At 37.7% G+C, this 57,671-nt stretch carries 44 protein-coding genes (1 of these 44 running past the window's edge); 7 read left to right on the top strand and 37 right to left on the bottom strand.

Translation table 11 applies throughout. From position 1 onward, the window contains the following. The 13 genes from KMW37_RS07175 to KMW37_RS07115 all read right to left on the bottom strand — a co-directional run. Positions 1-63: the beginning of a BT_3987 domain-containing protein gene (locus KMW37_RS07175; protein ID WP_215223940.1), read on the bottom strand. Its footprint begins 909 nt before the window's first position; the window shows 63 of its 972 coding nt (coding positions 1-63); the start codon lies at positions 61-63; its stop codon lies beyond the left edge, outside the window. Between the two features lie 14 nt (positions 64-77). Further along, on the bottom strand, positions 78-1,907 hold the full coding sequence (locus KMW37_RS07170; RefSeq protein ID WP_215223939.1) for a RagB/SusD family nutrient uptake outer membrane protein: 1,830 nt from the start codon (positions 1,905-1,907) through the stop codon (positions 78-80). Between the two features lie 38 nt (positions 1,908-1,945). Then, complete coding sequence (locus KMW37_RS07165; RefSeq protein ID WP_215223938.1) at positions 1,946-5,254, bottom strand: SusC/RagA family TonB-linked outer membrane protein; 3,309 nt, start codon at positions 5,252-5,254, stop codon at positions 1,946-1,948. A 108-nt stretch (positions 5,255-5,362) separates the two neighbouring features. Continuing rightward, complete coding sequence (locus tag KMW37_RS07160; protein ID WP_215223937.1) at positions 5,363-6,328, bottom strand: FecR family protein; 966 nt, start codon at positions 6,326-6,328, stop codon at positions 5,363-5,365. Positions 6,329-6,766: 438 nt separating this feature from the next. Then, positions 6,767-7,339, bottom strand: a complete 573-nt coding sequence (locus KMW37_RS07155; protein ID WP_215223936.1) for an RNA polymerase sigma factor — start codon at positions 7,337-7,339, stop codon at positions 6,767-6,769. 199 nt (positions 7,340-7,538) lie between these two features. Then, entirely contained in the window at positions 7,539-7,646 is a 108-nt protein-coding gene (locus KMW37_RS22645) for a hypothetical protein (RefSeq protein ID WP_394369607.1), read from the bottom strand. A gap of 29 nt (positions 7,647-7,675) precedes the next feature. After that, the gene (locus tag KMW37_RS07145; protein ID WP_215223935.1) at positions 7,676-7,912 is read right to left on the bottom strand and encodes a hypothetical protein; all 237 of its coding nucleotides are present in this window, start codon (positions 7,910-7,912) and stop codon (positions 7,676-7,678) included. A 623-nt stretch (positions 7,913-8,535) separates the two neighbouring features. Then, on the bottom strand, positions 8,536-11,466 hold the full coding sequence (locus KMW37_RS07140; protein ID WP_215223934.1) for a glycosyl hydrolase: 2,931 nt from the start codon (positions 11,464-11,466) through the stop codon (positions 8,536-8,538). 130 nt (positions 11,467-11,596) lie between these two features. Next, positions 11,597-13,261 (bottom strand): RagB/SusD family nutrient uptake outer membrane protein, encoded by a 1,665-nt coding sequence (locus KMW37_RS07135; protein WP_215223933.1) that lies wholly within the window; start codon positions 13,259-13,261, stop codon positions 11,597-11,599. A 24-nt stretch (positions 13,262-13,285) separates the two neighbouring features. Continuing rightward, on the bottom strand, positions 13,286-16,387 hold the full coding sequence (locus KMW37_RS07130) for a SusC/RagA family TonB-linked outer membrane protein (RefSeq protein ID WP_215223932.1): 3,102 nt from the start codon (positions 16,385-16,387) through the stop codon (positions 13,286-13,288). A 600-nt stretch (positions 16,388-16,987) separates the two neighbouring features. Beyond that, entirely contained in the window at positions 16,988-18,025 is a 1,038-nt protein-coding gene (locus KMW37_RS07125; protein ID WP_215223931.1) for an L-rhamnose/proton symporter RhaT, read from the bottom strand. Next, positions 18,022-18,855 (bottom strand): sugar phosphate isomerase/epimerase family protein, encoded by an 834-nt coding sequence (locus KMW37_RS07120; RefSeq protein WP_215223930.1) that lies wholly within the window; start codon positions 18,853-18,855, stop codon positions 18,022-18,024. The genes KMW37_RS07125 and KMW37_RS07120 overlap by 4 nt, the downstream gene beginning before the upstream one ends. 4 nt (positions 18,856-18,859) lie before the next feature. Continuing rightward, positions 18,860-19,690: a phytanoyl-CoA dioxygenase family protein gene (locus tag KMW37_RS07115; protein WP_215223929.1), complete on the bottom strand. Its 831-nt coding sequence runs from the start codon at positions 19,688-19,690 to the stop codon at positions 18,860-18,862. A gap of 82 nt (positions 19,691-19,772) precedes the next feature. On the opposite strand from KMW37_RS07115, the gene KMW37_RS07110 reads away from it, so the two are divergent. From KMW37_RS07110 to KMW37_RS07100, 3 genes are all read left to right on the top strand, one after another. Continuing rightward, positions 19,773-20,666, top strand: coding sequence for an AraC family transcriptional regulator (locus tag KMW37_RS07110; RefSeq protein ID WP_215223928.1), 894 nt, complete (start codon positions 19,773-19,775; stop codon positions 20,664-20,666). 460 nt (positions 20,667-21,126) lie between these two features. Then, entirely contained in the window at positions 21,127-22,146 is a 1,020-nt protein-coding gene (locus KMW37_RS07105) for a LacI family DNA-binding transcriptional regulator (protein WP_215223927.1), read from the top strand. Between the two features lie 152 nt (positions 22,147-22,298). After that, complete coding sequence (locus tag KMW37_RS07100) at positions 22,299-23,309, top strand: Gfo/Idh/MocA family protein (protein ID WP_215223926.1); 1,011 nt, start codon at positions 22,299-22,301, stop codon at positions 23,307-23,309. Here KMW37_RS07100 and KMW37_RS07095 read toward each other — a convergent pair. The 17 genes from KMW37_RS07095 to KMW37_RS07015 form a co-directional block, all read right to left on the bottom strand. Continuing rightward, entirely contained in the window at positions 23,289-24,476 is a 1,188-nt protein-coding gene (locus KMW37_RS07095; protein WP_215223925.1) for a M20 metallopeptidase family protein, read from the bottom strand. The genes KMW37_RS07100 and KMW37_RS07095 overlap by 21 nt on opposite strands. Then, entirely contained in the window at positions 24,473-25,549 is a 1,077-nt protein-coding gene (locus tag KMW37_RS07090; protein WP_215223924.1) for a dihydrodipicolinate synthase family protein, read from the bottom strand. Before KMW37_RS07090 ends, KMW37_RS07095 begins: the two co-directional genes overlap by 4 nt. After that, complete coding sequence (locus tag KMW37_RS07085; RefSeq protein ID WP_246581383.1) at positions 25,549-26,547, bottom strand: NAD-dependent epimerase/dehydratase family protein; 999 nt, start codon at positions 26,545-26,547, stop codon at positions 25,549-25,551. Before KMW37_RS07085 ends, KMW37_RS07090 begins: the two co-directional genes overlap by 1 nt. A gap of 20 nt (positions 26,548-26,567) precedes the next feature. Then, positions 26,568-27,785 (bottom strand): Nramp family divalent metal transporter, encoded by a 1,218-nt coding sequence (locus KMW37_RS07080; protein ID WP_215223923.1) that lies wholly within the window; start codon positions 27,783-27,785, stop codon positions 26,568-26,570. After that, positions 27,786-29,312, bottom strand: coding sequence for a PQQ-dependent sugar dehydrogenase (locus KMW37_RS07075; protein WP_215223922.1), 1,527 nt, complete (start codon positions 29,310-29,312; stop codon positions 27,786-27,788). It lies immediately after the preceding gene. 2 nt (positions 29,313-29,314) lie between these two features. After that, a complete protein-coding gene (locus tag KMW37_RS07070) occupies positions 29,315-31,021 on the bottom strand; it encodes a GMC oxidoreductase (RefSeq protein WP_215223921.1) in 1,707 nt (568 codons plus the stop codon). A 53-nt stretch (positions 31,022-31,074) separates the two neighbouring features. Beyond that, on the bottom strand, positions 31,075-31,641 hold the full coding sequence (locus KMW37_RS07065; RefSeq protein WP_215223920.1) for a gluconate 2-dehydrogenase subunit 3 family protein: 567 nt from the start codon (positions 31,639-31,641) through the stop codon (positions 31,075-31,077). 45 nt (positions 31,642-31,686) lie between these two features. Then, a complete protein-coding gene (locus KMW37_RS07060) occupies positions 31,687-32,967 on the bottom strand; it encodes a mandelate racemase/muconate lactonizing enzyme family protein (protein WP_215223919.1) in 1,281 nt (426 codons plus the stop codon). Between the two features lie 475 nt (positions 32,968-33,442). Next, the gene (locus tag KMW37_RS07055) at positions 33,443-35,161 is read right to left on the bottom strand and encodes a RagB/SusD family nutrient uptake outer membrane protein (RefSeq protein ID WP_215223918.1); all 1,719 of its coding nucleotides are present in this window, start codon (positions 35,159-35,161) and stop codon (positions 33,443-33,445) included. Between the two features lie 19 nt (positions 35,162-35,180). Further along, the gene (locus tag KMW37_RS07050; protein ID WP_215223917.1) at positions 35,181-38,375 is read right to left on the bottom strand and encodes a SusC/RagA family TonB-linked outer membrane protein; all 3,195 of its coding nucleotides are present in this window, start codon (positions 38,373-38,375) and stop codon (positions 35,181-35,183) included. 729 nt (positions 38,376-39,104) lie between these two features. Beyond that, positions 39,105-39,983 (bottom strand): endonuclease/exonuclease/phosphatase family protein, encoded by an 879-nt coding sequence (locus KMW37_RS07045; protein ID WP_215223916.1) that lies wholly within the window; start codon positions 39,981-39,983, stop codon positions 39,105-39,107. A gap of 84 nt (positions 39,984-40,067) precedes the next feature. Then, entirely contained in the window at positions 40,068-40,898 is an 831-nt protein-coding gene (locus KMW37_RS07040) for an endonuclease/exonuclease/phosphatase family protein (protein WP_215223915.1), read from the bottom strand. A gap of 128 nt (positions 40,899-41,026) precedes the next feature. Next, entirely contained in the window at positions 41,027-41,947 is a 921-nt protein-coding gene (locus tag KMW37_RS07035; RefSeq protein ID WP_215223914.1) for a glycerophosphodiester phosphodiesterase family protein, read from the bottom strand. 154 nt (positions 41,948-42,101) lie between these two features. Then, positions 42,102-43,700 (bottom strand): RagB/SusD family nutrient uptake outer membrane protein, encoded by a 1,599-nt coding sequence (locus KMW37_RS07030; protein WP_215223913.1) that lies wholly within the window; start codon positions 43,698-43,700, stop codon positions 42,102-42,104. Positions 43,701-43,714: 14 nt separating this feature from the next. After that, positions 43,715-46,933 (bottom strand): SusC/RagA family TonB-linked outer membrane protein, encoded by a 3,219-nt coding sequence (locus KMW37_RS07025; protein ID WP_215223912.1) that lies wholly within the window; start codon positions 46,931-46,933, stop codon positions 43,715-43,717. A 160-nt stretch (positions 46,934-47,093) separates the two neighbouring features. Then, positions 47,094-48,056 carry a FecR family protein gene (locus tag KMW37_RS07020; RefSeq protein WP_215223911.1) on the bottom strand — a complete coding sequence of 321 codons (963 nt, stop codon included), beginning with the start codon at positions 48,054-48,056 and terminating at the stop codon, positions 47,094-47,096. Between the two features lie 116 nt (positions 48,057-48,172). Continuing rightward, entirely contained in the window at positions 48,173-48,757 is a 585-nt protein-coding gene (locus tag KMW37_RS07015; RefSeq protein ID WP_215223910.1) for an RNA polymerase sigma-70 factor, read from the bottom strand. Positions 48,758-49,073: 316 nt separating this feature from the next. Between KMW37_RS07015 and KMW37_RS07010 the strand changes: the two genes are divergently transcribed. Beyond that, positions 49,074-50,405 carry a sulfatase family protein gene (locus KMW37_RS07010; protein ID WP_215223909.1) on the top strand — a complete coding sequence of 444 codons (1,332 nt, stop codon included), beginning with the start codon at positions 49,074-49,076 and terminating at the stop codon, positions 50,403-50,405. Between the two features lie 407 nt (positions 50,406-50,812). Here the strand turns inward: KMW37_RS07010 and KMW37_RS07005 are convergent, their stop codons facing one another. Continuing rightward, positions 50,813-51,601 carry an AraC family transcriptional regulator gene (locus tag KMW37_RS07005; protein ID WP_215223908.1) on the bottom strand — a complete coding sequence of 263 codons (789 nt, stop codon included), beginning with the start codon at positions 51,599-51,601 and terminating at the stop codon, positions 50,813-50,815. 69 nt (positions 51,602-51,670) lie between these two features. Between KMW37_RS07005 and KMW37_RS07000 the strand changes: the two genes are divergently transcribed. After that, complete coding sequence (locus tag KMW37_RS07000; protein ID WP_215223907.1) at positions 51,671-52,426, top strand: class I SAM-dependent methyltransferase; 756 nt, start codon at positions 51,671-51,673, stop codon at positions 52,424-52,426. A 73-nt stretch (positions 52,427-52,499) separates the two neighbouring features. On the opposite strand, the gene KMW37_RS06995 is transcribed toward KMW37_RS07000, so the two are convergent. From KMW37_RS06995 to KMW37_RS06985, 3 genes are all read right to left on the bottom strand, one after another. After that, entirely contained in the window at positions 52,500-52,712 is a 213-nt protein-coding gene (locus KMW37_RS06995; RefSeq protein WP_215223906.1) for a hypothetical protein, read from the bottom strand. 249 nt (positions 52,713-52,961) lie between these two features. Further along, positions 52,962-53,180, bottom strand: coding sequence for a hypothetical protein (locus KMW37_RS06990; RefSeq protein ID WP_215223905.1), 219 nt, complete (start codon positions 53,178-53,180; stop codon positions 52,962-52,964). Between the two features lie 15 nt (positions 53,181-53,195). Beyond that, positions 53,196-53,687 (bottom strand): DinB family protein, encoded by a 492-nt coding sequence (locus tag KMW37_RS06985; RefSeq protein ID WP_215223904.1) that lies wholly within the window; start codon positions 53,685-53,687, stop codon positions 53,196-53,198. Positions 53,688-53,837: 150 nt separating this feature from the next. Between KMW37_RS06985 and KMW37_RS06980 the strand changes: the two genes are divergently transcribed. Continuing rightward, positions 53,838-54,863: a helix-turn-helix transcriptional regulator gene (locus tag KMW37_RS06980; RefSeq protein WP_246581382.1), complete on the top strand. Its 1,026-nt coding sequence runs from the start codon at positions 53,838-53,840 to the stop codon at positions 54,861-54,863. Between the two features lie 60 nt (positions 54,864-54,923). Here KMW37_RS06980 and KMW37_RS06975 read toward each other — a convergent pair whose 3' ends face one another. Continuing rightward, positions 54,924-55,097, bottom strand: coding sequence for a hypothetical protein (locus KMW37_RS06975; protein ID WP_215223903.1), 174 nt, complete (start codon positions 55,095-55,097; stop codon positions 54,924-54,926). A 41-nt stretch (positions 55,098-55,138) separates the two neighbouring features. Next, complete coding sequence (locus tag KMW37_RS06970; RefSeq protein ID WP_215223902.1) at positions 55,139-55,831, bottom strand: DUF1003 domain-containing protein; 693 nt, start codon at positions 55,829-55,831, stop codon at positions 55,139-55,141. A gap of 286 nt (positions 55,832-56,117) precedes the next feature. Here KMW37_RS06970 and KMW37_RS06965 point away from each other — a divergent pair, with 286 nt between their 5' ends. Next, positions 56,118-56,561: a DinB family protein gene (locus KMW37_RS06965; RefSeq protein WP_215223901.1), complete on the top strand. Its 444-nt coding sequence runs from the start codon at positions 56,118-56,120 to the stop codon at positions 56,559-56,561. Between the two features lie 671 nt (positions 56,562-57,232). Here the strand turns inward: KMW37_RS06965 and KMW37_RS06960 are convergent. Next, on the bottom strand, positions 57,233-57,671 hold a 439-nt coding region (locus tag KMW37_RS06960), incomplete at its 5' end, for a type IX secretion system membrane protein PorP/SprF (RefSeq protein ID WP_215223900.1).

Raw genomic sequence — 57,671 nt, 5'->3', positions numbered from 1 at the left:
TTCACAGGCAAAAAGCATCGATAAAAGCCCAAAAATCCATTTGTTTTTTTGTCTTAAATTCATCTTCATTTTGATTTTTACCATCCTGGGTTTTGGACACAATTTGGGTTTCTTTCAATTTCCGCTTGGGGAATTGGGAACAGATAAAAAGCTTTCCTAAATATCCTGCTTTCAAAGATTGTCCTTTGAAAAAATGCGGGATCAGTAGCATAATTCCCCGCATTGACATTCATTCCCCAGAAAGATCCTGCATCGGTTTCTTCTGCGATTTTCCATCTTCTAGTATCAAAATATCTTAGATGTTCCATGGCCAATTCAATACGCCTTTCCCTTCTTATTCTTTCCCTCATACCAATTTGGCCATTATCGGCTGTATGACCAGGGATTCCTCCACGTTCTCGGATCAAATTCAAATACTTTAACACATCTGGATTTCCGGGATCATACTCGTTCAACGCTTCCACATAGTTTAATAGAACTTCTGCATATCGGTACATCACATGTGGACGAGAGATATACTTTGATTCCCTTGGATTACTGTCAGGATGAACATTCTTCCTGAAAAGGTATCCGGTTTCTGAATAATCATGAGAACCTCCCTTTCCTGACTCTCCTGCATACCATAGTTCTATTTCTCTTACTCCAAGACTGGAAGAAGTATTGATCCAATCACTGCCACTATAGGTAACTGAGGCATAGAACCGGGGCTCCCTGCCCACATACATATTAAAAGTGTTCGCTTTGGTATAGCCTTCGGCGTTTTCGCTGAATCCAGATTCTGAATAACCGGATTCCGCATTAATTATTGGACTTCCATCACTTAAGTAGCCCAAAACAGGAACTTGTCCATTGGCCATATGATATGTATCAACTAATTTTTGTGTGGGGCCCATACTGGCATAACCATTGGCCAAACGAGGTGTAAGGGACCTTTCATAATTGGACAGGGAATTGCTGTTTCTCGAAAGAATCCATTCAGAATTCCAAGGAGTTAAGAAGAGATTTCTATATGAAAGCAAGGGATCTAACTCACCATCAACGCTATACTCTTTATAAAGTACCAAAACCCCTAAATCAATTATTTCCCTTGATGCATCAGCTGCCTCTTTCCACTTTGATGCATCATACTCTAGGTCCATCAGCTGGGTACCATCAGGATTTTTAAAGTTATTATAATCACCATTTCCATTAAACAAAGGGCTTGCAGCATACAGGAGCATCCTACTTTTTACCGCCATGCACATTAATTTGGTCGCTCTACCATAATCCTGGTCAGGCTGATCGGTAAAGTGTAATGGTAAATCCTCTGCGGCCATGTTCAGCTCTTGAACGATATAATCAACGCATTGGTCAAAAGGCGAACGGACAGCTTGCATTTGTGGATCCTCGGTAGATAAATCCGGGTCAATAACATCTTCTCCCAAAATAATTACAGGCCCATACTGCTTGAGAAGCTCAAAATAGAAATAGGCCCTTAAAAACCTTGCTTCAGCTTTATATTGAATAATCAATTCAGGACCTGCCCGATCTTGAAGAATCTGTTCATTTCCATCAATATTGTTCAAGAAGGTAGTGGCTGATCTTATCCCCTTATAATAGTGATCCCAAAACACCCAATAATTGGATGCCGCACTCCAGTTCCCTAAATTCACCCTGAACGGATTGTTTTTTTGGGACACATCAATATCATCGGAAATCACATCCCAAGGGGTATTATTTGTACGGTGTGCTTCATCCCTAAGATAGTTGTACACATTGGCCAAATAGGATTCAGATAGATCCTTTCTATTAAAAACCTCTTCCAGGGTCATGATATCATCTGGAACTTGATCCAAAAAATCTTCATTACACCCCGGCATGAACACCATCAAAAAAGCCATGGCCAAGCAAAGCAATTGCTTATTCATTGTTTTAAATTCTTTATTACTAGTCATTATAGTTACTTTTAGAATTTTAAATCTATCCCCAAGGTATAACTGGAAACATTAGGATATCGAGCTCCACGTCCATCGCCCAATTCTACATCCCAAAAATCAAATGGACTCCAAGTCATCACATTGTATCCAGTCAAAAATAGGCTTGCGTTGTCCAACCTCAACCTATCGATAAGTGCTTTCGGGAGATTATAGGTCAATTGGATATTTTTTAACCTGAGGTACTTACCATTTTTCAACCACCAGCTACTAGTAGCATAGTTGCTATTGGGGCTTCCGTCTGACAATCGTGGGTAAAAAACATCCTGACGAGGATCTTCTACTGTCCACCTGTCTTCGATATTACTTAATAGATTCCCCCTACTCATAGAGACCATAAAAGGCATAAAACCTTCTCCGTTCATAAAAACATCTACATTTCCTACTCCTTGGAAAAGAGAAGAAAGCGTAAAGTTCCCATAGCCTACTGTTAGGCCAAAGCCATAAACTATTTCAGGAACAGTCCCATATCCAATAGGTATTCTATCAAAATCATTGATCAGTCCATCCCCATTTACATCCTGGAATTTTATATCTCCTGGTTGTACCAAGCCTGGGTGGACAGGTCCATTATTGATTTCCTCTTGTGTTTCAAAAAGACCAAGTGCATTATAGCCAAACCGTTGACCAACCTTCCTGTTTTTCTGATCCAGCCATGGATATGTAGGATCAGGCTTATCATTCTCAATGACCTTATTCCGACTAAAGGTTATATTCCCCAATGCTTTGAAATGGAATTTCTTGAAACGCTTGGAAAAGGTCATGGAAGCATCCACTCCTTTGTTTTCTATTATACCTAGGTTACCATAAGGAGCACTTTGAAGCCCAACATAAGCAGGGACCGCCTCTCGATTTAGAAAAATACCTTCCCGAAGCTCTTTAAAATAATCTACCTGCAGATTAAGATCGTTCCCAAGTGTATATAAATCCAGACCGATATTAGTTTTTGTCGCTGTTTCCCAGGTCACATCTACTCCATAATCACCAATATCATATCCTCCATAATTGTTATTTCTCTCTCTTCCATAGGAGTACCCCCCTGTTTGGTCAATGGTAGTCAAATAGGCAAAGCGTCTACCTACAATCTGACTGTTGCCCACCTTGCCATGACTAAATCGGAATTTCAACATCGGAATTGCCTCTTTAATTGGTTCAAAGAAAGCCTCCTCACTGGCCACCCATCCAAGTCCCATTGCAGGAAAAAAACCAAAGCGGTTTTCAGGATTAAAGTTTTCGGAACCATTATAGCCGAAGTTCAGCTCCAAAAAGTACTTATCTGAATAACCGTAAGTTCCCCGCCCAGAAATACCCAAATAACGATAAGGGAGTGAACTGTTGAAATTTCCAGCTTGTGAATTAAGTTTATCACTTTTATTGAACAAAAGCATACCCGTCACCTCATGCTTGTCATCAAAGTAACGGTCATATTTTAATGCTGCTTCCCAATATAAAGTACGCTCTCCTTGACTACTTCTAGAAAAACTTAAATATCTTTCTCCCCTATACGTTTCCTCATACAACATATTTCCATCCTCATCCCTTCCAGTTGCCAAAAAAGTATCTGGTCTTTTTGTCCTTCGCATACTGGTATAATTGTAGACATCAAAGGAAAACATAGCTGTCGCAGACAAGCCTTTTATCGCTGGTATTTCCTGAGTAACCCTTAAGTTTGAAAACAACTGATTTCGCCACTGATTGGCATAGCCAGTGGCTGTCAAATGCCCCCATGGATTGGCAAGACTTCCTTGTCTTTGGTCTGCAATTGTCCCATTTTCATATACCACAGGATGCACTACAGGGGTCATATAAAATGTATTTTCGAAAATCGTTGCTTGACCAGAGCCCGGATAATTGGCATTGGCAAGATATCCTTGAATCCCTAAATCAACTTGTGTTGTTTTGGAAGCTTTGATTCCAAGATTGGTTGTCAAATTATATCTTTTAAAACCAATTTGGTTATTATAGTTGGAAGCTTCCCCCTGCTTATAAAGTCCTATTTCATCAAAGTAGCTAGTTCCAACATAAAAAGTTGTATTCTCAGAACCACCACTAATATTAAGATTTGCCCTTCTTTGATGTCCAAAATCATTGAACAGTTCATCCATCCAATTTACATTGGGATACAAATAAGGATCCGTCCCGTTTGCTGTCATCTGGATGATATCCTCACTATATATAGGAACACCTCCTCTGTTACTGATGGCTTCATTGGACATTCTCATATAGGTAGGACCATCTGCAAACTCTGGTAGTTTGGTAAATTTGGTCAGGCCTTCATAGTATCGAAAAGAAAATTTTGGTTTTCCTGCCTTACCACTTTTGGTTTTGATAATGATGACTCCATTGGCTCCTCGTACACCATATACTGCAGTGGCAGAAGCATCCTTCAATACCGTAAAACTTTCGATGTCCTCTGGATCAACGTTTCCCATTGCTCGAGGCACTCCATCTACCAGTACAAGTGGTTTGCTCAAGCCTTGGCTAAATGTGGAAATTCCTCTAATCCAGATATCCGAATCATCGAAACCTGGCTCCCCAGTGCGCTGTACTCCTACAACCCCAGAAAGCCTACCGGCAAGGGAATTCGTTAGATTACCCACAGGGATTTGTAGATCCTGTGCTTCCACAGTAGATTGAGCTCCCACTAAACTGACCTTTCTTTGCGTACCAAAGCCTACCACTACCACCTCGTCTAGAGATGTTTCATCCGCTTCCAAAACTATATTAATCGTAGATTGGTTATTTACAGTTATCTTCTGGGTTTTAAACCCCAAATATCCAAATACCAATACAGCCCCTTCATCAACATTGATTATATAATTTCCATCCACATCGGTTATGGTACCTTTTGTGGTCCCTTCCACGGATACTGAGGCACCTGGAAGGCTTTCTCCATCAATAGTACTTACCTTACCTGTAACTGTGATTTCTTTCCTAACAGCTCTTTGCTGTTTTGTCTTTACACTTAAACCAATAGAATTATTGATTTGCTTATAGACATAATCTGATTGAGTGGATACAATTTCCAAAAGGTTTTTTAAATTGACTTTTCCGGGATTGATCTTAATGACTCCCTTAAGGTCCAAATCACCTCGATAAGAAAAATAAAATTCTGATTGGTCCTCGATTGCATTTATTAAATCCAAAACCGTATGATGGTGGCCTTGAATATTAATCATTGTTTGTTCGAGTTCTTGGGCCTTAAGGTTTCCCGCTAAACTTAGCGAAACACTGAAACCTATCATTAGAGCCAGACATAGCATTCTTGTTGTTATCCTCATGAGCAGGATAATTAGGTTTTTTTTCATAATTTTGAGTTGTTCTTGTGTTAAAGTCTTGTTCTTAATTACTTTAACCATGATTTGGTAGGGCTGTTCCAGCAGCTCTACCTATTTACATGGTTCTGAATTGATTTTTACTACTTTACCATTGATTTCATATTTTATTGGGATTGAAAAACTTATTATTTCTAAAAGTTCATTGATTTTTAAATCACTATAAGTACCAGTCAGCAAGCAGACATTATCTGGAGATCCTTCCAACTGAATTTTAACACCATACCAACTTTCTATTTTCTGCGCTACTTCGCCTATATCATCATTATAAAACACCAGTTTATTATCCACCCAGCCGAAATGCTCCGATACATTTTCAATTTCTGAATGGCTCAAAATATTTGCAGCAAGAATAGCTTGCTCACCCTGCTTTAGAAACATCTCTTCATCTTGCTCATGAAGGACCTTTACCAAACCTGACTTCACCCCGACAGCTTCCTGCTGCCCAGACATAGCATCAATAACAAAAGAGGTTCCCAATACCGTAGTGGTAAGATTTTCTGTTTTAATGGTAAAAGGCGAAGACTCATTTCTTTTCACCTCAAAAAATGCCCTTCCAATCAACTTTACATTTCTGTGCTCCTCGAAATTCTCAACTACCTGAAGAATAGTCTGCCCATCCAAAAGCACCTTACTTCCATCATTCAGCGAAACAGATTTTCTTTCCCCGTTTTCAGTTTTGTATTCTATATATGACAATTCAGTTTGATCATTGGGAAGAAAATAAAAAAGAACTGAAACCACCGCAGCCAGTAGTACAAGCGACGCAGCCATTTTAGCCAGCAGAAAAGAGTGTTCTTTGTCCACCCTTTTCTTTATTTCAAATTTCTCCAAAGTTTCTTGATAAAATTTCAATTTGAAATCCTCTTTGGACAGATTAGTATACACCAATGGAAGTTCTTCCTCGAAGGAAGCATACCACTGATCCAGAATTATTCGTTCCTCAGATGAAAGATTTCCCTGAAGCGCTTTATCTATCAGCTTTTTTAATTCTTGATTATTAGGTGTTTCTTCTTTCATATATAGGTAAGTGAGAAAAATCAAAAATCACTACCTCTATTCTTGGTAAATTATAAGTTAAAAAGCCAGACTATTGCTTAACAAATTATTAACAATAAGCAACCAACATTGCACATTATTCAACATCAAGAAGGAAAACCCATCTAATAAGAATTATTAACTGTAAATTTATAAAAAATCAATATATTAAAATTATTTTACGCCAATCATAAAATAATAGCTTAACAAAACCAAATTCAAACACAGAATACAAACATTTTTATTTGATCTAATCACACACCCTATGTTCAAAAAAAATTACAGTTTCAACCATTCCTATGAATCAAATGAGCTGGTCGCTGAGATTTGTTTAGTCCAAAACAACTTTAAAAAAAAAGTTGCTAAACTTTAATATGTGAAACGGCACAAGCCAGTTTTAACAATAAGGGCTTATTGATTTTACTCAAAAAACACTATAAGGAACAAAACTACCATAGGGCTATAATCCTTAAGTTCCGTCCTAAGCGTGGAAAGAGTCTTATGAAGATTATTAAATATGGTCTGCTCTGAAAGATTTAGTTTCTCCGCGATTTCCTGACTATTCAAGCCTTCATAGCGGCTCATTCTAAAAATGACCTGTTGTCTTTCTGGCAATTTTTCCAAAGCAATCTCAAGTACATCAAATAATTCGTTAAAAGCTAAATTATTATCTGTATCGGTATGTTGAAAGGTCCCACTGACATCAAATTCTACTTCTATCCTATTTTGTTGATAAAGTTTAATAACATGATATTTTACGGCTGTATGGAGATAGGATTTCAGACTGGTTTTGATTTCCAAACTATGCCTACGGTTCCATATATCAGCCAAAACATCCTGAACAATATCCTTACTTTGATCTTGAGACTTAATTCTCTTTAGTGCAGCTGCAAACAACGATTCCCAATAATGATCAAACAGCAGTTTAAATGCTATTTGATCATCCACTTTTATTCTATCTAATATTTCCTTATCGCTGCTGTAAGTATACATCTAAAAATTTTTAACCAAATTAAGTTAATCATTAAGCCTTAATTTGCATAATCGATGTTATTGTTTTATTAAAAGTACAAATATTTTCAAAAAATCAAACTTACTTTTGGTTTCTCACATCCAATCGGCCTCCTCTATTTATCCCTTGGAATTAGACTCTGCAGTAATTAGGATGCCGATTGATATTAACTTTATGATCTTACGGGAAAAACTTATCTAATTTAATGGGTTCCAAGGTATATCCTTCCTCTTGCAATAATCTTATCAAACCAGTTTTATATTGTAGGTGAGAAAGTCCAACGGCAATAAAGCAAGAGCCTTCATTTATCTTATAACTTAATTTTGGCAGCCAAATTGAATGTCTTTCAAGGGTTCCTTAATAACTTCTACTTTTACTTTCTGTTTTAATTTCAAGTCGTTTTGTAGGGAATTCATATACAACTCCTCGTCAAACCACGCTGACTTTACATCATTAGCATTAATTTTTTGATTAATAAAATAAACAATAAGATCAGCCATTAACCCATAGTCTTGCTTTTTTGCCCTTTTCGCCATTTCAATTGGCTCATCCAATCCATACAACTGTTTGACAGCAGCAAAAAGCGATAATGATACCTGAAAAGTAAATTTAGGGGTTTAACAAACAATTAACCTTTTCTTTATACTGCGTTTTTTTGATGACTTATGTTTTTTTCTATTCTTGTTAGATGAATTCTATAATTATAGTGTACATCTAACTATAAAAGCAACTAATTTACTATTTCAATTGTCGGACAAAACACTAAATATTAATTCTCCCCAATTCATTGACTTGCTCAAAAAAGATGAAGACAAAGCTTTTGAATTACTCTTTAAGCTGTACTATGACAAACTTTTTCACCTTGCCAAACCTCATCAACAATCAAGCGGATACTCAAATTGGGTATGGATATTGTAATTAATGTGATTAAATCCTTTTTAAGGTTAATCTCTATACCTTTACAACCTTCGAGTAATAATTGATATTTTTCTTCAAGTCATAAAAAAACTATTGAAGGAAAAGGTTAAGAATTGAAAGTCTTCCTTCCTCCAATAGCTCTATAATACCTCGACATGAATCATCTCAACATTGTATTCATTCTAAAAACCCAGCACACCATAACAACAAGTAAACAATGTCTGACCCTATACTAATTACTACAAGATTCATAGACCTCTCATTGGCCTATAAGGATCTCAACAGGCCCCAATAAACCAGATGGTTCCAATGGGATGGTTTCTCTAGGTCTCCCTTTGTAATCATTGATTAATCTAATATTTGTATTCGTATAGGGGTCGTCCACCTTTCCCAATTCTTCACCTGCTACCCTGTTGTACCATGAGTTCACCACTTTAATTTCTATTATATTTTTACCGGTCTGGAGTTCGTTAGTAACCTCTACCCTGAAGGGTTTTGTCCATACTACTCCCTTATTCAACCCATTGATTGATACTTCGGCAATTCCCACATCCTTTACATTATTCAATTCCAAGTAGTAATTACCTGACTCAATGGGACCAAATTCCAATTCAAATTCCTTGGTATAAACAACTGGTCCCGAGTAATATTTGATTTTAGGATCAGAATGAGAAGACCAGTCAAATAGTTCTGAAACCTTAATTTCTCCTACTCCCTTAAAATCTGTATTGAAATTCAAGTTCCATTCTCCTTTAAGTTCTTGAACTTTCTGGTAATCCTTAAAATTTTTCGCTTCATTACTCATGAAATCCGTACTTCCCGCATTAGCAAACACAACGAACAAAGCCTCATACGGTTCCAAACTAATTGGTAAGCTAGTTAAACCATTTCTTTGGGAGAAGACTTCAGCTTCCCATGACTTCCCTTCCAAAGGATCCCAAAACTCTGGACGCTTCCCATCAACACGGAATTCAGCTGTAAATTTCTGAAAGGCCGGACTTTGATTAATAACAAAGTATACATCTTCGTCATCCACCATATAATGTATATAATCAATATTTCCATCAATATTTTCAAGAACCCTAAAATCAGTGGCTACATCTTTACTAAGCAAATAATCCTTGGAACTCCACCCCCATGCTATAGTTCCTTTGCCTACCCCTCGCTCTCCTTTACTTGCTTCTGCTTTTCCCCATATTTTATCCACAAGTTCAACAAAACGTGCTTCTCCTTCGTTACCTTTCACAAGGCTCACCATTTTTTCAGGCTTTGAACCAAGAACTGTAGCTCCGCTTTCAAGGAGTAAATTCACCTTTTCTAACGCCCTCAAAGAAAGCACCTCATGATCAGGGAGAACTAATAGCTTATAAGAAAGACCGCTTGGAACAATCACTTGTTTTCCTTTAACCTTTAGCTGCATCAAGGCAGATTCGTCTGTCACATCATAATCAAATCCAAACATCGCACCTGCAGGATCTGTATATTTGTACGGAAAAATATTTGGCACATGATCTCCATAATAGTAAAGGACATCGGCTACAAAATCACCATTTTGTACCATTAGCTGCACCCTATGCATATAGTCAATAAATGAGCCTGATTGATCCCACCAAGTAACCTGTGGATTAATATGGGTACCTGCAAAATATTCTTGACCAGGAAAGCCCATCTTGGATGGAGAAGAAGTGAACGTATGGAAGTATATCCTGTTAAGTCCAGAGCATATCCCTTGGTCAAAAGCTGGTTTTTGATCTTGCCAAAGCTCGTCATTCCAATGAGGCCCTATCGTAGTAAAAGATTCTGCTCCGACGATCCTTTTACCAAGAATATGTGCCGCTGAAGAAGCTTGTTTCACAAAAAACCTATTATTAGGATTTGGACGGTGTGGAGAAGGTGACCAAAATTCAGTCATAACAATATCACTAAATCCATAATTCTTAATACCGTCCATAGGTCCCGCATGCGGTCCGGCTGACTCGGGTTGAATTCCCATTCCGTATTTATGGGCATATTCTTGGAATACTGCATAATGGTTGTACGCCACCAGGTCACCAATTGTCTTCCTGAAATCAGCAAGAAATGAAAGTGAGGTATCCATGTCCTTTACCACATAGCCAGCAACAATTGGAAGGTATTTTAACAATTCATAGTCTCTATACTTAGCAAATTCCTCTGGAAAATCACGCGTCCAATTCATCCCCCCACATTCCCAGCTGTCCGTTTCCATATATTTTAATGTTTTCCCAACGTGATGCCCTGATGCTTCCAAAATTGGGCTTACCACATCTTCCCAATAAAATTCAAAAGCTTCACGGCTCATATAATCAAGCACATTTCCTTGCCATTCTCCGCTAGAAGTTGATACTTCGGCATCTGTACAAGTATACCCAATTCTTATCAAAGCCCATTCACCATCAGGTACCTCCCATTCTAATCTTCCCTCCTCATTCATATACTTGCTTACATCTTTAACATCTTCCGGGTTTATAATATATGCATCAGAAGGAAGCTTTTTTTGAATACGAGGATTGTTTTCCAACAAAAAACGAGAATCAGGTGCAGACCCTCCTAATTCATGGACTGCTAACTTATAATCTAAGTCAAATATAGGCTCAGGAGCCTTTTGTGACTCATGAATAGGAAAAGCCAAGACGACAACATCCTTGTAATAACCTTTTCTGGTAAAAGGTTGTTCAAGAACAATTTCTCTGTTTCTTTTTTTATTTACCCTTATTTCGGAATATGTCAATTGCTTAGCTGCGTGTTCAGGCATTACTCGTGGCCCTCCTAAATTCCATCCGCTTTGAATATTAAAACCAATCTCTAGGTCCAACCGCTCTGCTTCATCAAGTGCAAAAACAAATAGCTCGTTCCAAGCATCATTTCCAAACAAAGGTCCTGAAGGAATATCGACATTTCCCCGCTGATTATGCCCTCCTGCATCAAAAATCATGGCTCCATGAAAGTTTCGCGACTTCATCGCTTCTAAATCTTTTGTTATCGCATTTTTATCTACATTTCCATTGAGCCACCACCACCAACAATTCACACCATATTCTGAGGGAGGAGAGCTAAAATTTTCCCTCAGATATTCAATAGAACGATCATATTCTTGCGCGTTTAATTTCCCTCCCACAAAATAAAATAATATTAAAATCACCTTTAAAAGCAGTCCAAAAGTTTTTATCATATTAATCATCTGTATTATTTTTTATGACTTTTCGATTATTTACAAAATTTCCAGTAAAGCAACTGATCAAAGAATCACCCATGATTTCAAAAGGTCCTTCTTTGATCAGCAATTTTTAAAAATAAAAACCTTATCTTATCCAACCTTCATTTTGGTACATCTCCACATCCTTATTTCGGTCAATAGCTGATTGTGGAATGGGCCACAAATTATAATCAAAAGTAAGGGTACTTTGCACGTGAGGATGTAGGGCATATTTCTTTATACGATCAACTGCAACTGTTCCGCCCATCCGAAGTAATGTATGCCAACGACTTTCTTCTACGAACAGTTCTCTTGCCCTTTCATCTAAAATAAGGTCTAAATCCACCTGGTCAGAAGAAAACAAAATATTACATTTAGCACGCATCCTAATTTTATTGATATCATCCGCGGCTTTTTGTAAGTCGCCTTTTCTATAATAAGCCTCGGCTCTCAATAAAATGGTTTCAGGTAAACGAATCACATATTTATCTCGGAATATATTACTTCTATTCTCACCTTGATCTAATCCAATAAATTTGTCTGTGGTTAATTTAAAGAATATCGGGAATATCCAACCTCTTCCTTCATTGGTTGCATCAATAACACTTTGAGGAACTTTTTTTCCAAATAAATCCGGATAATTTGGATCGTTATAATAAATATCTCGACTTATATTGTGCGGAGCGTTTCGCATATCACCAGCTGAAATATTTTCTTCCCAAATAATATCTTTTACTAATGGGGATGGTGCATAAAAAGCTACACCGCGTCCACCTGCATCCTCAGCCACGCCATCAAAACCTTCAATAGCCCTATACACTGGAGAGAAGTTTCTTGGATAATTCAAGTATGAATCGCCATCCTCCGCAATAAATGCATCGAAATCTACTTGCAAAGTCCAAATGCTCTCTAGATTACCATCAGAATAATTTTGGTTGCCTGACCTGAAAAGATCCCACCAAACGTCTGCTCCACCAGTGACAGTGTTCTCTTCATTTCTTCTCTCCCCAAAACGAGATTGCATAAGGCTATAAATATCCCCATCAATAATTTCCGATGCATAACTGATGGATTTATCAAAAGCTACTTGATCATTGGTTTCCGTGCCTAAAGCCAAATAAAATTCACTCAAATAATGTAGAGCAGCTCCTTTAACTATTCTACCTGCCTGCGTAGTCGTTTCGGGCAAATCAGGAAGAATTGCTTCAAGTTCATCTATTGCAAATTGGTAGGTTTCCACTCTAGTACTCCTTTTAAAATCATAACGGGGTTCTTTTACCAATTCTTCAACAATCGGAACCCCTCCAAACAATTCGGCTAACATTCCATGTGCGTAAGCTCTAAAAAAGCGTGCTTGTGCAATAATATAAGATCTAATCTCCTCTGAATTAAAAGATATATTCTCTTCACCTGCTGCTTGTAAGGCAGTGTTTGAAAGCGCTATTAGCTGATAATAAAAATCATATACTGATTCGAATTGAGCACTTTCTGGGTTGATACGGCTATAATCAGAAAAAGAAGAGGATATTCTAAACTCGGGCGCATCTAGCACATCTGTACCCAAGCCTTGCATCTGGGCATTAAAAAACTTGAATCTTCTCAGTCTAGAATACATTGAAATCACAACCTGATCCACTTGATCCCCTGATGAAAAGATATTTTCGACAGTATAAAAAGTTTTAGGGTTCTCCTCTAAAAAGTCATCATCATTACAACTTATAATTCCAATCAAAATTATAATTAGGAAAGTTTTTTTATATAACGTTTTCATAATTGCACTTTGTTTATTTTGGGATTAGAAACTTACTTTTAGTCCGGCTGATAAGATTCTCGGAACAGGATATGTTCCACTGAACGCTTTAATACCTGCTTCAGGATCCCCTCCTCCGTACCAATTAGAAAATACATGCAAATTTTTCACACTTGAATAAATTTCCAGAGAATTTATTCTATACTTTTCCAGCATAGTCTTTGGGAATCTGTATGAAAGATTAACATCTTGAATACGAACAAACCCTTGGGACTGAAGCCCTAAATACCTATTTCCTACATAATCAGGCCTTAGGTAAGTGTTGCTCTGATTTTCTGGAGTCCACCAATCATGATCCAGTTCATTGGTATCAAAGCGGTCCCTAAAAGAATTGTGAATAGGATTTTCCCGCAAATAAAAGTTATCCTTGGAACCTCCAAAAACACCTGTCATCATTACATAAAGACTAAAGTTTTTATACTCAATGGTATTAGAAAAACTTAATCTAAAATTCTCCTTTCTATACCCCAATATGGTCCTGTCATAATCTGCTGTGATGATCCCATCAGGCTTCCCTTCAGGGCCACTAATGTCTCTAAATTTAGGGTCCCCAGGTACAGCACCGACATTTTGGATATATTCGGTATCGCTTTCCTGGACAACTCCTATATAATCGTACCCATAGATTGCTCCCAAAGACTTTCCTATAAATAATCTGTTTGAGATATCATCATCTTCTTTCCCGTCACCGTCATTATCATCACCATAAAGACTGATAATTTTGTTTCTATTCTTCCAAAAGATCATTGCAGATGACCACTTAACCTTAGTATTATCTATATTTATAGATCTTAAAGTAAGTTCCAGACCACGATTGTTGACCTGTCCCAAACTGGAAATAATACTCCCAAAACCAGTCATTATCGGAAGTTCTCGCTGAAATATTTGATCAGTTGTTTTAGAATAATAAAAATCAAGATCAAAGGACAAACGGTTATTTAACCACTCTGACTGAAACCCTCCATTAAAAGCGGTAGTAGTTTCCCATCCCAAATTAGGACTTGCCAAATTTGATTGTTGTACTCCATAAAAAACCTGGGAAGGCATATCTCCAAACGTATATCTAATACCTCCATCGCTTCCGCTACGAACCCTGGCAAGTGATCCATATGGACTAACACCCTGATTACCATTCTTTCCATAAGAAGCCTTAAGCTTAAAATAATCCATCACTGCTATCCCTTTCATAAAATCCTCTTCAGAAATAGTCCATGCCAATCCGATTGAAGGAAAATCCCCCCATTTATTTCCATTGCCAAAAACTGATGAGCCATCTCTTCTATAAGTAGCAGAAATATGATATTTATCTTTAAACGCATAGTTAACCCTGCCCAAATAACCAATATTCGCCCTTTCTACTACATCCAAGTTTACACGTTGAACAGCTGCTTTATGAATACCATTTACCCCCAATAAGGTATTCCCATTTTGAGAATAATCACTTCCAGTAGCGCTACTAAATTTTGTCCGCATAAAATCTCTGGTTGCGACCAATGTCAAGTCGAAATAGTGTTTATCTATATTTTTCTTATAATTAAGAATATGGTCATAGACGTATGAAAAAGTACTAGTTCTATTGTTATATCCATTTGCTTGGGAAAGTCTTTTTGAAAGTTCTTCTGGTGAATACCTATCAATATATGGTTGTTCTAGTTGCTCCCCTACAAAATAATCTTCAAAATAGAAGCGGTCCTTAACATCAAAATCGGAATTAAGGGATAAATTAAAACGATAAGTAAGACCATCAATTTTTGGAACACTTAATAGACCATATGTGGCAAATCTAAAAAAATTCCTTACATCAACATCCTCAATGGTACCTTGCGTTCCCCATAGAGGATTGGTAAGAGAAGAGCCAGTCGGATACCGTTCTAAACGTGTTCCCGAAGCACCATTCACATCTTCTGGCATATTATTCCATCTATAAGGATACCCAAAAGGTGGCATTACATAAGCATTGGATACACTGGCTCCAATTCCTGAATAATCATTCCTGTTATAGGTACCATCAACCCCTACTTCTAACCAATCTGTAATACTTGCATCAAGTTTAGAACGAACAGATATCCTCTCAAACTGATCACCAACAATTGCCCCTTTATTATGATTATATCCTCCAGAAAAGTAATAATTAACTGATTCTGACCGTCCTGAAACCCCTAATTGGTAATTCTGGAAAAAACCATTCCTTGATATCAAATCCATCCAGTCTGTATTTACACCTTGTGCAAACAGGCGCGTCCTAGTGACATCATCAAAAATAATTTCTGAAGGATCATCAATTGAAGGGGTTTGAGCCACGTATTTTTCTGTCCACCTCTCCAAATCCATCATTTTAGGTGGACTTGGCCACTGATTTGCGCCTACTGAAGTATTAAAACGTATAATAGGTTTAGTGGTCTTTCCCTTTTTTGTGGTAATAGCAATAACCCCATTGGCAGCCCTGGATCCATATACAGCAGCTGAAGATGCATCTTTCATTACATCCATCGATGCTATATCCTCAGGATTAAGATCAGCAAGATCACCCAAATAAATAATCCCATCTAAAACTATTAATGGATTGTTTGAACCATTAATTGAATTCTGCCCCCTGACCAAAATACTGGGAGTAGTTCCGGGAGACCTTTGAATCCCTACATTAAGACCCGCCACCTGGCCTTGAAGAGATTGTAATACGTCTGTATTAGGTGAATTAGCAAGAGGAGAATTCTCTATATCAACAGTGCTGAATGCCCCAGAAATATCTTTTCTTCTTGCTGTACCATATCCTACCACCACTACCTCTTCAAGGCCCTGCAAATCAGGCCCCATACTCAGATTAATCACTGATTGGTTACCTACCTTTATTTCCTCCTTTCTAAAACCTACGAAACTAAATACAAGTACGTCTTCACTTTTTACCTCAAGGTCATAGGCTCCATTAATATCTGTCACCGTGCCCTTTGAACTATTCTTTATCAAAATATAAACACCCGGAATTGGTTCTCCTTCCTCATCTTTAACAACTCCTGAAATTGCCCTTGTCTGGGCAAGTAATGGTAAAGCTGCTACTAACATTAAGATTAGTAAAACTATTTTTTTCATAAATGATTATTTTAGGTTTCCGTTTTAAAGATTGCTGAGTCATTGTTCAACTCATTTCAATTATTTGGTCATATTGTTATAATTTTGTCTTAAGCTGAAATAAGCATCACTGCTTTTTATATTTTTTTGATCAAACCCATCCACTCCTGTAACTGAGGACTTCTTTACTTACAAGTCTATTTCACCAATAATGCTCATTAAAATCTGGAATGGTCAATCATTAAAATTGTTCTCTTAACTCCAAATCAGTAATAATCAAAAGCATGGGCAACTACCTTTTCTAAAATAGTTTTTTCCTTACCTAGTATAAGATTTAACTACTTCAATTTAAGTCCTTTGGAAAATTTCAAAAGCATCATATCGTGATTGGAGAATTAACGTACTCTTCTCTTTTTATAAAGATATTAGATGACAATTTTCAAAACCATAGTCACTTTATGCAATATTTTAAACTTTTTGATCATACCATTTCATGTTAGCCTGAAAATAAATTGTATTTATCTTTGACTAATAAAGCATGTCTTATGATATGTTAACTAATGAGATACGCTGATAAAGTGTGTCTTCTTTTCCAATACCCTCTTCCCCTCTATAACTTGGTTAGTTTAAATAATTTCCATATCCAATTACCACTGTTGACACCATCAAAATTATCACTCCAGCTATTATCGTTACCTTTGTCTTTTGGGAAGTACCGTTCCATTCACCAATAACCCATCCCCAGATATTAGAAACAAGAATAATAAAGCTCATATGAAGGCTCCAGCTAGCAAAATCAAGCTGTCCCATTTGTGTGGATCCCATTCCATAAAAGAAAAACTGAAAATACCAGATAGTGCCAGCGGATATGCACAATAACATATTTGAAAAGGACTGGAACTTGCCTACTTTCCTAATTATATCTATAGATCTTCTTTTTTTTATCTGATATCCACACCATGCAATATTGCTAGTCAATCCACCAGCCATGATGACAAAAAATAATGCACTGTTTGAAAGAAGAGGACTTGATGCCATATGCTCCGTTGCCAAGGTAATTTCTTTTCCCGATGCGATACCCAAAGCAAAGCAAGCTGATAGCAAACCGGAAATCGCAGCAACAGATATCCCTTTTTGATAATTAAATTCTTCCAAAGGGCCACTTTTTTCTCTTGATTCCAACTCTCTTTCCTTTAACTTTCCTGCCTTTCCTATCAAAAATGTTCCCAAAACCCCTAAAAAGACGCCTGACAAACTAACTTGCCCAGCCAATGTTTCTCCCAATTGTAAGAAACTACCGTCCATAAAAACAGGTATCAATGTCCCAAATATCGCAGTAAGTCCTAAAGTTACAGCCATACCAAGTGCAATCCCCAAATACCTCATCGACAAGCCAAAGGAAAGTCCTCCTATACCCCAAAGAACCCCAAAAACATATGGCCATTTCAACTGTTCCAGAACAATTAAATCCAATAATTTCATAGGCTCACCGTATACAAAAAAGACCACGCATAACGGCACAATTAACCACGCAAAAATTCCCCCAAACAACCAATAAACTTCCCAGGGCCATTTTTTTAAAACCTTGTAGGGTAGGTAAAAACTACCTGCAGCCACACCTCCTAATGCATGAAACATCACACCCAAAAACGGATTCATATTGTTCTTGAAATTTGATTATACATATTTTTCAGCTGATCTTTCATATAGAGATTATTGGACCATGGATCACTCAATGGCTCTAATGTAAATGGATGACGTACCGTGTAGGGATAAGGGCCAAATTCAGGAGAAAAGGTCATAAACTTCCTTTCATTCCTAATAAAACTCTCCATTATCCGCTTCCACCAATACGAAAAAGTATTTATTTCTTTCTCCCATTCAGAAGCTCTCGGATCAGTTATCTGAGGTCCTTGTGCATATCCAATTCTAGCATGCGTATGCTCTGTCCTAGAAATAGCAAGTTCCATAGTGTCTTTCTGGTCCTCCAATAAACTTTCCGATACATTTACCCAATGGGAAAAGTCTGCATTAATTTTCAGATATTCCAACTCCTCCATGTAGCGACGAGCAACAGGCGCGCTGTATAATAGACGTCCACGATGGGTTTCATGAGCTATTGTAACCCCATATTTCTGCCCTATTTCTTCTGCTTCTTCAAAAACCCTGCAGCCATCTTCAAAGTCCCAATAGTCTTTTCCTGTGTGAGAATTTATGACCAGAGGCCGGAAGGATGCAGCTACTTCTAGTTCCTTTCTTAGAGACTGAATATACTCTTTTGCAGTATTACCTGTCGCAACATATTGATGTACTACCAGTTTCAAATCATATAAATCAAGGAGACGTTTAAGAAGACTTCGATCAGTATGCCTTTTGGGAACCCCAATTTCGACTGCATCAAATCCTCCTCCTTTGATTTTGGCCATCATCCCTTCAATTCCAAGATGATCTAGCCCCCACCAAGGGCAACAACAAATTAATTGTGTCAAAATGTTAGGTTTTAACTTGAGACGCGGAATAAATCAACGGATTTTGATCGTTGTCATTCATCACCTCACCTATATTCAATCTTTTAAAAATCTCATCAGTCAATATATTTTGTATTCCATTGAATACTGCACCATCAGGCATAAAAGCACATGTCATCGCCCTTCTAAAACCAGGAGTCATATTGGGTCCAGCACCATGAATACACAATCCATTGTGAAAAGAAGCACTCCCTGCTTTCATTTCAGCACAGAATGGCTTCATCTTGGCCAATTCTGGATAGAATTGAAAAACCGCATTCATATTCTTTGTAATCCCTGGATTTTCGAAAGTTGTTTTTTGGTGGGAGCCTGGTATAAAATAAAGGCACCCATTTTCAACAGTAGCATCATCCAATGCAATCCATATTGATAATGCATTCCTATCGCTAAACGACCAAAAGGGAGTATCCAAATGCCAAGCCGTAGGATTTGCCCAAGGTCTTTTTATCAGTGCCTGATCATGCCAAACCCTAATTCCATCTACTCCAGCCAACTCTGAAGCCATCTTCCCAATTCTATGATCCAGCATGAGTTTTTTTACTCTATCGTTTGTTTGCCAAAGATTCAAGAGTTGATCAAAAACATTACTAAAGTATTCAGGATCTTCATTATTTCCGTCATCATCATCTTTCATGATATCTCTGCCAGGCATTTTCAGCCCATTTCTATTTTTTACCGCTTCTGCTACCGCTTCTCGCCATTCCGCTAATTCTTCTTCATTCAAAAAATTCTCCTGAATAACAAAACCATCAGTCCTAAATCTACTTATTTGTTCTTTCGTTAGTGATATATTCATTTTTTTTTACTTTACTTTAACTATTTTACATCAAATTATTTTCCAAATATCACCAACAACCTTATATTTATCCATAATCATTTTGATTAAAAAAATATACTATTTGACAATGAATAACTATTTCAAATATTTATCTAAGCTCAATGACAAATCATGGGGTATAAACATCATTACCTGTGGACATTATTATGGAGAAAAAGGAAACTCATATCCACCATTGGGACACCCTAAGAGCCATAGTTTTTCTTGGGAGGAAGGAAGAGAGTTGGATGGCTGTTACCTCATTTATATCCCTACTGGTAATGGAGAACTAGAAACTAAAAATATCAAGCGAAAAATTCTCCCTGGTGATATTATGAAGATATATCCAAATGAATGGCACCGTTATAGGCCAGACAAAGAAGTAGGGTGGGAAGAGTACTGGATAGGCTTTAAAGGAGATGCTCTGGAAAAATACTTATTAAGTAGCCTATTCCCAAACAACACTTCAGAAGTAGCCAACATAGGACATCATGATGAAGTTATATATCTTTTCAATCAAGCATTAACACTTGCTACAAAAAACACATCAGGTTTTACTAAAATTCTAACAGGAATTGTTTTCCAACTAGTTGCCTACATCGAGCACCCTGGTTATCAAGCCTTACCTGGAAAAAAAGAAGATTATATTTGCGAGGAAGTAATAAGTTTAATTCGTCAACATTTTAGAAAAGGAATTGACTTTCAGCATCTAGCAGGAAATTATGGTATAAGCTATAGCCATTTCCGTAGACTATTTAGAGAAAAAGTAGGGCTTGCACCACAGCAATTTCTAATTAATGAAAGAATAAATTATGCAAAAAGGCTACTTTCCACTACAAACCTCACAGTAGAAGAAATATCTGAAAAATGTGGCTTCCAATCCGTATTCTATTTTTCTAAACTATTCAAGAAAAAAGCAGGGTATAGTCCAAAAAAAATAAACTTGGATTATTAGAATACATCCGATATTTATATTCTATTGGAACTGACACAAAATTAAATTTACTCAAACCCATTTCTATTGGTAACGAAATTCGCTCGATTTGAATATCTAGTCTAAATGTGGCATGAGGCTCCATGTCCTAGACATTCTACCTACCTAAGGTGAAGTCTGCCTATTTTTCCATCAATTGAAATACGCATAACATCAATGATGATCAATAGAAACAACCACTACCTGTTAGAAAACTAAGAAAACAATATTGAATTTCGATATGTGAAACAATAGTAAATACACATATAAAAATATTTGATGGAAGCATTTTCAAAGTAAAAATTTAAGCCTTAAGTAAATATATCTCTATTTTCCAATTACTTAAATCAATTCCAGTTTGAGAAGAGACCTCTCTTCTTCAACTATAACAAATCCAGATTTTTTTTATCTTAGCCATATTTCTACTTCACAAAATGGTTTTATGTCAAAAAGAACTACAATAAAAGACATTGCTAAAATCTTAAAAATATCTTCCTCCACAGTATCGCGGGCCCTTTGTGATTCATATGACGTAAATCCTGAAACTCGAGAAAAAGTGCTAAAGTTGGCAAAAAAACTGAATTACAAACGTGATTTTGGAGCAGCAGGATTAGCAGGAGGAAAGACTCACAATATAGGAATCATTTTACCTCATATCACAGTTCATTATTTCTCGATGATTATTACCGGGATTCAAGAAATAGCCTTGGCCCAAGGGTATAAAATCATTTTATATGTAACTAACGATTCTCCGCAACTGGAAAAGGATGTCTTATCCGACCTCAATGTGCAAAACCTAGATGGTTTGTTAGTTTGTGTATGCACTGGTTCAGAATCCAGGAGCTATTTTGAACAGATCATAGAACAGGGTACCCCCATTGTGTTTTTTGGTCGAATCTTAGATAATATACTTGCCTCATCAGTACAACAAGACAGTTACAATGGGGCTTTTAAAGCTGTTGAATATCTTATCCAACAAGGGTATAAAAAAATTGCGCATATAGGAGGTCCCTCCCACCACTTGTTTACTCAAAAACGGCTATTAGGTTATACCGATGCTCTAATAAAACATGGAATGGAATTGAATCCTGAATGGATAATCCAATCTGGATTTTCACAAAACAATGGTGAACAAGATATGGAGACACTTTGGAGCTTAGAAAAAAAGCCAGATGCTGTATTTGCTGTCAGTGACAGAAAAGCTGTAGGGGCAATATTGGCCTTAAAGCGCAATAATGTTCAAATCGGTAAAAACTTTGGAGTAATTGGATTTACAAACGATCCCATGTCCACCATCATCTCCCCGACCCTGTCTACCATAGCTGAGCCTGCCTTTGAAATAGGAAAACAAAGCTGTGAATTGCTCTTAAGACATATTGCGAACAAAAATAAAATCCAAACCAGGGAAATCGTATTATCTGGAGAATTGATTGTAAGGGAATCCACTAATAGAGACAATTAATACAGCAAACAAAAACTCCCCGACTTATTAAAAAAGCCATGCAAACCTGCGGGAACGTTCCCGTAAATATTTACATGTATTACCTTGTTTCCCTAGGCTCCACAGCTTAATTTTTCAAAAGATTAAATTTTACAATTGATAAAAGTAAAAGTATGAGCCATAACCGTCGTATTTTTTTAAAAGGATTAGCTTCTGTAGGCGTAGGTTTGTCCATAATCCAATCCCCTAAGCTCGGTTTAGCCCAACAGCTGGAAGACTTACCTAAAGGAAAGCGAGTTGGGATCATAGGCTTGGATACCTCCCATAGTCTTGCCTTCACAAAAGCTTTCAATTCCCCAAATCCTGATCCAAGTATCAAAGGTTATCGGGTGGTTGCTGCCTATCCATATGGGAGCAAAACAATTGAATCCTCTGCCAAACGTATACCTGGGTACATTAAAGAAATAAAGGAATATGGAGTCAAAATTGTCAATTCCATCGATTCATTATTGGATCAAGTAGATGTTGTACTTTTAGAAACAAATGACGGACGCCTTCATTTTGAACAAGCACTCCCTGTAATAAAAGCTGGAAAAAAACTTTTTATCGATAAACCCATCGCGGCATCACTTTCCGATGCAAAAGCCATTTTCGAGGCGGCAGATAAAAATGGTGTACCAATTTTCTCTTCTTCCTCTCTTCGTTATGTTAAAAATATTCCAGATATCGTTTCTGGAAAACTAATAGGAAATATCACTGGAGTAGACACCTATAGTCCTGCTATTATCGAACCTACACATCCCGATCTGTTCTGGTATGGCATCCATGGAGTTGAAATGCTTTTTACCATCATGGGACCTGGATGTATGCAAGTATCACGCGTGCACACGCAAGACACCGATATGGTGGTTGGTATATGGAAGGACGACCGTATAGGCACATTTCGTGGTATACGAAGAGGAAAACATGCATTCGGAGGGATTGCTTTTGGTGAAAAAGGCCAAGTAGCAATATCACCTTATGAAGGCTATCTACCACTACTCTACCAAATAGCTGAATTTTTCGATAGTGGAGTCCCCCCAGTCAACCCCATTCAAACCTTGGAAATTTTAGCTTTTATGGAAGCGGCAGATGAAAGTAAAAAGCTTGGAGGACAATCCGTTTCAATTCCCCAACTCACGTAAAGTAATATAGGCCATCAAGCCGATACTTAGCTCTATAGCGCTTTCATCTATATCAAAGGTGGATGTATGCAGGTCCGAAGTAATTCCCTTGGACTCATTGCCTGTTCCCAGTCGGTAGAAACAGGCATTGGTAGCTTGGGAATAAAATGCAAAATCCTCCGAGGCCAACCAAAGGTCTAAATCTACCACCTTTTCTTTACCAATAAATTCTTCTGCATAAGCCCGTATTTCTGAAGTTAATTTGGGTTCATTTTCTAGAAAAGGATATCCCTCACGTATTTCAAAGCTACAAGTGCCTCCCAAGCTATTCGCAATTCCCTCTGCCATTTTCTTCATGCTTATATGTGCTTCCTTGCGCCATTGTTCATCAAGGGTACGGAAAGTTCCTTCTAAATAAACTTCATCCGGTATTATATTGGTAGCTCCATTGGCTATAACTTTTCCAAATGACAATACACTGGGCATCGTGGGGTTAGCTATTCGGCTCACGACCTGTTGTAAAGCGGTTATTATTTGAGCAGTTATTACCACTGGATCTATGTTTTGTTGGGGCTGAGCACCATGACCGCCCCTTCCCATTACCCTTACAAAAAGTTCATCATTGGAGGCCATGTACTTTCCTGACCTAAAGCCAACTTTACCCTTAGGAAGCTCCGGCATTACATGTTGTCCGAGTACTGCTTGGGGTTTGGGATTCTCCAAAACCCCTTCCTCAATCATAATTTTGGCTCCCCCTGGGGGACGCTCTTCTCCTGGCTGGAATATAAGCTTTACGACTCCCCCAAATTCAGGTTTTAAAGATTGTAATATTTGCGCCACTCCCAATAAAGAAGCGGTATGTACATCATGCCCACAAGCATGCATTACACCTTTATTTATTGAACCATATTCCCTTCCTTCAATCTCAGTAATTGGGAGAGCATCCATATCTGCACGGAGTGCGATAACTTTGTCAGATGCTAATTCACCCTTTATTTCCGCCAAAACACCAGTCTTAGCCATACTAGTAAATGAAATACCGAGCTTTTCAAGCTCGGTTTTCACATATTTACTTGTTTGAAATTCCTCAAACGACAATTCTGGATTTCGGTGCAAGTATCTTCTCTTTGCTATTATATCACCAGTAATTTCCAGAGAAATTCTTTCTATTTTATCCTTTAAATTCATTGATTATCAAATGAGGCCATTTTACCAGTCAAGAACAAATGAACAAACTCATCATCGTTCAATTCAGGGTAATCTTGATAGACACGATCAATTTCTTCCAATTGCCCTGGGGACAGCTTTTCATTTGGATTCAAACACCATATACCTTTAAGGAGTCCTTGCCTTCGGAGCACCTCATGGATCCCAGGTATACAACCATGAAATGCATTAGCTGGATCAAATAATGCCGCATTGACATCTGTAATCTTAATTCCTTTTGTCAACAAATTCGAGGCTGTTTTAGGATCAGGGTTTTTCTTATAAGCTTTCACTTCTTCTAATAACTCCACTGCTTTTCGAGTCCATACTGCCCAATGCCCTAGTAATCCACCACGAAATTCAACAATGACATCCTGCCCTCCGACCGGGAAAGAGTAATCAGTAAGTAAATCTGCCACTATATTATCATCATTTCCAGTGTACATAGCAATTTCTTCCCTTCTTGAAGAATTAGCTACAGCGCGCATTACATCAAGTGTCTGATAGCGGTTAAATGAAGCACATTTGATAGCCTCAACACCTTCGATTTGGACTAATTTCTCCCAGAAGTCATAAGAAAATATCCTGCCTCCAACAGAAGGCTGAAGGTAGAAACCAAAGACAGGAATAACCTTTGCAACCTCTGCAGTACGCTCCAAAATCTGCGACTCTGTCCATCCCTTTAAGCCCCCCATACTAAGAAGACCAATATTATAGCCCAATTTTGTAGCTATTTCAGCTTCTGACACAGCCTGCTCTGTAAGCCCGCAGATTCCTGCCACCTTAATAAAAGGCCTTTCTAGATGCGCTTTATCAATCTCCTCTGTCGCCAAGGCTAATATTTTTTCAAATAGGCCAATACCAGGATCCCTGATTTCAAATTGGGTGGAATGAACCGCAACAGCTACTCCTCCTGCTCCGCTTTGGATATAATACTGTGTCAATTTACGTTGACTTTCTTCATCCAATACACGATTTTCAGTTAAAGCCAATGGGTGGGCTGGAATTACAGTACCATCCAATAATAGCCTCTTAAGTTCTTTATTCAGTGCCATTAAAATTGTCCTTTTCGTTCTTGGAAATGAGTAGGTTTACCAAATTCGTCGCCTCCATTGAGCAACCAAGTTGCGGTAATGTCGATTATCTCCCTAATTGTTGTTCTAGGATAACCAAACAAGCGGTGGCATTCAGAAGCATTATTAAGTAGAGCGGTTCCCTCTGCTTCAAATTGATATATAGGTTCTTTTCCGAAAAACTTACCAAACTCTTTGGCTATCCATCGTGTGGACAAGGTTTCCGGACCAGTAACATTCAGCAATTTTGCAGGTGATTCGCAATGCAACAATGACCTTATGGCAATCTCATTTGCATCCCCCTGCCAAATAACATTCACATTTTCTGTCCTGAGATCTATGGGGTTCCCCTCTAAAACAGATTTGGCAATTTCCATAAGCACTCCATACCGGAAATCCACCGCATAGTTAAGACGATAAATCAACATTGGAGTATGGTTCTTCTTTGAAAAATACTGGAAAATGCGTTCTCTCCCTAAGCATGACTGGGCATACTCTCCTATTGGTTCAGGTATAGCCTCTTCATCTACTCCTCCCTCATTTAGCTTTACAAAAGGCAATACATTTCCAGAAGAAAATGCGACTATATTGGCCTTTTTAAATTTTTCGGATACACGTCCAGGCAAATAAGTATTCATCGCCCAGGTAAAGTCCTCATTTCCTGTGGTACCAAACTTATGGCCAGCCAAATAAATAACGTTTTTCACCTCGGGCAAAGATTGCAAGCTCTCTTCATTTAGCAGGTCGCAAGCAATCGGCATAACACCATTTGCCTCCACTTCCCTTTTAGCCTCGGGATTGCTAAATCTAGAAACTCCATACACCTTGGTATCCTTTCCCGCCTCTGCAATGGCGTCAACTAGCAGTTTTCCCATACTCACTCCCATCTTTCCTCCAATGCCAAGCAACATTACATCCCCTTCCAGTTTTTTAACATCATCAACTAATACCTTTGAAGGGCGCGTTAGTGATGCTTCCATTTCTTTTAAATTCATAATATTTATAAGAATAATACGTTAAAATTTTTTATCGCTAAAAACAAAACCAATACAATACCTATCAATCCTGCCACCCGCTGAAAAGCATTGTTTTTCTTTGCGCCCATAATTTCTTCACTATTGCCTACCCAATAAATGGATATCCCTATAAAGGGCACTAGGAATATGGTAACGCTTTGCGCCAGTACTATCAATTCTAAGGGGAGTTTTCCAAAGGCAATAGCAATCGCAGCCCCAAAAACCATTACAGCTGCAATGCATATTTTCACATTATTATTGTCCAAACCATTTTTAAAACCCAAAGCATCTCCCAACATGGAACCTCCAAGGGTTGCATTTCCTACCAATGATGAAAATGATGCGCCAAAAAGGCCAATAAAGAAAAGCTCACTGGCCAAAGGGCCAAACAATGGGGCTAGGGCCAAACCCATTTCTGACGCAGAGTTGACTTTGATACCTTGAGGATGCAATACCGTAGCAGCACAAATCAACACCACCGCACTCATCAAGCCCAGTATCACTATACCAACAGTGCTACTTAGTTGGGCATATTTTGCGTCAAGCTCCAAACCTGATTGGTTTTTTCTCTTTTCTTGAATCAAATAAGACTGATAAAAGGCACCAACAAGTGAGAAGCATGAGGCAATAAAAGCGATAATAAGCCCTTCAGATTCATCGGGAATGCTTGGCTTAATTCCCGAAAACACATTTGGAAGAGAAGGTTGAACTACGATGGCAGTAACAGTGAAACATAGAAGCATCAATATTACCAGCGCCAACATTACTTTTTCCATCATTTTGTAAAACGACCGGAAAAACAACAATAATATTCCCAAAATATTGAATAGGACTATCCAAATCTTTGCATCAGTACTAGTAGCTTCTCCAATGGCGATTCCCAAGCCTGTCGAATTCCCTGCCTGGAAAGAAGTGGCTACCAAAAAAATACCTCCACCAATAAAAAGACTCCCCAATTTCCCTGTCTTTATACGAATTAGGCTTAATAAGGACTCTTTGTTATGCTGCCCTATACGCGCACTCATATTGGTAAATACCATCATAAAGAAAATAGCTACAATAATGGTCCAGATCAAAGAGTATGAAAAGTCTGCCCCCATTTTTGAAGTTATGGTCATCTTGCTAGGGCCAAATACCAAAGCAGCTGTAATCACACCAGGCCCAAGTACCGAAAGCCAATTAATATTTTTCTTCCCCACCATTTAATCTTTTTTTCTATAGTTGGTTACTTCTTTTGTTAATATCTGCCTGCCATTGCCAAACTCCATATTGACGTAATTTATAATGGCTGAAAGCTCATTATCCTTTAAAAAGGCAAAACTTGCCATAGGCTGATTGTATTTCACACCATTGATTTCTTCTTTACCATTTGTACCATTCAGGAGGACATCAATAAACAAAGAGGTATTATTAATTCTCCGGGAACCTCTTAATGGAGGGAAATTTCCCGACACTCCCTTTCCATCTTCCTTATGACAAGAGGCACAATAGTTTTTATAGAGCACTTTCCCGTCTTCACTTCCAATTACCTCTGGTTCATCCTCGACTATGTACTCTACATCATTAGGGATACTTGATACTCCCCTAATACGTAATATCCGATCATCTACACCCAAAGGAAATCCGGGTTGGGGATTCCAATCACGGTTACTAGTAGATATAAACACATCGCCATTTGGTAGAACAAGGACATCTCGAATACGTCCATATCTATCAGAAAAGAATACTTTTTCATTTGTTACCTGAGTACGCTCACTATTTAGCGACAACACCCTAAAAGTTTGACTTTTCAGTGTCCCTAATAATAATGTATTTTTCCAGGAAAGAATTTGATCACCAGCGTAATGAGCTAGTCCTGCTGGAGCTATGACAGGAGTCCAAGACTTTATTGGCTGGCTGAAACAGATGCTATCTGAGATAGTCAATTCATCAGTAGTATCATGCTTACCTTCAATAAGGGGCCATCCATAATTATGAAGCGCTTGGATAAGGTTAATTTCATCTTCAATAGCATCCCCATGTTCGGAAGTAAAGATATTGCCCCTTTCATCCATAGTGAGACCTTGCATATTTCTAAATCCCCAAGAAAAAACATAGCTTCCCTGTATTGGATTGTCTTCAGGTATTCCTCCATTTATGTCAAGTCGAAGAATCTTCCCATTGAGGGTTAATGAGTCTTGAGCCTGTGTATTATCAGCCACATCACCAGTAGCCCAGTAAACGACATCTTGATCATCAATGAACAACCTAGCACCATTATGGCCTGTATAACCTCTGACTATCAGTAGTTTTTTTGGAGCTATCAATGCATCACCAGTATAAGTATAGCGCACTAGGTTGGAAACAACCTCCGAACCTTCCTGTGAAGTATAGTTTAACAGAACATAAGGATTTGTTTCTTTTCCCTTCTGAATGGCAATATCCAGTAGTCCTGTAGTCCGCTTCTGAAAGACATCATCCAATACCAATAAAGTGGATAATCTACCTGTGGACAAATCGAGTTGCTTTACAGCGCCAGTTATTTCCGTAAAAATTATCTTGTTTCCCCAATGATCCATTCCCCAAGGAACATCTAAGCCCTCAGCGACAGAAGAAACTTCAAGATAGGAGCCTTCTTTAAGCTTGACATAATCAACTATTTTAGTCCTTTGGAATTCCTGGGATTCCTTTTGACAAGAAATCAATAAGATAATAGACAAAAATGCCAAGTAGTGCCTAATTCCCGTCATTATCACAACTTCCCTTCTTTTAATTGTTCCATAGCATAATTGGCCGCTCTTGCAGTTATGGCCATGAAGGTCAAGGATGGGTTTTGGTTCCCCACACTGCTCATACATGCTCCATCGGTTACAAATACATTTTTGACCAAATGCAGTTGGTTATAAGCATTCAACAAAGAGGTCTTAGGATCATGCCCCATACGCACCCCTCCTACATCATGGACCTCCAGTCCGGGTTGTCTGCCAAAATCTATATGTTGATCATACTTCTTGATATTTTTTGCTCCCACCTTTTCCAACATATCCATACCCTCTTCCAAAAAATCTTCCATCATTGCCACATCATTATCTGTATATCCAATGGACATGATCATTTGGGGTAATCCAAACTTATCCTTTTTATCCTCACTCAATCGAACATGGTTTTCATATATTGGGATTACCTCCCCTTGCATCATCATCGACACCCTCCATTTCCCAGGTAGGGTTAATGCATCTTTAAAAGCTGCTCCTATAGTTTCCTTTGACCCTACTCCCCGACCCCTAGAAGCGGAAAATGCGATCAAATAAGACCCTTTAAAATTTGGTGCCGCTTGATGAATGTTTTTAAAAGCAGGCATGAATATCTGTGTGGGTCTACGACCATAATAATAAGAATCTTCAAAGCCGGGGAACTCTGCAGTGAGTCGGCCTCTGTAATTGTGAAAAGCTATATACCTTCCGAGCAAACCATTGTCATTTCCGAGGCCATTTGGAAATCGTTCAGACTTTGAATTCAAAAGGATGAGGTTAGTATTCAAGGTCGCTGCATTCAAGAATATCACTTTTGCCCGATAAGTCTTTGTGGATTTATCATGGGCACTTATAGTCCGTACCCCTGTAGCTTTTTTTGAAGATTCATCATATTCAACCGACTCTACAATAGTATCGGTAACTATGGTTAAGTTGCCTGTTTTTTGGGCAAAGGGGACGGTGGAAGAATTTGAACTGAAATAGGCCCCAAATGGACATCCGCGCGAGCACAATGAGCGAGCCATACATTTGCTCCTACCCTGTGATCTTTGAGTTTCTGTCAGCTCTGCTAGGTTGGCGCACCGACCAATAATGGCTTTTCTATCCTTATAATGTTTATCAATCCTATCCGCTATTACTCGTTCTACCCGATTCATTTCAAAAGCTCCTACTACCTCACTGTCTGGCATATTTGGAATACCATCTCTATTTCCTGCAATGCCTACAAAACGCTCTACATGGCTATACCAAGGGGCTAAGTCTGCATAACGTATCGGCCAGTCAACACCATAATTATATTTCTTAGGTGCTCCAAATTCATAATCACTCCAACGTTGTGTTTGCCTAGCCCATAGTAATGACTTCCCCCCAAGTTGAAATCCCCTGATCCAGTCGAAAGGTTTTTCCTGTATATATTCTTGATCCTCATCATCTATATAAAATTGCCGGGTAGATTCTTTATATGCGTAATGCTTACTAATCAATGGGTTTCCTGTTTTATCTTCCATGGTTTGCTGGTCCCGATGTGCTAATTCCCACGGATGTTTTGTCGCTGTAGGATAGTCCTTGATATGCTCTACCATCCTACCACGCTCAATCAATAAGGTCTTAAAGCCCTTTTCAGTAAATTCCTTGGCTGCCCAGCCCCCACTGATGCCAGAGCCAACAACGATTACATCATATAAATTTTCTTCTCTTGGATCCATATTAAGAAATCAATTGTTTTATGGTATATTTTAAATTTGGCTTTGAACCCAGTTTAAGCCCAAGCTTTATCTCCCTCTTTATAAGGGTAGTCTCCTATATATTTGCCTGGTATAGCGACATAGCGAAGCGCTTTAGTAGTCCCTAATTCCGAAGTAAAATAACCAAGCAGGGTAATTTGTTTGATCAAATAAAAGTAATGCCTAGGCTCTTCCACGCCTTTTTTTTGCTGATGATCAATTGACTCCTTATCTATTATAGTTAATAACTCAGTACGCTCAGCTTTAGTCAACTCTTGGAAAATTCGATTGTATTTAGACTTAGCTGAATTTTCCAATTTCCCGATGCCTTCCACAATAATTTGTTGATCTATTTGTGAATAACAATCTCGCACCATGACCGGAATAAATTCACCAACACCAGCTTCCTTTGCTCCTGGGCTACTTGTTGGTGGAAGAATTGTGTCAGAAATATCTCCTAGAAAATCTATTATTTCAGGAGAAAACAAGCTTTCCACTGTTTTTGAAGCCTCTCTACTACATCCTGTTAAAAAAAGGTTTGCACCAACCACGGTCCCACCCATAATCAATGCCACCTTAGTTAGAGCATCTCTTCTATTCATATTTGATATCATTAATTCATTTAGATTATTAAAATTTGATAACTACTAATGACTCCCAGTAGCTAGCTTCGTATAGTAAAGAGAAGCTGTAAACATGCCCCCTGAAACTTCATAAAAGTGTTCGTCTAGTTCAAACCTCCCCTGCTTCACCAAGGTCCAGCTCGCTCCTGAGAAGGGATGCCTTGTTCTCATTTCCTCCCAGTTTTCATAATTCATATCTCCATTGGTTTCCATCATTGCCATTCCCAATTTTGGGAAAGGAGCTAATGAGGCTGCAATATGTTTATTCCAATCTACCAATATGGGGTTTACAGTTAAATCAGCACAAAAACAAGGGATGCTATATTTATGTGCTATCTCCACAATCTTCAGCGTTTCACTCAGTGTTTTGGCAATAGGTTTCAGTGCAAATGCCCCATATCCTAATTTAATTTTCCTTTCGGCGTCCGCAGCTGAATGTATGCTCTCATCCGCAGCTATAATGAGTCCTAGGTCTCTCACACTTTCCTGATTTTCCTCACTAAGAGGCTCTTCATAAAGCAAAATATGATCAAAGGCACCTATTTTCCTGGCAAAATCAATATAAGATTCGATTGAACTCTTTAGAGTATAACGACCATTGGCATCCATCGTGTAATACAGTTTCCCGGTACTGGTTTGGTCTGTCTCAACATTTTTTAGAACCTCATGAATTTCCAACAAACGTTCTTTGTCTTTTTGAAGCATCTCTTCCTCAGTCCCAGGCTGTCCTGTCTTGATTTTGAACACAAAATAACCATCCTCTGCTGCCTTGCGAATAGAGGATAGGCTCATTCCATAGGAAACTTGATACATGACGGCCACCTTATCATTTCTGAACGACAGGGCTTCTCTATAAGGGAATGGCAGTACATCTTTTAAACTTGATAATCCATTTTGTTTCGCAAAAAGCATCCATAAGGCGTTATCTATACTCACCAAGGCATTATAAACAAAATTGATATTCAAATCAGAATGCCCTGTAAGCTGCTTTGCCTCATTATAAATTCCTGGAAGTATCTTATCAATTGCTACAATTGGAGATTCAAAAGTTCGTCCTTCCAGTTTTCCCAATGCTTTATTGGCAAGTACATACATCAGTGCATTACCTCCTGCTTCAGAATTTGAGGCAAATATATCCGCATCCCCATAAAGTACACTTTGTGTGGAAAGGCCCAGCCCTGTATTTCCTTTAGTGTCCTTAATTTGTGTGGCAACTTGCCAAAGTTCTGTGAGGTAGCCACCTTTGAAACCAAAAGGATATCTGAGTTTTTCACGCTCAAAGTTTGAAATTGCTTCGGCAATCATCAGTTTAGTTGTTTTGCTTTCCAAATCATTTTTTATAGTGTACCCCTGCAACAAGCTTAAAGAAGTTAATGCTACAGTCCCATGTTTTAAAAAATACCTTCTATCCATTATCAATATGTATTTACTATCAATGGATAATATAATGAATATCCGCTATCATTCGACACCTTCTCCATTGCAAGTAATAAGTCCCCTATTTCACTTAATCTGTATTTCTCAGTATAATTCACCCTCATATCCCAATAGACTAATTCATTTCCTTAAATTCCAGAATTATGATAGGCTTTTTGAATGCTTTCAGTCCTGCTTATGGTAGATGATTGAGAAACCTCTCCTCATCGCTCCAAAATCATATTCTTGGCCAGGTTCATTTCGGAAAAAACCGATATGATTTTGCCCCAACCTCAGCCAACTTCAGTAGATGAGGCAGGGATAAGAAATCACACCTATACTCTCTCTATGAGATCTAAAACCATCACCATCCTGGGTTTTGAGTTAAATTGTCATTTAGGACAATCTGACTTTCAGGAATTGAGTTGAGATAATCTCTATCAAGTCTAAAACCATAGCCATTGGGGATAGCATTTTGAAAAGGATCCAGAAAACCGTTTTCATCGATCGGAAAGGGATTTTCTTCAATCTGTGAAGCCATAAACCCTTTTGGTCTTGTTCCCACAATCAGCTCATCAGCTGCTGCCCACCTTGCTATATCATCCCACCTGAAACCTTCCGCGGCCAACTCTACCCGACGTTCACGTCTTATTTCATTAATGATTGGGGACAAATCAGGGAAATCCCAGTTCAGATCCGTAGTGATCCCACTCAAAACAAGGTTTGGCATCCCTACCCTTTCTCTGAGCACCTTAATGGATTTATCAATATCATCCTGGGTAAGGGTACCTAACTCAGCTTTAGCCTCAGCAAAATTTAACAGCGCTTCAGCATACCTATAAATCAAGCCTGGAGATTCTTCGTACTGCTGAACATGATATTCGGTATCAGGGTTATATCCTTTTTGGATAATATACCCACTAGGCGCATTATAATCAGCCGTGGAGTTAAGGCTATTATAAACACTACTCCAATATTTTAATTCGTCATTAGAAAGGATTTGCCACACTTGATCTGGTGTTGCAATAGTTTGATAAAATCTTGGGTCGCGATTTTGCGCTTCAATGGCCAATAAATTATACCCGCCAAAAAGTGGATTTCCTGCAATGGGCTTACCATCAACGCAAAGGTAGGCATCAGCCAATTGTTTAGTAATGGTCCTATTGCTTGGGGTCCTCATCCGAAAAAACCGGTCATTGGTAAAACTTCCATCTCCTTGGGTTACACTCTGATCAAAATTCTGCCAGAACATCAATTCGCTATTGGAAGAATAATCCAACAGAGAAAATAAATCTTTATAGTCTTTATCGGGATTACCAGTGCTGTAAACCTCATATACACCAGAATCAATTAGTTCTTCTGAAGCTTCCACGGCTTTGGAAAAATATTTATCCGGATCTGCATTTTCAACTCCAAAATCAGTCCCTTCATGATATTTTTCCCATGATCCTTCATAAAGGGCTACACGGCTCTGGATCAGTAAAGCCATCCAGCGGTTTATACGACCTGCCCCAGTTGTTTTATCAGCAGTAAGGTAAATTGCAGCTGAGTCTAACTGATGAATAATAAAATCTGCCACCTTGTTTCGTGGATCACGGGCATTATACAATTCTGGAGAATCGGGTCCTAATTCCTCTGTAATAATCTGAATATCCCCATAGCTGCGCATTAAATCAAAGTATATCAATGCCCTAAAGAAATATGCCTCTCCTAGATACTGCTGATAATCTTGTAAGGAATAATTTGCTTCAACCCTCCGGTAATTATCGAAGAAAAAATTAATACTACGGACATCTCCAAAATTTATACTCCCTGTTGGAGTAACTACTCTTGTTCCCTGAAGTCTTAAATCGGGTGTACCTGCCACCTCATTATCGCTATCAAAGTCGCTACCATGATTGGCATACTTGGGAAAATTATTCCTGTTGTAAAAGGTGTTCAGATAGGCGCGCATTTGCTCAGGCGTGTCAAAGAAAATATCAGATGAGGTGGCATCCAAAGGTTCTCTGTCTAGAAAATCATTTTGACAAGCACTGTTTAAAAGCCCAACAACAATGGCTATTATGAAAATATATTTATTCATGATATTCCTGATTTAAATATTAGAAAGTAAGGTTTAAACCAAATGAAAAAGATTTGGTATTGGGATATATTTGTCCAGTGGTCCGATATCCTCCAAAACTTGTATCTGAAGCTATCATAGTTTCTGGATCCAAAACCTTGGGCAAGCCCGTAATCAACAAGAGATTTTCTCCAGAAACATAGACCCTTAACCTACTTATACTAAAACGACTCAAAAATTCACTCGGCACCGAGTAACCCAGCTGTATATTTCTCAATCGCAAATAAGCTGCATTGATTAAATACCGACTTTGAACTTGGCGATTCTTGTTGGTCTCCGCAGTAAAGTAGGGCTTTGGAAGATAAGCATCCGTATTTGGTCCTAAGATATTGGTTTCATTAGCTGGTCTCCAGTAATCCAGGTTATAAGAATCCTTGAACATGGCAGAACTTTGCCAATTAAAGATTGCCCCCCAAAATATTGAAGAATTTAGCTGGGGGTAATAATCCTGCTTACCTACACCTTGCCAAAACATTGAAAAATCAAAGTCTCTCCAGTTCATCCCTCCAGTAATTCCAATATTATACCTTGGTTGGTTATTGCCTATTATCCTGAGGTCTCCATGATTATCCAAGGTCCTTTGCCCATCATTGATAACTCCATCTCCATTCAAGTCCTTATATTTCATATCCCCTGGTCCCCATTGGCTGTGATATCTTGATTGATCCGCCATTTCTTCACCTTCTGTTTGGATAAGTCCATCAGACTCAAATCCCCAAACTTCACCTACTCTTTTACCAGCATACCAGTTGTCAATCAGTCCTTCATCATTTCGATATTTTAGTATCTTGGATCGGTTATCTCCGAGACTTACACTAGCATTATATCCAAAATTTGTGGAAGGGTTATCTTTCCAGGATAAAACTATCTCATATCCTTTTGTGGATAATTCAGCATTATTTGTTCTTGGAGCTGCCGAACCTAATTGATAAGGTAAAGAAAGAGCAGGTCCCACCATATCTGCTGTCACTCTATTGAACCAATCTACTGTTAGATTTAACCGGTTTTCCATAAAGCCAGCATCAACGCCTATATTAACAGAGGTAATGGTTTCCCATGTTAAATCGTCACTAATGAGGGCGGGAACATTGGCGTAAGCGGGCCTTTCTCCATTGATTATCCAAGTAAGTTGGCTTCCTGTTGGCATCGTGGACAAGTAGCGATAATTCCTAACATTTTGCGTGCCTGAAGTTGTGACATTTTGGTTCCCTAACGAGCCATAGGACGCCCTAATTTTAAAGAAATTGGCAAACTCCCTTAACGGCTCCCAAAAGTTTTCCTCTGAAATTGCATATCCTACCGAGCCTGAGGGAAAGAATCCCCAACGATTGTCAGGTGCGAAACGAGAAGATCCATTATACCTTGCACTGAATTCTAATAGGTATTTTTCTTTGAAATTATAATTGACTCTTCCAAAAACCCCTTGGGTGGCCCAATGATAAATCATATCATCCAAGCTACGTTCTCCTAATGAGGTACTTATAGATGGAACATCTCCGCTTATCAAGTTACTTCCCGTACCAGTAATTCCAGTATAATAACGATACTCTTGTTCATAACCCGCTAAAGCCTTAAAATAGTGATCGCCAAAAGTTTTCTCATATGAAGTGATACCATTAATCATCGTATAGATATTTTGAGAAAACGAGGATTTATATCCTAAAACAGCTTTTCCTATATTACCGAATTCCCCTGTGCCTAATTCCACAGGAACAGGCCTCGGATTGGAAGTACTGCGATGCCCTTGATTATTATGATTGAAGGTAAATGAAGTTTTCCATCCCTTAACAGGCTCTAACTCCCCTCCTAAGGTGATAAAAAAGTCATTTGTATAACCTTTATCCCGTCCAGAACTCTGTAAATTCCGAACTAGGGGACTTTGTATAGTTCCGTTGATATTATAAAAAGGCATCATTGGGGCGAAGGTGAACATCCCATCAAACAAATGTTCACGCCCCACTGTAGTATAGCCCATTGGATGATCACTTTTGTTATATGCATACTTTACACTTGAATTGAATTTCAACCAAGGTGTTAGTGCAGCATTATAATTGGTCATGAAGTTATACCGCTTAAAACTATCATTTCCCCAGCTATATAAACCATTTTGCTCTACATATCCCCCTGAAACATAAAACTGATTACGTTCATTACCACCTGAAACATTGATATTATGTTTTTGGTTAAATGCTGTATTGCCCATTAGAATATTTGGCCAATCATAATTGGCATTACCATTTCGACGTCCTGCCCAAATATTATTAATTGGATTTTCCGGATCGTATTCGTGTGGAAAGGTCCCATTTATATATCCCTGAATACGCTCCATCTGCTCATCGCTGTAAATAGCATTTATTCCTGCATTGGCTGCCGCCTGATTATATACGGTAGCCCAGGTATAAGAATCCACAAAACTTGGCAGTCTTACGGGCTTTCCAAAAGCCAAATTATTTGAATACTGAACATTTAGGCCTCCATTCTTACTCCCTTTCTTTGTAGTAATAAGAATTACACCAAAAGGCGCCCTTGACCCATAAACTGCTGATGCTGAAGCATCTTTTAAGATTGAAACACTTTCTATGGATTCTGGATCAATATTATTTACATTCATCTCTACTCCATCCACCAAAATTAATGGAGAGGCATTCCCCTCAAGGGATCCCATCCCCCTAATATTCCAATTGCTGGAAGTCCCAGGCTCCCCTCCGCGCATATTCATGGAAATATTAAGATTGGGCGAGGTACCCTTAATCAAATCCGCAACATTATTTGCTGCACGATCTTTTAGACGATCTCCAGAAATCACATCTACGGAGCCAGTAAGGTTTTCTTTTTTTTGTGTTCCATAACCAATAACAACGACTTCATCAAGCCCCTCTGAATCCTCCTCTAGTATAACGTTAATCGTTTCCCTACCATTTATAGGCACTTCTTTAGATTTAAATCCAATATAGCTAAATACAAGTGTTGCATTCTCTTCGATATCAACCAAAGTATACTTTCCTTCTAGATCAGACTGAGTCCCCTTTGTTGTCCCCTTAATTACAATATTTGCTCCGGGCAATGTACCATTAGCTTCCGACACTTGTCCTGAAATAGTAATTTGCGCATGAGCCACAACTGAACAAAGCAGAAGAGCCAAAAGAATAATCTGTTTTAATAAAACTTTTTTCATGTCATTTGTATGGGTTAAACGGCTAAAATCAAGTCAAAATTTAGGCACATAGGGCGGACATATTCAAACAGTTAGATGTAAAAATTAGCGGGAACGTTCCCGAAAAAAACATGATTTTAAAAAAACTAAATGTGATTTAACCATGAATTTTCAGCTTTATTAGACCTCTCTAAATCCATCATAAAACAGGTACTAAAACTAATTAGCTTTGGAATGATTAATGAAAAAACTTAACTCAGTTGAGACAGCAATACATGTGAAAAACCTCATTCCAATCTAGATAAAACCAAGCACCTCAAAGAGGTGCATCATCTACAAATGAACAACAAATCTCAGGTGTAAAACACCCTAGTTGGAAACCAGAAAAACTTCCACTCCGTCACATCCTTACCCCCTCAAAATGCAGTTACTTTGCTTCTCTTTATGCCCTTTCCACCAATACAAGGATTTGTGCTGAAATAAAAGTTTTTCAAAGTGGGTTTAAGAAAAGATATAGCATATAAAACCTACTGCAATTGATTTTTGGCTAATGCAAATTGTATATTGACACGAAAAATGTTAGATGGATAAAGAAGAAACCCAGGTGTGAGCTTACACCTACACCTAGGTTAACAATTTATACCTGTAGAAGGATATTGCGCTGAGGTAAGAGACCTGCAATATCTGATAGGCATGACCTCATTAAATCCTTTTAACTACATCCTTGTATACTTAATTTGAAAGTTGATTTCAAAACGATAATCGTGAGCTTACCGGCAAATGATCAGATGGATGCTTATTTCCTTCGTATTTATCTGATATTACCAAGTAATCCTCTACCGTGAATGCGGAGGACACAAAAATGTAGTCAATTCTGTTCTTGGCATTTCCTTGAAACACCCCTCCTCCTAAATTAGTCCCCTCCACACCTTGGCGAGGACTTTCTGTTATTTCAAAGGCATCTGATAAAAGTCCTTTAATGGCTTTAATCTGCGAAGTATTAATTGTAGAATTTAAATCCCCTAAGGCAATTACAGGATTGTCTTTTGCTATCTGTTTAATTTTTTCGACCAATAATGGCCCTGATTTTTCCTTAGCCTTCTTCAACCTCCAATAGAAATGGGAGTTAAAGACAAAAAACACCTTTTCGGTTCCATTTACCTTGAATTTGGTCCAAGTGCATATCCTTCTGTCCGTTGCATCCCAACCTATACTCGGATCATCAGGCGTTTCACTGAACCAGAATACTCCTTTGTCCAATACAGTAAACAAGTCCTTTTTATAAAATGTTGCGCAATTATGCAAATCATGGGTCTTTCCACCATAGGGATAACCGACATAATCGAAACCAGGCAACAAGCCCTTTAAATCTGCAATTTGGGTGGAATCACCTTCCTGTGTACCAACCAAATCAAACTGGTTTTGGACAATCAGGTGAGACAATGGTTCTTTTCGTTTTTCCCATCCATTGCCGGAAGCCACATCTGCTTTGGGGTTGTACCGGATATTATAGCTAGCGGCACGGAAACTTACCGTTTCTGGGATTGAAGAAAGCTCTTGATTTTTTCCTCTTCCGCAACTCAAAAACAGGGTGGGCCATAGAATAATTAATATAATTAGTTTTTTCATTGACCGTGAAAATTGGATAAATGGAGATCTATTGGAATTATTGGGCTAATAAAACTTGGCTATAATTAACCTAAGATCATAGTCTTATAATTCCTTTAGAATCAATTTTGCCAAAACAGGGAAATGATCTGAGGCATAAGTCTCATTGACCACCTGATGAGATTCAACTTCAAAATCCTTTGAGGATTTATAGATAATATAGTCAATGATTTTTCTTGGGTTATTGGTAGAAGCCGTATTGGCACAACCTGATTTACAAGTCCGCTCAAAATATCTATCAAAATGAAGGATGGCTGGGCTGCTGGGAACGGCATTAAAATCACCTACTACAATTGCGGGAATTTCATTATCCGTAGATTCATCAAAATACTTGGTAATAAATTTTGCTTGCGCTAGGCCATTGGATTCACTGGTAAAATCCATATGGGTATTTCCAAAGTAAATCTTTGATTCTTCAGTAAGACTTACCGTAACCAAAGAAAGGGTACGCTGTTCAGTACCTTCTTCTTTAGGTAGCTTGATCGTCTTTTCATTTGATAAAGGATACTTGGATAAGATAGCTGTTCCATATTCTCCTCCCCTATAGTCAATACCTTTTGAGAAATAAAAATAATCATAGCCGGTCAATTCAGCGAGTTTTTCGGCCATATGTAAATCCGACCCTGACCTTTCGGTATAAACATCGACTTCTTGCAAACCCACAATGTCAGCATTACTCTCTATGATTACCTTTGCTACAGCATCGAGATCAATAAAGTCAGGCTTGGATGGAGGATTGGAATGGTGGATATTATAGGACAATACGGTGATTTCTTTTTTGCTTTTTGGTTTTTCTATTTCTGGTGTAGGCTGCTCACCATCTTTACAGGAAATTAACCCCAACCAGATAGATAATAGGATATAAATGAATTTCATTTTTCTTATGGGTTATTTAGTTATATAAAAAGAATTAGTCGTCTATGGAAAGCTTCTAATATTGAGTCAAAACAAGCTATTTGAAACTTTCAAAGACATTTAAATGGCCCAAGCCAATTAATCTACTTTTATTTATTGGCCAGTTGTTCAAGAACCCTATTCGGGTAGTTACTGATAATCCCGTCCACTCCCAATTCAATCATTTTGACGATATCAGCTTCTTCATCTACTGTCCAAGTTATCAGCTTCATTCCTGCACTTTTGCATTTTTTTAATAATGCTTCATCTACCATCGTGTACAAGGGACTATACACTTCAGGCACAAAATTCAGCTTGGACATATAGGTTTCAAAATCCTTCTTATAAACAGCCAAATATGACAATCTCACATTAGGATATTTCTTATGAAGATAGTTTAGGCACCTGGGGTCTGCAGACTGGATTACCAAGCGATCGTTCAAGTTTTTGCTTAATAAAATCTCCATCACCTTGTCCGCATATTCCTCATATGGATAAACGAGTCCATTTTCCTCTTTTAGCTTGCTTGATTTTATTTCGATATTGTAGCATATAGGTTCCAAACTGTTGTGTTGGATAAAATTCTCCACTGAATCAATCACATCAGAGGCCAGTGGAATGCTTGCTTTAAACCTTTTTTTATCTGGAAACCTATCATGGTACTTGCTGCCGATATCATATTCCTTTATCTCAGCGTAATTCATTTTGCAGAAAATTAACCTTTTGGCCTCTTCTTCCGGTATTTCTCCCCCTTGAGTACTTAAGGTATATTTTGGATTAATATGGGCATCATGCGCTAAGATGACCTTTCTGTCCTTTGATATTTGAAGATCGAACTCCAAAGTGTTTACACCTAATTTGACAGCTTCAATCATCGCCTCCAAGGTGTTTTGGGGCATCAATCCTGCAGCTCCCCTATGCCCTTCTACTTTGGGGTTTTGAGGCTGTGGGCCATGTGTTTCTTGTCGTGCCAATAAAGGATGCAAACCAAATACCAGTGTCACAAACAAAATTAGTTGTGGTCGTCTCATGTAAGTTTGATGATTTTCTATCTATTGATTGAGATAATAGTAGCGAGAATTTGAAGTAAAAAATCCTTGAAAAGAATCATATAACTGATTTTAAAAAAGGGCCCAAAAAGCATTACTATTTGGGCCCAGATTCAATTATACAAAACAAGTAAAATTAATAACCAGGATTTTGTTTCAATCCAGGGTTGACTTTTAAACTGCTTTCATGGTATGGCCATAAGTATTGATGTTGTGCAAAAGATCTGTCTTCGATTTTTAGCGAGACCAACTGTCCATCTACTTTTCTGGTATGTCCCAATGCTGGTTGATTCAAAACATCCTCAGCAATTTTCCAACGAATAATATCATCATATCTACGACCTTCAGCGGCCAACTCAACTCTTCTTTCGTTTCTGATCAGTTCAACCCATTCATTTTGGCCAAACGCACTATATTCAGGAAGCGTAACATCAGCTTCAGACATGTCCAGACCGGCACGCTCTCTCAACTGATTGATGCATTCCTTGGCCAATGCGTCCACATCATTCATCATGATCTTAGCTTCTGCATAGGTTAATAATACTTCTGCATATCTCAAAAGAGGGAACTCCATATTGCTACCATTTTTGAAGGCATCATCATCGGAAACGAACTTACGGAACCAATATCCAGAACCACCGGCACGGGTCTTTTCATAAAACATGGTAGATTCAGAATTGTAAACATCAATTGTCTCCCCGTAAAAGTCGTCACCATGGCCCATAATACTGAATTCATATCTTGGATCCCTGTTCAAATTGGGATCAAGTTCGTATTCCTCTTTTGTATAATAAGGGCAATTATCAATGGCACGACCTTGTAAAGTCCAGTAGCTATCTACCAATGATTTTAGGGGCACAATATAGGATTGACCGTATCCTGTTCTAAAATGGGGGCCTAAATGTGGGAATGCATAGGTGCTGCCACTAAAACTTTCTCTATTTTGATGAAGGATCACCTCATTATTTTTATCTGAGGCTTCATACTGGAACAATTCACCATATTCAGGATGCAAGGAATATTCTTTGCTATCCATGATTTCCTCAGCCAATCTTGCAGCTAATTCGTATCGCTCAAAATACAAAGCATAGCGCATAATGATAGCTTTCATAGAAAGTTGGTTCAACATGTATTTGTTGGAAGAATAAGTTCCCACAGGAAGCTTATTGGCGATTTCTTCCCCTAGAGGAAAGATGATGTCCAATACTTCTTCTTTGGGAGTCACAGGCTGTCTGGCTTCATCAAGATCAGCAGGTTCAAGAACAAAAGGCACATCACCCCATCTCGAGGTCAATATGAAATAATGCCAAACACGGATTCCTTGAAGAATATTTGAATACCTGTCTCTTACTTCTTCATCTTCTACATAAGGGACATCTACTTTATCAATGAAAGTATTTAACCTTCCCAAATGCTTCATATGTAAACTATAATAATATTCCATGGCACTAGAATTGGCATTTAGATTACCATTGGCAATGACCTGATGATGATCACCGCTTAGACGTGCATAGGCATTATCTGATCTTCCATCCTGCATATATAACATGAGCCTGCGATCACTATTATGTGTAAAAACATCCCTGTAACTACTGTAAACTACCCGGCGCAAATCGTCTTCATCATTGTAAAATTCATCAAATGAAGTGGCTGTAGGGTCCGTTTTATCCAAGAAGTTCTCGCAGCCTGTCAATGACATACAGGCTAAAATCAATATTATGGTTAGTTTTTTCATTGCTGACAATTAGTTTAAAGTATCGTGAATTTCACTCCAAGACTATAAGTAGCCATTCTTGGATAGCTTCCATTTCCTCCATTATCTTCAGGCTCTAACCCTTCCCAATTGGTAAAAGTAAAAGCATCTTGGGCATTGATATACATGCGCAAGTTATTAACGCCCTTGATTGGTTTAGGAATGGTGTAGCCTAATTGTAAGGTTTTGATCCTGAAATAGGAAGCATCACTTAACCAAATATCACTTAAATTGGCATTAGGGCTAGTTCCGGTCCATACTCTAGGGAATCTACTATTAGGCGTCTCAGGAGTCCATCTATTGTCCATATAGTATTGTCTTGGGGTACCAAGGGCATTGGTATTGCCATCCATGATCACAGGGTATCCCTCAAGACCATTTACTCTTCCCAGTCTTTCACCAACTCCTTGTCCCAAGAAACTAAAGTCCCAATTTTTATATCTTAAATTCATATTTACAGAGTAATTCATGTGAGGAAAGGGATCACCTAGATATACCCTGTCCTTCTCATTGATGATACCGTCATTGTTTTGGTCTATATAACGAATGTCTCCTGGAAGCGTATTGGGCAGTTTGGCTTCAGTAGAGTTTACATCATTTTCCGACTGGAAGTAACCATTGCTTTCATATCCATAATAATTGTTTATGGCACTTCCGTTATACCATATTTTATCAATATTACCTTTGAAAACTAAGGTATCCGATGCATTATAACCTGCTTTAAGCACTTTGTTTTTATTGTCAAACAACATACCTCCAATACTATACTGAAAATCACCAATATTATCACTCCAGTTTGCGGATACTTCCCAACCTTTGTTTTCTACTTCACCGATGTTAACAGATGTTTCTAAATAGTAAGAACCAGTTAGAGGAGGTACAGGGAAGTCTCCATACACAAGGTCTGTTGAGTGCTTCTTATAAATTTCTCCTGTAAAAGAAAGTCTGTTTTTTAATAGGCTCACATCCAATCCAATATTACTTTGCGTCTGGTTTTCCCAGGTAAAACTAGGGTTAGGTACTCTCATGGTCCATCCCCAGTTATTTACATCTTCCTGCCATAAGTAAGGGGCGACATTTTCGTTACCAACTTTACCGTAAGAGAATCTAAATTTGATATTATTGATAATGCCCCTTTCATTCAAATCTCTAAAGAAGCTTTCATTATGCATATTCCAGGCAACTGCTGCAGAAGGGAAGAATCCCCAACGATACCCTGGTGCAAACTTAGAACTACCATCCCTTCTTGCCGTCACTTCCAATAAGTAGCGCTCATCAAAAGAATAGTTCATTTTGGTATAAAAAGAAGCCTTGGCAATCTCTCTGTAGTCCGTATAAACATGGTTCATGATCTCTGAACCTGCGATCAAATAGATTTTGTCTTTTTCCTTTCTTAGCTTGCTCTCATAGTTGATATTACCTCTTGCAGTAAACTGACTGACACTTACACCTTGAGAAGCACCCACAGCATTCGCCCAAGTAGTGGTCGGTCTACCTTCTTCATCATAAAACTTAAAGGTCTCTCTTTTGTACTTATTAGCTGACTTATTGATCATATAGGATACATTTCCACTAATGTGTAAGTTATCATTGATATGATACTTTGGTCTCAGATTGATTGTGCTATTATCATAGAGATTATTATAAAGCCCTCCATGGTGAATACTGGCCACTGGATTTCTATCATCATATAAGGCATAATGTTCAGGAAGATCGGAATCATAAAACACTGCTTGTGTAGGATTCATTCTCCATGCATCAGTATATAGACCATGTCCATCAGTATTGGCATAAAGTCTATCAACCTGTAACCTTTTCGCATAGAAATCAGCCAAAAGGACGAATTTATCATTGATATTGATATTGGTATTGAAACGGGCAGTGAATCTTTCACTACCTTCATTGATATTAAGGCCGTTTTCCTTTAAGTAAGCCAACATTAGATTGAAAGTACCTACACCGCCACCACCTGAGATATTGGAAGCAATATTATAGGAATGTGCTCTTCTTTCCATAATTTCCTCTACCCAATTGGTATTGGGCAATTCACCCTGTTCGCTTAAAGCTATATCTTCATCAGTGTAAAGTAAGCTCTGTCCCTGAATAGACTTGGCCTCATTATTAAGCCTCATATAATCCGCTGAATTCACAAAGTCAGGCATCATAATCGGATCGTTAATAGCTGTCCAAGCATGCATATCTACCTTGAACTTACCTGTAGTACCTCTTTTAGTTTCAATGATGATTACCCCATTGGCACCTCTAGAACCATACATGGAAGCTGAAGCAGCATCTTTTAGGACACTGATACTTTTGATTTGATTGGGGTCAAGATCTGTTAAACTTTGCTCCATACCATCTACTATAACCAATGGAGAAGCACTTTGTAAAGTGGCAATTCCGCGAATATTGATGCTACCAGGTGTTCCTCCTGGAATATTGGAAGCTTGCATCATGGTTACTCCGGGAATCGTTCCACTAAAAGCTTCTTGTAGTTTTCCAAGAGGGCGGTTAACAGCCCTTTCCATGTCCATATCAGAAACTGCGGACGCCACGTGTTTCTTTTCTACAGCACTATATCCAAAAACTACTACTTCATCCAAAGCAGCACTTTCTTCTTGAAGCACCATATTAATGTTTGAGCGGTTATTTACACTGATTTCTTGGTCTTTAAATCCAAGCATGCTGAATATTAAAACAGCATCTGTATCAGTAGTGATAGTAAATTTTCCGTCAAGATCTGCCACTGTGCCCAGGTTGGTACCTTTGACCAAGACAGTAGCCCCTGGTAGAGGTTGACCACCTTGATCTCGAATGGTACCAGTAATTTTAATCTTATCCAATGGTCCAGCAGTTCTCTCTTCTAGCTTCACTGAAATACTATTGTTAAGCTGCTGAAACTTCAATGGGTGTGTTGTCGATAATTTGTCTAAAAGTGCAGCTACGGAAAGCTTTCGCTTGGCCAAACTAAACTTTAAATCACTATTAATTATGGTTTCATCATAAAGGAACACAAAATCAGTCATCGATTCTACTTGTTCAAAAACTGACTTCAAACTGGCATTTACTGCCTCAAATTCTATATTGATTTCTTCAGGGTTTTGACCTTGCGCAATTACTCCAAAAGATATCTGCGTACTCAACAACTGTAATCCCAAGACCAGGGAAAACAGCTTTGTTTTACGCAGCAATTGTTTTGTAATGGTATTAAACATAAATTCAAAGGTTAGTTAAGTTAATTTTAATGATTTCATTTGTCGATACTTAAAATTCTTAATTAGCAGTGGTAGGCCAATCTCCGACTTTTGGCTTGCCACTTTTTGTTATGGATCTTAGTATAGAATAGTCTCTAGTTGGGATTTCTTCATAGGCATTTTAATTTGGGTTTGAGGTTATTTTTATAGTATCATTTGAGATTCGTTTCCATTGGATATTTTTTATAAACTGTATTTGGTTCAAAAGATTTGACAAGCTGTCTTTCTTGAATTTCCCTGAAATGGTCTGATTAGCAGTTGCTTTGTCTTCAAAAATGATTTGGATATCATAATTTCTCTCAATTATTCGTCCCACCTCCCCTAAGGATATATTGTTTAGATAAAAAAGCCCCCTCTTCCATGCCAATACCTTGTCCATATCAACTGCTTGTTTCGTCAATGATTTATTGGGATTGAGTACTGCTTCTTGATTTGCGATCAATGAAACCTGCTGTTGGTTTGAAATTGTTTCCACAAGAACTTTTCCCTCAAGAACACTCACCTTGGGAACTTCATCCTCATAAGCATTAACATTAAAGGAAGTCCCTAATACCGTAGTATTTAAATCCTTACCTAAAACTTTAAAAGGTCTTTGGGGATCTTTAGCCACTTCAAAATAAACTTCTCCGGTAGTCTTGACTTCTCTGCTGGATTGGCCAAAATGTTCGGGATAAGAAATACTTGAAAGGGCATTCAAAAAAACTTTACTGCCATCATCCAAGGTAAAGTCCAAAATCTCGCCTGTGGCAGTTTTCCGAGTTACCCAATTCTTCTCAGGGTTAAATAAAACAGTAGAGAAAATCCAATATCCAGCCAGTAACAAAACAGTAACAGCTGCTGCAAATTTCCATGCCACCATATAGGTAGATCTAGATTTTGGCTTTGAGACCTCAGCACTAAGTGCCTTCTCTTTGATACGTTTAAGTATCTCTTCCCTTACATCATCTAAGTCTTCCTTATACAATTGCTGTTTCGACTGACTTAGTTTCTCAAACCATTTATCAATTACCTGGTTTTCTTCCCTAGAAGTATTTCCTTCAAGATATTTCTTCAGGAGCCGATCAAATTCTTTTTCGCTCATCATTCGCGTGTCATTTGATCTATAGTAGAAGAAGGGGGCACTTACACCTACGCTAAAAGCAAAAAAATCAGAATATTAATAATTAGTTAATAAAAAAAACTTACACTTAACACTACAGTTTAGAATATTCCCAAAACAAACATCATAGCAACACCAAGATCTGATGACTTTCTAAGATGGTTTAAAGCTTTGTTAAGCTGGTTTTCAACTGTACTTTTTGAAATCCCTAATTGATTGGCGATTTCTTGATTGGACAAATGCTGATACCTACTTAAGGTAAAAATCTCCCTACATCTGGAGGGCAGCTCTGTTAATCTATGGTCAATTTGGTGATGAAGTTCCTTAAGATAAATTTTCTCTTCTACATCATTGCTTTGATGATGTGCTTCATTGAATTGATCAATAAATTTTCTTTGCAAGTTTTGTTTTCTGATGTGTTCAATAAAACGATACTTTGTAGCTTGATAAAGGTAGGAATATGGGTTCTTTATGGATAGACTTTCTCGTCGGCTCCATAAATCCAAAAAAATTTCTTGGACAAAATCCTTACTTAACTCTTCATCACCTGTTGCCGAAACACTCAGTTGGAAAAGTTTCTCCCAATACTTGTTGTACAGATTTTCAAAAGCTTCCCAAGAGCCCTCCTTTATCGCCCTTATATGGCAGGTATCTTCGTTGAGTTTCTTTTCGTAAATCTCGGACATATCCTTTTAGTATAACATTTAAAAAACGCTTGCAAAAGTGTAATAATTATCAAAAAAAAATGAAACACATATATTATATTTTCTTTAATAATCCCCCGATGCATAAACCTGAAAATATTTTAATGAAACAAATAATCAATCATTAATCATATATTTTAACAGTTTATTTTTTTTCACATGTAATTTATTTAAAATTTCAACATAAAAGAAAGTAATTAATACAAAATTTAACTTAACATTATAATTCGAAATAGCATTATCCTCAAAAACCTTAAGTTTTTTCACTATCCTCTGTTTTTCAAAAATTTACCCTAACATGAATAAGCCAAATCTTTTAAAATTCTTTTTCACATTATTGATCACCTTATTTTCCGTTATAGCCTTAAACAAAGGTGTATATGCAGGCAGTCCTCCCAATATCATCATCTTTTTTACTGATGATCAAGGTTATGCCGATGTGGGGATTTATGGAGCCGAGGGCTATGAAACCCCAAACTTTGATGAATTAGCCAATAATGGAATCAAATTTACCGATTTCTATGTACCTGCCACAGTTTGTACCCCCTCGAGAGCCGGACTATTGACTGGCCGCTATCCCAAAAGAAGCCAACTACATGAAGCCGTATTATATCCCTATTCAGAAGATGGACTGAAGCCAGAGGAATATACCATGGCCGAAATACTTAAGTCAAGTGGCTATTCTACATATTGTATAGGAAAGTGGCATCTGGGACATAAAGAAGAATTTATGCCCAACAACCAAGGATTCGATGAATTTTATGGTGTGCCTTATTCCAATGACATGGATAATTATTACTATAAGAGAAATAATTTCCAATCTCCACCTCTTCCCTTCTTTAGAAATACCACCCTATTAGAAAGCAGTCCAGACCAACGTTACCTGACCAAGAGATATACTGAAGAAACCATCAAAAAAATAAAAAATAGAGGGAACGAGCCTTTTTTCATCTATTTAGCCCATAATATGCCACATAAACCTTTATATGCCTCCCCTGAATTTGAAGGAAAGAGTGGAAAAGGTATTTATGCCGATGTTATTATGGAATTGGATTGGAGTATGGGAGAAATCATAAAAACCTTAAAAACGGAAGGTATATATGAAAACACCATCATTATTTTCACTTCTGACAATGGCCCACAAATAGGTTCAGCTAAACCGTTAAGAGGCAAAAAAGCCCAAACTTGGGAAGGGGGTCAACGGGTTCCGGGAATCATTTCATGGCCTTCAGTGATTCCTTCTGGTATTGAAAGCAAACAGTTTGTAAGCACACTGGACCTATACCCTACCCTTGCCCATATCGCTGGTGCTAAGATCCCTGATGGATTAAGGATGGATGGAATAGATATCAGTGAATACTTGTACGCTCCTGAAAAACAAAACCTTCCTGAAAGACCATTTTATTATTATGCGAGAAATGGAAAAGTTGAAGCTGTCAGATTGGGCAAATGGAAACTTCATATAGAAAAATCAAGTAGCTGGAACGATCAAGAAAATGGCGCATTCCCAATTTCTCTATTTAACCTGGAAAATGATATTTCAGAAGAAATCAATATAGCTGATAAGCACCCAGACATTGTCAAAAAGCTAACTAACATGATAAAACAATCGGAAAAAGAAATCTCATAGTTCAATATTTCATTCTACGATCAAATGTTTCTAGAGCTTGGCACAATACAAAGCTGTTTTTATAAATTCAATCCAAAAGCTGAAAATTGCATTAATTGCCGATCGGCTGAAATGAATAGCCTTGCATTCTATCGATAAGCTACAATCTGATTACTGTAAGAATTAATAATGTCTAGATCTAAACTTCTGACCTTGAAATATTATATTATGTATATCCGCAATTGCACCAGTAAGTATGACCCTTCAAAACATTCCCTCAAGAATGGCCCAGATCTTACTGAAATGATAAATTAAACCTGTCTTCCGCCAGGTAGATCAGTGTAAATCTGTGGAATCCATGAGAAATAAGGTTACTGGTGTGAAAACGGACATTCATATTCATGGAACTCAATTTTGTGTTTTCTTACTTATTTTACCAAGTAATTTGTTGGTGTTTTACCAAAGTGTTTTTTAAAGGCAACTATGAATGAACTAACATTTTCATAACCTAAATCAAATGCAACTTCTTTTACACTTTTCTTTTCCCCTAACAATTTGATAGCTTCCATGAGTTTTAAACGCATTTTCCAATCTCCAAAACTCATACCCAGTTCTTTATGAAATAATCTTGAAAGGGTTCTTGGGCTTACAAATGATTTGTTGGCATAATAGTCGATGGTATGTTTACTGGACAACTCATTCATTAAAGCATCTAATACTACTTTTATTCTTTCATCCTGACTAGTTGGCAGAAACGTTGTGCTTGGTTTCAAAATAGAAAGTTCGTCTATAAACACTTCGATTATTCTATTTTGTTGTTGAGTCAACCTAATCGGGTTGGCAAAGGACACTATTTTTTCTAAGATACTTTTTAAAAAAATTGAAGTTTCAAATGCGAAACTATTCATAGGTAAATTCCTGAGTTTCGATTCATCTATAAATGCTGTAATTATCTTTACATTGCTGGGAAAATAAACTTGATGTTCTTCGTTACCAGCAATCCAAACACCCTGTAAAGAATTAACTATCCAAATATTCTTTTTGGTAACAACCTCCATAATACCAGTATTGCATGATATGATTTGAGCTCTTGGATGCGCGTGCGAACTTGCACATTTAGCATTTTGAATTTCTTCCGAATAGGTAGTTACCGGTCGTAACTCATTCACCTCAAAACCATGGTCTATTTTAATATTTGTCTTATAATCGATATTCATTGTCCAAATATAGTAATTAAGACTTTGCTAGAAGTTCTGAAATTTGATGAAAATTAAAAACATTAGATTATGGACGATAAAAATCATAACTCAAACATTGTAAAACAATTTTCAAAACAAGCTAGTGCTTACACCTCGATTACCTCACATAGTGATTCATTGGATAAGCTAATCTCAATATCATCGGCTTCTAAGAGCGATAAAGTTTTAGATATAGCATGTGGTTCTGGCATTGTATCTTGCGAATTTGCGAAATACGCCAGCCATGTCACAGGAATTGACATGACACAAGGAATGCTTGATGAAGCAGAGAAACTTCAGGCCAGAAATAACCTTACTAATGTGGCTTGGCAAATTGGGAATGTAGAAAGTTTACCTTATGAGGATGATAGTTTCTCAATTGTAATTTCAAGATTCGGTTTCCATCATTTTTTAGACCCTTTTAAAGTTTTGTCTGAAATGAAACGGGTTTGTAAACCTGAAGGAAAAGTTTTGGTTGTTGATGTTTCTTTACCAGATTCAAAGATTAATAAATACAATGAAATGGAAAAAAACAGGGATTATTCTCATGTAGCGGCACTTTCATTAACTGAATTTTCTCGCCTTTTTGAAAAGGTCGGTTATAAAAATTTAAATACAGATTTCTATTCCATGCAAATTGAACTTAAAGAGCAACTTAAAGCATCTTTTCCTAGTGACGCAAATGCTTTAGAAAGTATGATCATTGCAGATGTTGGAGTAAATGATTTAGGGATAAATGTTACAAAGATTAATAATGAATATTTTTTACACTATCCCATTCATATTTTCTCAGCAGAGAATTAAAATATCTTAAAAAGTCCTTCTTAAATGAGGGACTTTTTCAATTAAGAATCCAACTTATTTGTCCACTTGGTTATCACAGACTTATCCCTCCAGCATAATGGAATAAGCCTTGATTTGATTGCTTTTCTTTTAACAAGAAAAAAACTAAACCAATAAATAATATTGGAAACTTACCTAAACGTTCCATGTACATCAACTCTTTTCCCCACTTCCTCTCCTCTTTACTACCACCTGCTCCCCAAAAAATAATTCCTTCAGCATAACTGAAATTGCAAATTCCAAGCATAGTAGGCTAAAGTAATATTCTCCACCCAATTGGGAAACACCATCCAAAATTAGGTGTAAATAATAAGGCGGGGCAAATCCCGCCTTATTATTTACACTTTAACAGTTTTTTGGGCACTACCTATTTCATCAATCTGAGAAGATGGTAGACCTACTAAAGGAGATACGAATGCCAAAATAATTATTTACAAACCATTCTTGATATTATTGCTTTATTTTTGAAAAGAAGGCAAACGGGTACTTTTTAATATTAAAGAAGTTCTTCACAATGAAAACCATGATGTTGTATTGCTTTTAAAACTGCATCAGCTTTAATATTTGGGGTCTCTACTCGAAGAATATTGTCACAATCCTCCAAATCAAAGTTCCAACGGCCATCTCTTGCAATCAAACGGTTTAATGTGGCTTGAACAATTTTAATCTCCCTATTTTTTTTAATGGAGGTTTTAAATACCAAAACTGTTTTCATCCTAAATGAAATTAATTAACGTTCATAAAAAAACGGAGGTTCTACACCTAAAGCGCGCAAATAAACATATCCTTGTCCTCGATGATGGATTTCATTATCAATAAAATAGAAGATTGAAGACCAAACTGTACCCTCATATTGACCGAAAGCTTTAATGCTCTGTTGAAACTGCTCGGGTTTTATCTGTGCCCAATAGGTGTTTATCTCATCTGTGGCTTCATCCCAAAGTTCAAGAATTTTTGTTTTTTTGTTACCGTGATTTACCTCTTCCACTAGCTTCTGGGTTTCTCCAGTAGCAATTTCTTTAATGCCCGGTCCCGCTATACCTAAAAGCTCCATAACCATATCAGCAAAAGTACGCATACCACCTATAGAATAATTAAAAAAGGCTTCTTCAGGAAATGCTTCTATAACTCTTCGGGTCAAGCTTCGGTGACCTTGCCAATGTGCCAATAAATCAGCAGGTGAAATCACTCGTTCCAATAATGTGTTTGTTGTAGATTCCATAAGTTTAGTTTTTGTTATTTGAAACCAAAATTATGATGGGCTGGTGACAGCTTTATGTCAGCAGGAAAAAATAAATTATAAAAATGTTTATTGACATAGGGTTGTCACCTGCTATATATCTCTTTGCATAACATAAGAAGCGAAGTCATTATGTTGAAATCAAAATTTAAAACATACTTCCGCCTGAAGTCCTATCTTTGGGAAATAGCTTATCGCATTATGGGTTTAGATACGGCAAAACGTTTTGATAGAATTGTAGCTATCCTTATTCAGCTACAGTCCAAACAAATAGTAAAAGCACAAGAATTGGCTGATAGATTTGAGGTAAGCCTACGCACCATTTATCGTGATATACGAACACTTGAAGCATCTGGCGTGCCAATTGTAAGTGAGGCAGGTGTTGGTTATTCCATTATGGAAGGATACCGATTGCCGCCAGTTATGTTTACTAGAGAAGAAGCCGGAAGTTTTGTTGCCGCCGAAAAGCTAATGCAGAAGTTTGTAGATAAGTCCTTGGGCAATTATTACGAATCTGCCATGATGAAGCTAAAATCTGTTTTGCGTGGCCGTGAAAAAGATTGGATTTCTGCTCTAGAATCACAAATATTGGTTGACCCAGCACATAAATTATTTAATGAGTGTTTACCTAATGCCCTTGAAACTTTGTTTGAAAGCATTGCTGAAAAAAGACAGGTGTTTTTAAAATATCAAGCTTTAAATAGTGAAACACCCTCTGAACGCTATGTTGAACCAGTTGGAATTTATCATGAATCGGGGTTTTGGTATGTATTAGCATTTTGTCATTTAAGAAACGATTATAGACAGTTTAGAACTGATAGAATGCTGGCTATTAAGTCAACGCAAAATAATTTTACGAGAGAACACATTTCTCTGGATGAATATCGTAGTCAGTATGAAAATATACCGAAAACAAAAGTTGTTATTACTGTTGATAAAAGTATAGTAAGGTATATAAACAACAGCAAAATGCAACATGGTTTTGTGTCTGAAAAAGTAAAAGGAAATCAAGTAGAAATGACATTTATGACACCCTATGTTGAACACGGTTTTTCAAGATGGTATATTGTGTTTTCAGATTATGCTAAAATAATTGAACCCGAAAGCTTAAAACTTCAGGTAAAAGCTATTTTAGAAAAAGCGATTACTAAACTTTAATCTGAACAATCATTTTATAAGACTTTATCCATTTCTTGTTTTGTAGGCAAAACTCAATTATTAAAGATTCCAACTTTCAAAAGCCAAAAAGAAAAACCATACAGCTTGCAGTCTGTGCAAAGCTAGTTCAGTAGTAACAAGCAATAAGGGCAATATACCAGCTAAAGCTGAAAGTGAAATAAATAAAGCAACTTCGGTTAAAGCCAATCCAACAAAACCATCCTCTGTATCCATATATTATTAGAGGACATAATTTCGCCCATGATCTTCCCATTTTATTTCTTTTTGATCTCTTTCATTAAGTCCTCCAGATAATCTGTTTGGATTTCCTGAATTTCCAAAAGCTTCCTGTTCTGATGTACCAATAAATGGTCCATTTTTTCACTGAGTAATTTTATCTCAAGTTCTGCTTTTAGGTTTACTTTATAATCATGTTCTGCCCGTTGTCTATCCTTTTGTTCTTGACGGTTTTGGCTCATCATTATAATAGGCGCTTGAATGGCTGCCAAACAGGAAAGGATGAGGTTCAGCAAAATAAATGGATAAGGATCAAACGGTTTTCTAGACAAAAACCAAATATTAATCATCATCCAAATAAGGATAAACGAGAAGAAGGTGATAATAAAGGTCCAACTGCCTCCAAAGGCTGCCACCTGATCAGCAATTCTTTGGCCCAAAGTAAGTTCAGCGTCCATTTCATCCTGAAAATTTTCAGAGAGGATGGAATTATTCTTTATGGCATCCATCACATCTTTGTCGATATTGGCTAATTCTCCTTTTTCTTGAGTGATTAAAGAAGTTAAATAATGCCTTCTGTATTGGTTAAGTTCGGCCAATGTGATGAAGCTCGATAAATCAAATTCGGGATGCTCAGACTTGATGAGATTAAAAATCCCTTCCCTGATATCCTGACCTTTAACCTCTTCTCCTTTTTGAATTTGTTGTTGACTGATATGGCTCGTTCTCATTTTTAAATCTTTGAAGCTATACATTAACACCAAAAAGATAACCAACTAATGCTGACAAGCCCATTGCTATCATTCCCCAGACTACAATTCGAATTATTAATATATATACGTCCGAACCTCCCGTCCTTGCAGAGCTTATCCCCAAAATGACTAGAAAGACAATGGTTATAGTCCAACATTTCCACTATTAAAAATTAAGCTAAAAATTCCTGTAACCCTAACAGCTGCATAGTGATTTTCGTTATCTATTAACTGAACACCATATACAACGGATAAAACATATATAATGAAACAGTTTTTTAAAGAATTATTTGAATATAGTCATCATTTCAACCAAAAGTTATCGGATATTTTTATTGATCAGCCAGACAAAATATCTGAAAAAGCAGTTAAGGTATTTAATCATCTTTTGAATGCCCACCAAATCTGGAACAACAGAATTAAGCCTGAACAGCCGACCTTTGGTGTTTGGGAATTGCACAACACGAAAGACTTAAAGCGCATAGACAAGATAAATCACGAACAAACATTGCAGATACTTGACAATATGGACTTAAACGCCAGTTGCACCTATAAAAACACGAAAGGTGAAATATTCGAAAGCAGCGTTCAGAACATTTGTTTTCACATCATTAACCACTCGACATATCACAGAGGACAAATTGCAACAGAATTTAGGCTGTACGGACTTGAACCTTTAGTTACAGACTACATTCTTTACAAGCGCTAATATTGGCAAAAGAGCCATACTATATTTCATATCTCGTATTATCAAAAAACACTACGATTTCTTATAATCTGTCCAAAGAAAACGCATTCTTAACGGGGCATCGGATAGGGCTGGGAGTATCTTTAGGGGGACGAGCGTAAAGAAAACAGTCAGTGACTGTTTTTAGCGAGTAACCAGCTTGCAGGGCAGGCACTTTCGTTACGAGGTTGGTCCCTCTCACTAAAGTGCCGGTTCCGATCACTACTTGCTCCTAGATTAAAAATTGTCTTGCATAACTGTAATTGCAAATTCCAAGAATAATAGGGTGATTGGCCTTACAGTCCTCCCTCATCTGCAAAGAAAAAATAACCTTCTGATGTTATAAAGATGTGATCTAGTATGGGCAGTTCCATCATATACCTTTTAACCAAAACAATTAATATTTATTCAACCATCGAATCGTGGATCATGACCATTCCCAAACCTTCCTATCCTTTGACCGGATTTTAATCAACACCCAAAAGACAGCAAAAATGATGAGTTCATCTTTTTATAGCATAGAGGAATTAACCTTTAAAATCCATGAACTGCTTATTTGAGAGGTTAAAAAATTGAAATCAAAGCCCTTAAAGATATAAAACTGTTATTTGAAGCCCCCATGGTTTTGGCCATGGGGACTTCAAATAATATCCCTACCAAATCAATACTTCCTTGGCATGTTTCCTTTCGTTTGTCCTGAACAGGCTGAACATGGCCATGAACTCATGGGTATTGCCGGGCAAGAGATAACTGCCGTTGGTTGGGAACTCATAGACATAGCCCACCTTCACCCGCTTCAGCAGGAAGCCTAGCTGCAGGTTGTTCGCATAGTCCACCCGGTGCCCTGCACCCAACCAGAATTTGTCCATCAACAAGGCCTTCAGGTTGAACTCTATATTGTCCGGAAGGTCTTCCTGGTTCCTGTAAAAGAAATTACCGATCACCGAAAGATTTTCACTTACAGCTTCCCTATAGCCTGCCTGGACGATATAGTTGATGGGCCTTCCTTCCATAAACTCATCTCCGCTCGCAAAGCCACCACCGTTCACCTGGTGCATCGCATAGGACAGGTAATACTTTTCATGTGTCAGC

The organism is Echinicola shivajiensis (assembly GCF_018642165.1).
GTDB lineage: Bacteria > Bacteroidota > Bacteroidia > Cytophagales > Cyclobacteriaceae > Echinicola > Echinicola shivajiensis.
The sequence above is the reverse complement of the archived record's forward strand: the minus strand, read 5'-3'. Positions and strand labels throughout refer to the sequence as shown.

Bases quoted from the DNA above. Each gene is read 5' to 3' on its own strand.
- KMW37_RS07130 (WP_215223932.1), bottom strand. From the start codon at position 16,387: ATGAAAAAAATAGTTTTACTAATCTTAATGTTAGTAGCAGCTTTACCA.
- KMW37_RS07055 (WP_215223918.1), bottom strand. From the start codon at position 35,161: ATGAATAAATATATTTTCATAATAGCCATTGTTGTTGGGCTTTTAAAC.
- KMW37_RS07085 (WP_246581383.1), bottom strand. From the start codon at position 26,547: ATGGAAGCATCACTAACGCGCCCTTCAAAGGTATTAGTTGATGATGTT.
- KMW37_RS06990 (WP_215223905.1), bottom strand. From the start codon at position 53,180: ATGAAAACAGTTTTGGTATTTAAAACCTCCATTAAAAAAAATAGGGAG.
- KMW37_RS06975 (WP_215223903.1), bottom strand. From the start codon at position 55,097: ATGGATACAGAGGATGGTTTTGTTGGATTGGCTTTAACCGAAGTTGCT.
- KMW37_RS07005 (WP_215223908.1), bottom strand. From the start codon at position 51,601: ATGAATATCGATTATAAGACAAATATTAAAATAGACCATGGTTTTGAG.
- KMW37_RS07125 (WP_215223931.1), bottom strand. From the start codon at position 18,025: ATGAATCCGTTTTTGGGTGTGATGTTTCATGCATTAGGAGGTGTGGCT.
- KMW37_RS07050 (WP_215223917.1), bottom strand. From the start codon at position 38,375: ATGAAAAAAGTTTTATTAAAACAGATTATTCTTTTGGCTCTTCTGCTT.
- KMW37_RS07075 (WP_215223922.1), bottom strand. From the start codon at position 29,312: ATGACGGGAATTAGGCACTACTTGGCATTTTTGTCTATTATCTTATTG.
- KMW37_RS07115 (WP_215223929.1), bottom strand. From the start codon at position 19,690: ATGAATATATCACTAACGAAAGAACAAATAAGTAGATTTAGGACTGAT.
- KMW37_RS07105 (WP_215223927.1), top strand. From the start codon at position 21,127: ATGTCAAAAAGAACTACAATAAAAGACATTGCTAAAATCTTAAAAATA.
- KMW37_RS07035 (WP_215223914.1), bottom strand. From the start codon at position 41,947: ATGAGACGACCACAACTAATTTTGTTTGTGACACTGGTATTTGGTTTG.
- KMW37_RS07045 (WP_215223916.1), bottom strand. From the start codon at position 39,983: ATGAAAAAACTAATTATATTAATTATTCTATGGCCCACCCTGTTTTTG.
- KMW37_RS07160 (WP_215223937.1), bottom strand. From the start codon at position 6,328: ATGAAAGAAGAAACACCTAATAATCAAGAATTAAAAAAGCTGATAGAT.
- KMW37_RS07170 (WP_215223939.1), bottom strand. From the start codon at position 1,907: ATGAATAAGCAATTGCTTTGCTTGGCCATGGCTTTTTTGATGGTGTTC.
- KMW37_RS06980 (WP_246581382.1), top strand. From the start codon at position 53,838: ATGTTGAAATCAAAATTTAAAACATACTTCCGCCTGAAGTCCTATCTT.
- KMW37_RS07040 (WP_215223915.1), bottom strand. From the start codon at position 40,898: ATGAAATTCATTTATATCCTATTATCTATCTGGTTGGGGTTAATTTCC.
- KMW37_RS07135 (WP_215223933.1), bottom strand. From the start codon at position 13,261: ATGAAAACGTTATATAAAAAAACTTTCCTAATTATAATTTTGATTGGA.
- KMW37_RS07140 (WP_215223934.1), bottom strand. From the start codon at position 11,466: ATGATAAAAACTTTTGGACTGCTTTTAAAGGTGATTTTAATATTATTT.
- KMW37_RS07070 (WP_215223921.1), bottom strand. From the start codon at position 31,021: ATGGATCCAAGAGAAGAAAATTTATATGATGTAATCGTTGTTGGCTCT.
- KMW37_RS07100 (WP_215223926.1), top strand. From the start codon at position 22,299: ATGAGCCATAACCGTCGTATTTTTTTAAAAGGATTAGCTTCTGTAGGC.
- KMW37_RS07060 (WP_215223919.1), bottom strand. From the start codon at position 32,967: ATGATTGCCGAAGCAATTTCAAACTTTGAGCGTGAAAAACTCAGATAT.
- KMW37_RS07080 (WP_215223923.1), bottom strand. From the start codon at position 27,785: ATGGTGGGGAAGAAAAATATTAATTGGCTTTCGGTACTTGGGCCTGGT.
- KMW37_RS07095 (WP_215223925.1), bottom strand. From the start codon at position 24,476: ATGAATTTAAAGGATAAAATAGAAAGAATTTCTCTGGAAATTACTGGT.
- KMW37_RS07025 (WP_215223912.1), bottom strand. From the start codon at position 46,933: ATGTTTAATACCATTACAAAACAATTGCTGCGTAAAACAAAGCTGTTT.
- KMW37_RS07015 (WP_215223910.1), bottom strand. From the start codon at position 48,757: ATGTCCGAGATTTACGAAAAGAAACTCAACGAAGATACCTGCCATATA.
- KMW37_RS07090 (WP_215223924.1), bottom strand. From the start codon at position 25,549: ATGGCACTGAATAAAGAACTTAAGAGGCTATTATTGGATGGTACTGTA.
- KMW37_RS07030 (WP_215223913.1), bottom strand. From the start codon at position 43,700: ATGAAAAAACTAACCATAATATTGATTTTAGCCTGTATGTCATTGACA.
- KMW37_RS07010 (WP_215223909.1), top strand. From the start codon at position 49,074: ATGAATAAGCCAAATCTTTTAAAATTCTTTTTCACATTATTGATCACC.
- KMW37_RS07020 (WP_215223911.1), bottom strand. From the start codon at position 48,056: ATGATGAGCGAAAAAGAATTTGATCGGCTCCTGAAGAAATATCTTGAA.
- KMW37_RS07165 (WP_215223938.1), bottom strand. From the start codon at position 5,254: ATGAGGATAACAACAAGAATGCTATGTCTGGCTCTAATGATAGGTTTC.
- KMW37_RS06985 (WP_215223904.1), bottom strand. From the start codon at position 53,687: ATGGAATCTACAACAAACACATTATTGGAACGAGTGATTTCACCTGCT.
- KMW37_RS07155 (WP_215223936.1), bottom strand. From the start codon at position 7,339: ATGTATACTTACAGCAGCGATAAGGAAATATTAGATAGAATAAAAGTG.
- KMW37_RS06995 (WP_215223906.1), bottom strand. From the start codon at position 52,712: ATGCTTGGAATTTGCAATTTCAGTTATGCTGAAGGAATTATTTTTTGG.
- KMW37_RS06965 (WP_215223901.1), top strand. From the start codon at position 56,118: ATGAAACAGTTTTTTAAAGAATTATTTGAATATAGTCATCATTTCAAC.
- KMW37_RS07065 (WP_215223920.1), bottom strand. From the start codon at position 31,641: ATGAATAGAAGAGATGCTCTAACTAAGGTGGCATTGATTATGGGTGGG.
- KMW37_RS07000 (WP_215223907.1), top strand. From the start codon at position 51,671: ATGGACGATAAAAATCATAACTCAAACATTGTAAAACAATTTTCAAAA.
- KMW37_RS06970 (WP_215223902.1), bottom strand. From the start codon at position 55,831: ATGAGAACGAGCCATATCAGTCAACAACAAATTCAAAAAGGAGAAGAG.